The organism is Streptomyces sp. NPDC056347, from assembly GCF_042262625.1.
Taxonomy (GTDB): domain Bacteria; phylum Actinomycetota; class Actinomycetes; order Streptomycetales; family Streptomycetaceae; genus Streptomyces.
In genome coordinates this window covers 1-46,114 of sequence record NZ_JBHJQP010000048.1, presented here as the reverse complement: position 1 = coordinate 46,114, position 46,114 = coordinate 1, and the positions used below count along the sequence as shown (strand labels likewise).

Annotated in this window: 43 protein-coding genes and 3 pseudogenes; 29 read left to right on the top strand and 17 right to left on the bottom strand. The window is 70.5% G+C overall.

Annotation, left to right across the window (positions count from 1 at the left end):
• Positions 1-57: 57 nt before the first annotated feature.
• Entirely contained in the window at positions 58-495 is a 438-nt protein-coding gene (locus tag ACFCV8_RS14030) for a DUF3052 domain-containing protein (RefSeq protein WP_376685571.1), read from the bottom strand.
• A 461-nt stretch (positions 496-956) separates the two neighbouring features.
• Between ACFCV8_RS14030 and aceE the strand changes: the two genes are divergently transcribed.
• Positions 957-3,689 carry a pyruvate dehydrogenase (acetyl-transferring), homodimeric type gene (gene aceE / locus ACFCV8_RS14025; protein ID WP_376685570.1) on the top strand — a complete coding sequence of 911 codons (2,733 nt, stop codon included), beginning with the start codon at positions 957-959 and terminating at the stop codon, positions 3,687-3,689.
• A 74-nt stretch (positions 3,690-3,763) separates the two neighbouring features.
• Here the strand turns inward: aceE and ACFCV8_RS14020 are convergent, their stop codons facing one another.
• Positions 3,764-4,144: a peptidase inhibitor family I36 protein gene (locus ACFCV8_RS14020; protein WP_376685569.1), complete on the bottom strand. Its 381-nt coding sequence runs from the start codon at positions 4,142-4,144 to the stop codon at positions 3,764-3,766.
• Between the two features lie 154 nt (positions 4,145-4,298).
• Positions 4,299-5,909: an MFS transporter gene (locus ACFCV8_RS14015; RefSeq protein ID WP_376685568.1), complete on the bottom strand. Its 1,611-nt coding sequence runs from the start codon at positions 5,907-5,909 to the stop codon at positions 4,299-4,301.
• A 117-nt stretch (positions 5,910-6,026) separates the two neighbouring features.
• On the opposite strand from ACFCV8_RS14015, the gene ACFCV8_RS14010 reads away from it, so the two are divergent.
• The 6 genes from ACFCV8_RS14010 (at position 6,027) to ACFCV8_RS13985 (ending at position 12,709) form a co-directional block, all read left to right on the top strand.
• Entirely contained in the window at positions 6,027-6,746 is a 720-nt protein-coding gene (locus ACFCV8_RS14010) for a TetR family transcriptional regulator (RefSeq protein ID WP_376685567.1), read from the top strand.
• Positions 6,747-7,078: 332 nt separating this feature from the next.
• Positions 7,079-8,290: an alpha/beta hydrolase gene (locus tag ACFCV8_RS14005; protein WP_376685566.1), complete on the top strand. Its 1,212-nt coding sequence runs from the start codon at positions 7,079-7,081 to the stop codon at positions 8,288-8,290.
• 87 nt (positions 8,291-8,377) lie between these two features.
• Positions 8,378-9,238 (top strand): DUF4429 domain-containing protein, encoded by an 861-nt coding sequence (locus ACFCV8_RS14000; RefSeq protein WP_376685565.1) that lies wholly within the window; start codon positions 8,378-8,380, stop codon positions 9,236-9,238.
• 120 nt (positions 9,239-9,358) lie between these two features.
• Positions 9,359-10,699, top strand: coding sequence for a sensor histidine kinase (locus ACFCV8_RS13995; RefSeq protein ID WP_376685564.1), 1,341 nt, complete (start codon positions 9,359-9,361; stop codon positions 10,697-10,699).
• Entirely contained in the window at positions 10,696-11,379 is a 684-nt protein-coding gene (locus tag ACFCV8_RS13990) for a response regulator (protein WP_376685563.1), read from the top strand. Before ACFCV8_RS13995 ends, ACFCV8_RS13990 begins: the two co-directional genes overlap by 4 nt.
• Before the next feature lie 286 nt (positions 11,380-11,665).
• Complete coding sequence (locus ACFCV8_RS13985) at positions 11,666-12,709, top strand: alpha/beta hydrolase (RefSeq protein ID WP_376685562.1); 1,044 nt, start codon at positions 11,666-11,668, stop codon at positions 12,707-12,709.
• A 10-nt stretch (positions 12,710-12,719) separates the two neighbouring features.
• Here the strand turns inward: ACFCV8_RS13985 and ACFCV8_RS13980 are convergent, their stop codons facing one another.
• Positions 12,720-13,736 (bottom strand): aldo/keto reductase, encoded by a 1,017-nt coding sequence (locus ACFCV8_RS13980; RefSeq protein ID WP_376685561.1) that lies wholly within the window; start codon positions 13,734-13,736, stop codon positions 12,720-12,722.
• Positions 13,736-14,197 (bottom strand): MerR family transcriptional regulator, encoded by a 462-nt coding sequence (locus tag ACFCV8_RS13975; RefSeq protein ID WP_376685560.1) that lies wholly within the window; start codon positions 14,195-14,197, stop codon positions 13,736-13,738. The genes ACFCV8_RS13980 and ACFCV8_RS13975 overlap by 1 nt, the downstream gene beginning before the upstream one ends.
• Before the next feature lie 168 nt (positions 14,198-14,365).
• On the opposite strand from ACFCV8_RS13975, the gene ACFCV8_RS13970 reads away from it, so the two are divergent.
• On the top strand, positions 14,366-15,217 hold the full coding sequence (locus ACFCV8_RS13970; protein ID WP_376685559.1) for a hypothetical protein: 852 nt from the start codon (positions 14,366-14,368) through the stop codon (positions 15,215-15,217).
• Positions 15,218-15,265: 48 nt separating this feature from the next.
• Positions 15,266-16,087: a serine hydrolase domain-containing protein gene (locus ACFCV8_RS13965; RefSeq protein ID WP_376685558.1), complete on the top strand. Its 822-nt coding sequence runs from the start codon at positions 15,266-15,268 to the stop codon at positions 16,085-16,087.
• Between the two features lie 15 nt (positions 16,088-16,102).
• On the opposite strand, the gene ACFCV8_RS13960 is transcribed toward ACFCV8_RS13965, so the two are convergent.
• On the bottom strand, positions 16,103-16,765 hold the full coding sequence (locus tag ACFCV8_RS13960; protein WP_376685557.1) for a TetR family transcriptional regulator: 663 nt from the start codon (positions 16,763-16,765) through the stop codon (positions 16,103-16,105).
• Positions 16,766-16,880: 115 nt separating this feature from the next.
• On the opposite strand from ACFCV8_RS13960, the gene ACFCV8_RS13955 reads away from it, so the two are divergent.
• A complete protein-coding gene (locus tag ACFCV8_RS13955) occupies positions 16,881-17,759 on the top strand; it encodes an SDR family oxidoreductase (protein ID WP_376685556.1) in 879 nt (292 codons plus the stop codon).
• A gap of 116 nt (positions 17,760-17,875) precedes the next feature.
• Here ACFCV8_RS13955 and ACFCV8_RS13950 read toward each other — a convergent pair whose 3' ends face one another.
• Together ACFCV8_RS13950 and ACFCV8_RS13945 are read right to left on the bottom strand one after the other, a co-directional pair.
• The gene (locus ACFCV8_RS13950) at positions 17,876-18,319 is read right to left on the bottom strand and encodes a nuclear transport factor 2 family protein (protein ID WP_376685555.1); all 444 of its coding nucleotides are present in this window, start codon (positions 18,317-18,319) and stop codon (positions 17,876-17,878) included.
• Positions 18,320-18,399: 80 nt separating this feature from the next.
• Positions 18,400-18,837 carry a VOC family protein gene (locus tag ACFCV8_RS13945; protein WP_376685554.1) on the bottom strand — a complete coding sequence of 146 codons (438 nt, stop codon included), beginning with the start codon at positions 18,835-18,837 and terminating at the stop codon, positions 18,400-18,402.
• Between the two features lie 389 nt (positions 18,838-19,226).
• Here ACFCV8_RS13945 and ACFCV8_RS13940 point away from each other — a divergent pair, with 389 nt between their 5' ends.
• Entirely contained in the window at positions 19,227-19,691 is a 465-nt protein-coding gene (locus tag ACFCV8_RS13940; protein WP_376685553.1) for a hypothetical protein, read from the top strand.
• Positions 19,692-19,824: 133 nt separating this feature from the next.
• Entirely contained in the window at positions 19,825-20,877 is a 1,053-nt protein-coding gene (locus ACFCV8_RS13935) for a helix-turn-helix domain-containing protein (protein WP_376685552.1), read from the top strand.
• 323 nt (positions 20,878-21,200) lie between these two features.
• On the opposite strand, the pseudogene ACFCV8_RS13930 reads toward ACFCV8_RS13935, so the two are convergent.
• Positions 21,201-21,957, bottom strand: a pseudogene (locus ACFCV8_RS13930) (transposase); the annotation flags it as partial.
• A 480-nt stretch (positions 21,958-22,437) separates the two neighbouring features.
• On the opposite strand from ACFCV8_RS13930, the gene ACFCV8_RS13925 reads away from it, so the two are divergent.
• Positions 22,438-24,126, top strand: coding sequence for a hypothetical protein (locus tag ACFCV8_RS13925; protein WP_376685551.1), 1,689 nt, complete (start codon positions 22,438-22,440; stop codon positions 24,124-24,126).
• A 29-nt stretch (positions 24,127-24,155) separates the two neighbouring features.
• On the opposite strand, the gene ACFCV8_RS13920 is transcribed toward ACFCV8_RS13925, so the two are convergent.
• Both ACFCV8_RS13920 and ACFCV8_RS13915 read right to left on the bottom strand, forming a co-directional pair.
• On the bottom strand, positions 24,156-25,751 hold the full coding sequence (locus ACFCV8_RS13920; protein WP_376685550.1) for an amidohydrolase family protein: 1,596 nt from the start codon (positions 25,749-25,751) through the stop codon (positions 24,156-24,158).
• A gap of 353 nt (positions 25,752-26,104) precedes the next feature.
• A pseudogene (locus tag ACFCV8_RS13915) lies at positions 26,105-26,224 on the bottom strand (IS5/IS1182 family transposase); the annotation flags it as partial.
• Between the two features lie 71 nt (positions 26,225-26,295).
• Here ACFCV8_RS13915 and ACFCV8_RS13910 point away from each other — a divergent pair.
• Positions 26,296-26,445 (top strand): annotated as a pseudogene (locus ACFCV8_RS13910) (IS5/IS1182 family transposase); the annotation flags it as partial.
• 46 nt (positions 26,446-26,491) lie between these two features.
• On the opposite strand, the gene ACFCV8_RS13905 reads toward ACFCV8_RS13910, so the two are convergent.
• Entirely contained in the window at positions 26,492-27,553 is a 1,062-nt protein-coding gene (locus ACFCV8_RS13905) for a DUF5937 family protein (RefSeq protein WP_376685549.1), read from the bottom strand.
• A 6-nt stretch (positions 27,554-27,559) separates the two neighbouring features.
• Between ACFCV8_RS13905 and ACFCV8_RS13900 the strand changes: the two genes are divergently transcribed.
• Positions 27,560-28,810 (top strand): MFS transporter, encoded by a 1,251-nt coding sequence (locus tag ACFCV8_RS13900; protein WP_376685548.1) that lies wholly within the window; start codon positions 27,560-27,562, stop codon positions 28,808-28,810.
• A gap of 430 nt (positions 28,811-29,240) precedes the next feature.
• Here ACFCV8_RS13900 and ACFCV8_RS13895 read toward each other — a convergent pair.
• A protein-coding gene (locus tag ACFCV8_RS13895; RefSeq protein ID WP_376685572.1) for an IS5 family transposase occupies positions 29,241-30,049 on the bottom strand; the annotation gives its coding sequence in 2 pieces (ribosomal slippage) (positions 29,241-29,710 and positions 29,710-30,049; 810 coding nt in all).
• A gap of 457 nt (positions 30,050-30,506) precedes the next feature.
• Between ACFCV8_RS13895 and ACFCV8_RS13890 the strand changes: the two genes are divergently transcribed.
• Positions 30,507-31,781, top strand: a complete 1,275-nt coding sequence (locus ACFCV8_RS13890) for a cytochrome P450 (RefSeq protein WP_376685547.1) — start codon at positions 30,507-30,509, stop codon at positions 31,779-31,781.
• Positions 31,782-31,994: 213 nt separating this feature from the next.
• On the opposite strand, the gene ACFCV8_RS13885 is transcribed toward ACFCV8_RS13890, so the two are convergent.
• Entirely contained in the window at positions 31,995-32,381 is a 387-nt protein-coding gene (locus ACFCV8_RS13885; RefSeq protein WP_376685546.1) for a winged helix-turn-helix transcriptional regulator, read from the bottom strand.
• A gap of 153 nt (positions 32,382-32,534) precedes the next feature.
• On the opposite strand from ACFCV8_RS13885, the gene ACFCV8_RS13880 reads away from it, so the two are divergent.
• Positions 32,535-33,953: an MFS transporter gene (locus tag ACFCV8_RS13880; RefSeq protein WP_376685545.1), complete on the top strand. Its 1,419-nt coding sequence runs from the start codon at positions 32,535-32,537 to the stop codon at positions 33,951-33,953.
• Positions 33,954-34,076: 123 nt separating this feature from the next.
• Here the strand turns inward: ACFCV8_RS13880 and ACFCV8_RS13875 are convergent, their stop codons facing one another.
• On the bottom strand, positions 34,077-34,475 hold the full coding sequence (locus tag ACFCV8_RS13875; RefSeq protein ID WP_376685544.1) for an ATP-binding protein: 399 nt from the start codon (positions 34,473-34,475) through the stop codon (positions 34,077-34,079).
• Positions 34,476-34,592: 117 nt separating this feature from the next.
• Here ACFCV8_RS13875 and ACFCV8_RS13870 point away from each other — a divergent pair, with 117 nt between their 5' ends.
• Positions 34,593-35,417 carry a helix-turn-helix domain-containing protein gene (locus ACFCV8_RS13870; RefSeq protein ID WP_376685543.1) on the top strand — a complete coding sequence of 275 codons (825 nt, stop codon included), beginning with the start codon at positions 34,593-34,595 and terminating at the stop codon, positions 35,415-35,417.
• Positions 35,401-35,667 carry a DUF397 domain-containing protein gene (locus ACFCV8_RS13865; protein WP_376685542.1) on the top strand — a complete coding sequence of 89 codons (267 nt, stop codon included), beginning with the start codon at positions 35,401-35,403 and terminating at the stop codon, positions 35,665-35,667. Before ACFCV8_RS13870 ends, ACFCV8_RS13865 begins: the two co-directional genes overlap by 17 nt.
• A gap of 139 nt (positions 35,668-35,806) precedes the next feature.
• Here ACFCV8_RS13865 and ACFCV8_RS13860 read toward each other — a convergent pair whose 3' ends face one another.
• Positions 35,807-36,421 (bottom strand): hypothetical protein, encoded by a 615-nt coding sequence (locus tag ACFCV8_RS13860; RefSeq protein WP_376685541.1) that lies wholly within the window; start codon positions 36,419-36,421, stop codon positions 35,807-35,809.
• Between the two features lie 189 nt (positions 36,422-36,610).
• Between ACFCV8_RS13860 and ACFCV8_RS13855 the strand changes: the two genes are divergently transcribed.
• From ACFCV8_RS13855 to ACFCV8_RS13835, 5 genes are all read left to right on the top strand, one after another.
• Positions 36,611-37,222 (top strand): GNAT family N-acetyltransferase, encoded by a 612-nt coding sequence (locus ACFCV8_RS13855; protein WP_376685540.1) that lies wholly within the window; start codon positions 36,611-36,613, stop codon positions 37,220-37,222.
• A 12-nt stretch (positions 37,223-37,234) separates the two neighbouring features.
• On the top strand, positions 37,235-37,666 hold the full coding sequence (locus ACFCV8_RS13850; RefSeq protein ID WP_376685539.1) for a hypothetical protein: 432 nt from the start codon (positions 37,235-37,237) through the stop codon (positions 37,664-37,666).
• An 85-nt stretch (positions 37,667-37,751) separates the two neighbouring features.
• On the top strand, positions 37,752-38,498 hold the full coding sequence (locus ACFCV8_RS13845) for an ABC transporter ATP-binding protein (protein ID WP_376685538.1): 747 nt from the start codon (positions 37,752-37,754) through the stop codon (positions 38,496-38,498).
• Positions 38,495-39,751, top strand: coding sequence for a hypothetical protein (locus ACFCV8_RS13840; protein ID WP_376685537.1), 1,257 nt, complete (start codon positions 38,495-38,497; stop codon positions 39,749-39,751). Before ACFCV8_RS13845 ends, ACFCV8_RS13840 begins: the two co-directional genes overlap by 4 nt.
• A complete protein-coding gene (locus ACFCV8_RS13835) occupies positions 39,748-40,323 on the top strand; it encodes a hypothetical protein (protein WP_376685536.1) in 576 nt (191 codons plus the stop codon). Before ACFCV8_RS13840 ends, ACFCV8_RS13835 begins: the two co-directional genes overlap by 4 nt.
• Positions 40,324-40,373: 50 nt before the next feature.
• Here the strand turns inward: ACFCV8_RS13835 and ACFCV8_RS13830 are convergent, their stop codons facing one another.
• Entirely contained in the window at positions 40,374-41,036 is a 663-nt protein-coding gene (locus ACFCV8_RS13830) for a pirin family protein (RefSeq protein WP_376685535.1), read from the bottom strand.
• Positions 41,037-41,166: 130 nt separating this feature from the next.
• Here ACFCV8_RS13830 and ACFCV8_RS13825 point away from each other — a divergent pair, with 130 nt between their 5' ends.
• The 5 genes from ACFCV8_RS13825 (at position 41,167) to fabF (ending at position 46,067) form a co-directional block, all read left to right on the top strand.
• Positions 41,167-42,366, top strand: a complete 1,200-nt coding sequence (locus tag ACFCV8_RS13825) for a PucR family transcriptional regulator (RefSeq protein ID WP_376685534.1) — start codon at positions 41,167-41,169, stop codon at positions 42,364-42,366.
• 89 nt (positions 42,367-42,455) lie between these two features.
• The gene (locus ACFCV8_RS13820; RefSeq protein ID WP_376685533.1) at positions 42,456-43,370 is read left to right on the top strand and encodes an ACP S-malonyltransferase; all 915 of its coding nucleotides are present in this window, start codon (positions 42,456-42,458) and stop codon (positions 43,368-43,370) included.
• Positions 43,371-43,380: 10 nt separating this feature from the next.
• Positions 43,381-44,412, top strand: a complete 1,032-nt coding sequence (locus ACFCV8_RS13815) for a ketoacyl-ACP synthase III (RefSeq protein ID WP_376685532.1) — start codon at positions 43,381-43,383, stop codon at positions 44,410-44,412.
• A gap of 63 nt (positions 44,413-44,475) precedes the next feature.
• Positions 44,476-44,724 (top strand): acyl carrier protein, encoded by a 249-nt coding sequence (locus ACFCV8_RS13810; RefSeq protein WP_376685531.1) that lies wholly within the window; start codon positions 44,476-44,478, stop codon positions 44,722-44,724.
• Between the two features lie 77 nt (positions 44,725-44,801).
• The gene (gene fabF / locus ACFCV8_RS13805; RefSeq protein ID WP_376685530.1) at positions 44,802-46,067 is read left to right on the top strand and encodes a beta-ketoacyl-ACP synthase II; all 1,266 of its coding nucleotides are present in this window, start codon (positions 44,802-44,804) and stop codon (positions 46,065-46,067) included.
• Positions 46,068-46,114: the final 47 nt, after the last annotated feature.

Here is a 46,114-nt window from a genome sequence, read left to right as displayed (position 1 = left end):
CGACGGCTCATGCGCCGTCGGGGGCCTTCGTGACGAATAACGTGCCGGGAGCGCCGCTCAGCGCTTGGCCCGGGCCGTCTTCGGCGTCGCCAGACGGCTTCCCGTCCAGTCCTTGCCCGCGTTGATGCTCTTGGTCTGGGCGAGGCCGGCCGTCTGGGCGGCCTCGTTGATGTCACTCGGCTCGACGTATCCGTCACGGCCGGTCTTCGGCGTCATCAGCCAGACCGTGCCGCCGTCCTCGATCAGACCAATGGCATCCACCAGCGCGTCCGTAAGGTCGCCGTCCTCGTCACGGAACCACAGCAGAACGACGTCCGCGACGTCGTCGTAGTCCTCGTCGGCGAGTTCCTGGCCGATTGTGGCCTCGATGGCTTCACGGAGATCCTGATCGACGTCGTCGTCGTAGCCGATCTCCTGGACCACCTGTCCGGGCTCGAACCCCAGGCGTGCTGCCAGGCTGGTCCGCTCCTCCGCGTGGTCCGCGGTCGCGCTCACGGGTTGCCTCCTGATCATGTTTCGGAAAATGCTTCGGCCACGCGCGTGCGCGGGGCATTGGCCGTAGTCCACACGGGAGTGGCGGATCGCGCAAGTACCCGGCGTCCGAGACCGCCTAAACGGTGACGTTCCCTGCCACGTCTCCGCACTGTCGGCGGATCCCCTCCGGGGCCCGGCGCTGCCGTCCACACCCTTTACGTCCTTCCACAGCTTATGCCGTTTCGGTCCGCCATTCGGAGTCGAACATCCTTTGGGAACGCTTGGACGGCTTGGGCGTATGGTTGCGCTTTGGGTCGTACCATCCCCTCGCACCGGGCACGGAGCGCCGCAACACGGCGGTTACCCCTCGGTAGAGATGACGTTTGCGTCCTCGCGGTACACGATGGTGACGGCTTACCAGCACGGCCCGTAGTACCAGCAGCACGGCCCCGTAAGACACCACCGAACAGCGAAGGAACAGCGTGGCTTCCGGCTCCGATCGCAACCCGATCATCATTGGCGGCCTGCCGAGCCAGGTCCCGGACTTCGATCCCGAAGAGACCCAGGAATGGCTCGACTCGCTCGACGCCGCAGTCGACGAGCGGGGCCGCGAGCGGGCTCGTTACCTGATGCTCCGGCTCATCGAGCGCGCGCGGGAGAAGCGCGTCGCCGTTCCGGAGATGCGCAGCACGGACTACGTGAACACGATCGCCACGAAGGACGAGCCGTTCTTCCCCGGCGACGAGGAGATCGAGCGCAAGGTCCTCAACGCGACCCGCTGGAACGCGGCCGTGATGGTCTCGCGCGCCCAGCGCCCGGGCATCGGTGTCGGCGGCCACATCGCCACCTTCGCCTCCTCGGCCTCGCTGTACGACGTGGGCTTCAACCACTTCTTCCGGGGCAAGGACGACGGCCTGGGCGGCGACCAGATCTTCTTCCAGGGCCACGCCTCCCCGGGCATCTACGCCCGCGCCTATCTGCTCGACCGGCTCAGCGAGGCGCAGCTCGACGGCTTCCGCCAGGAGAAGTCGAAGGCGCCCAACGGTCTGTCCAGCTATCCGCACCCGCGGCTGATGCCGGACTTCTGGGAGTTCCCGACCGTCTCGATGGGCCTCGGCCCGCTCGGCGCGATCTACCAGGCCCGGATGAACCGCTACATGGCGGCGCGCGGCATCGCCGACACCTCGCAGTCCCACGTGTGGGCGTACCTGGGCGACGGCGAGATGGACGAGCCGGAGTCGCTCGGCCAGCTCTCCCTCGCCGCCCGCGAGGGCCTGGACAACCTGACCTTCGTCGTCAACTGCAACCTCCAGCGGCTCGACGGCCCGGTGCGCGGCAACGGCAAGATCATCCAGGAGCTGGAGTCGCAGTTCCGCGGTGCCGGATGGAATGTCATCAAGCTGGTCTGGGACCGCTCCTGGGACCCGCTGCTCGCGCAGGACCGCACGGGCATCCTGGTCAACAAGCTGAACACCACGCCGGACGGCCAGTTCCAGACCTACGCGACCGAGTCGGGCGCGTACATCCGCGACCACTTCTTCGGGGACGACCCGCGGCTGCGCGAGATGGTCAAGGACATGACCGACGACCAGATCCTGCACCTGGGGCGCGGCGGCCACGACCACAAGAAGGTCTACGCGGCCTACGCGGCGGCCAAGGCCCACAAGGGCCAGCCGACGGTGATCCTGGCGCAGACGGTCAAGGGCTGGACCCTGGGGCCGAACTTCGAGGGCCGCAACGCGACCCACCAGATGAAGAAGCTCACGGTCGAGGACCTGAAGCGGTTCCGCGACCGGCTGCACATCCCGATCGCGGACAAGGAGCTGGAGGACGGCCTTCCGCCGTACTACCACCCGGGCCGCGACTCGGAGGAGATCCAGTACATGCACGACCGCCGCAAGGGCCTGGGCGGTTACGTCCCGACCCGTGTGGTGCGCGCGAAGCCGCTGGCCCTGCCCGGGGACAAGACGTACGCGACCGCGAAGAAGGGCACGGGCCAGCAGTCGATCGCCACCACCATGGCGTTCGTCCGCATCCTGAAGGACCTCATGCGGGACAAGGAGATCGGCAAGCGTTTCGTGCTGATCGCCCCCGACGAGTACCGCACCTTCGGCATGGACGCCTTCTTCCCGAGCGCGAAGATCTACAACCCGCTGGGCCAGCAGTACGAGTCGGTGGACCGCGATCTGCTGCTCACGTACAAGGAGTCGCCGACCGGGCAGATGCTGCACGACGGCATCTCCGAGGCGGGCTGCACGGCGTCGCTGATCGCCGCCGGTTCGGCGTACGCCACGCACGGCGAGCCGCTGATCCCGGTGTACGTCTTCTACTCGATGTTCGGTTTCCAGCGCACCGGTGACCAGTTCTGGCAGATGGCCGACCAGCTCGCGCGTGGCTTCGTGCTGGGTGCGACCGCCGGTCGTACGACGCTGACCGGTGAGGGGCTCCAGCACGCGGACGGCCACTCGCAGCTGCTCGCCTCGACCAACCCGGCCTGTGTCGCCTACGACCCGGCGTTCGGGTACGAGATCGCGCACATCGTCAAGGACGGTCTGCGGCGGATGTACGGGGAGAACAGCGAGGACGTCTTCTACTACCTCACGGTCTACAACGAGCCGATCCAGCACCCGGCCGAGCCCGAGAACGTGGACGTGGAGGGCATCCTCAAGGGTGTCTACCGCTACCGGGCGGCCGACCGGGGCGAGATCCCGGCCCAGATCATGGCGTCCGGTGTGGCGGTCCCGTGGGCCCTCGAGGCGCAGCGGATCCTCGCCGAGGAGTGGAACGTCCGGGCGGACGTCTGGTCGGCGACCTCCTGGAACGAGCTGCGCCGCGAGGCCGTCGAGGTGGAGCGGTACAACCTGCTGCACCCGGAGGAGGAGCAGCGCGTCCCGTACGTGACGCGGAAGCTGTCCGGTTCCGAGGGTCCGTTCGTGGCGGTCTCGGACTGGATGCGTTCGGTGCCGGACCAGATCGCGCGCTGGGTGCCCGGTGCGTACCAGTCGCTGGGTGCGGACGGCTTCGGCTTCGCCGACACGCGTGGCGCGGCCCGCCGGTTCTTCCACATCGACGCGCAGTCGATCGTCCTGGCGGTGCTCACCGAGCTCGCGAAGGAGAACCGGATCGACCGCTCGCTGCTGAAGCAGGCGCTCGACCGGTACGAGCTGCTGGACGTCACGGCGGCGGACCCGGGCGCGGCCGGCGGCGACGCGTAGGGACGTACGTACACAGCTGTGTACGCGGAGGGCGGTGGGGCCGGGTGGTCCCGCCGCCCTCCGGCATGTCCGGCTCAGTTCTCCCAGATCTTGAAGGCCCTGACCTGGTACGGGGAGCGGGGCACCCAGGTGCCGCCGCCCGGGTAGGTGTTGAATTCGCCGGTCTCGGCGCACTCCGCGGACTGGTAGGTGGTGACCGGGCGGCCGGTGCGGTTGGCGAGCGCCTGGATCCGGCTGCCCTTCGGCAGCGGTACGCAGCTGTCGATGTCGGTCGAGGCGAGTTCGTGGGTCCGGCGGGTGCCGGTGAAGTCCGGCGCGTCCCAGAGGCAGAGCTGCCCGGCGGCGCAGTCCCCGAGCCGGGCGGGCGGCGCGGAGTGGGCGGCGCTCTGCGGGAGCAGGGCGGCGGCGGCCAGCGAAGCGGCTGCCAGGACACCGGTGAATGCGGTCTTGCGCATGGAGAACGACCCCCGTGGTCGGTTGCGGATCCGTTGTCCGCACCCTGACCTGCGGCGCGGCGTCCGGGGAAGGGGGCCCGGGGCACACCACCCTGATAGGCGACAGCCCCGCCGGAAGGCTCCGGCGGGGCTGTCGTGCGCGGGGTGTTGACGGTCAGATGTGTCCGGCGCCCGCGCCCGCTTCGGCGTTCTCACCGCGCTTGGTGAAGGTGGCGACCACCGCGGCGAGCACCGCGACACCGCCGGCGACCATGAACGCGGTGCTCATGCCCGACACGAAGGTGTCATGGGCGACGCCCGCGATCTTGCCCGCGATCTCCGGCGGGACGTCCCCGCCGACCGGCGGGATGCCGACCTCGACGGCCGAGGACGCCTGGTCCAGCTGGTCCGGGCCGAGCGGCGGGAGCTGCGCCGCCGTCCAGTTGTCGGCGAGCTTGGAGTCGACCTGGGAGGCCATGACCGCGCCGAGCACCGCCGTGCCGAGGCTGCCGCCGACCTGCATGGCGGACTGCTGGAGGCCGCCCGCGACGCCGGAGAGCTCCAGGGGGGCGTTGCCGACGATGACCTCGGTGGCGCCGACCATCACCGGGGCCAGTCCGAGGCCGAGGAGCCCGAACCAGATGGACATGGTGAGGGTGCCGGTGCCGATCTCCAGCTGGGACATGCCGAACATGGCGGCGGCCGTGCACACCATGCCGCCGACCAGCGGGACGCGCGGGCCGAACTTGGTGATCGCGGCGCCCGCGAGCGGCGAGGCGACGATCATCATGCCGGTCAGCGGAAGCAGGTGCAGGCCGCTGTCGACGGGGCTCAGGCCGTGCACGTTCTGCAAGTAGAAGGTGACGAAGAAGAGCCCGCCCATGAAGGCGAAGGCCATCAGCACCATCAGGACCACACCGGCGGAGAGCGGCACGGACCGGAACATGGAGAGCGGGATCAGCGGTTCGCGGACGTTCTTCTGGGCGAACGCGAAGACCACGAACAGGGCCACGGCCGCACCGAGGAAGCCGAGCGTCCGGTAGTCGCCCCAGCCCCATTCGGAGCCCTTGATGAGCGCCCAGATCAGGCAGAACATCGCCTGCGAGAGGAGCACGATGCCGCCGATGTCGAAGGAGCGCGGCGCGTTCTGGGCGCGGTGGTCCTTGAGGATCAGCAGACCCAGCAGCAGCGCGATCACACCGACCGGCACGTTGATGAAGAAGACGGACTGCCAGCTGACGTGCTCGACGAGCACCCCGCCGAGGATCGGGCCGCCCGCGGTGGAGGCGCCGATCACCATGCCCCAGATACCGATCGCCATGTTCAGCTTCTCGGCCGGGAAGGTGGCGCGCAGCAGGCCGAGCGCGGCGGGCATCAGCAGGGCGCCGAAGAGCCCCTGGAGCACCCGGAACGTGATCACCAGGGCGGCGCTGTGGGACAGCCCGATGGCCCCGGAGGCCGCGGCGAAGCCCACGACGCCTATGAGGAAGGTCTGGCGGTGGCCGAAGCGGTCACCGAGCTTGCCCGCGGTGATCAGGGAGACCGCGAGGGCGAGCATGTAGCCGTTGGTGATCCACTGGACGTCCGCGAGCGAGGCGTTCAGGTCCTGCTGGATGGCGGGGTTGGCGATCGCGACGATCGTGCCGTCGAGCGCGACCATCATCACGCCGATGGCCACGGAGAAGAGCGTCAGCCAGGGGTGGCCGCGCAGCCCCTTGGCAGGTACGGGAGCGGCGGCCTCGCGCGGCTCCCGCGACGCCTTGTCGACGGTGGTCTGACTAGTCATACGAAGGACAGTAGTGACAGTCGCTGACAGTTGACAAACCATTTCACAAGTCGGTAACTGTCACGTAGCTCACAGGTACGCTGAGCTGGATAAAGCAGGAGAAAGAAGGCCACCGAAGTGACCGATGGGCAGCGGGTCGCGCACCCGGCCGGGCTCCCCGGCGGGGAAGCCCCCGGACTGCGCGAGCGGAAGAAGCGGCGCACCCGGGACGCCCTGCTGCACACCGCGCTCGACCTCTTCACCACCCAGGGGTACGACGAGACCACCGTCGACGAGATCGTCGAGGCCGTCGACGTCTCCCAGCGGACCTTCTTCCGCTACTTCGCGGGCAAGGAGGAGGCCGCCTTCGCCCTCCAGTCCATGGTGGAGTCGCACTTCCTCGCGGAGCTGCGCCGGCGCCCCGCCGCGGAGGCCCCGTTCGACGCCCTGCGCCGGGCGGTGCTCACCGTCTGGGACAGGATCGGCGAGACCTTCGAGGAGATCTTCACCGTCGAGCTCCACATGCGGATGTACCGGATGATCGAGTCGACGCCCTCGCTCCTCGCCGCCCATCTGCGGCGGTGCAGCACGCTGGAGAACCAGATCGCGCTGCTGATCGCCGACCGCGAGGGGCTCGACGTGGACGAGGACCCGCGGCCCCGGGTCGCCGTCGCCGCGTTCTGCGGGGTGATGCGGGTGACCGGTCAGCTCTGGGTCCAGGGCCGGGACTGCGACGTGGACTCGCTGCGCGACCTCACCGAGGCGTACCTGGACCGGCTCGGTCCGGCGCTGGCCGGTGACTGGCGGGCGGCGCACGGCCCGGAGGCCGTCGGCTCCGCCGCAACGCGGTCCGCGTAACGCCTCCGCCCTTCGCGCACCGTCCCCGCTCTCCATGTACCGCCTCCCCCGGTCCGCGCAGCGCCTCGCCCCGGTCCGCGCATCGGCGGAACACGCCGTCGCCCCGCTCGCGCCGCCCCTGGTGTGCCGAACGTCTCGGCGCCGGGCATGACCGACGTCACAACACCCCTGCGCCGAGGGCGACATGCGGTGCGCCCGTGGCATCCCGCGCGCCTCAGCGTGCGGATGACGACCACACAGCGTGAGAAGCGCGGGCCGCGATTCCCCGCAGCGGAGTGATGTGTGTCACCCTCTTCACGGCTGCCGTCCCGCGTCTCCTAATGTGGGCCGGAGTGACTTCCTTCGACTCCTCCCCGACGCTCACCGCGTGGCGCGCGCTGCTCGCCGTGGCGGTCGTGTTCGTGATGCTGGCGACCACCGGCTGGACCGCCGTCCGCCATCAACGCTCCGACGAGCCACGTACCGTCGCGCTCGCCGCCTGGGCGCGGGGCCGGGTGGCGGGTCATGCGCTGCCGGACGCCGACGCGCCCTCGTACCGGCTGGCCCGCTTCTTCGCCTCGCTCAACGCCGCGCAGCGCACCGCGCTCGCCGACAAGTACCCCTTGGTCGTGGGCAATCTGAACGGCGCCCCGGTCACCCTGCGCTACCGCGCCAACCGGCTGGCCGTGGCGCAGGCGCGCCGGGTCGAGGAGCGGCGTACGCACGACGCGCGCCTCTCCCCCGACGGCCGCGCCCTGGCCACCCGCCGGATGGAGCGCCTCGATTCGATGCTCGCCCCGGGCCGCCGCTTCCTGGCCTTCGACCCGACCGGCAGGGGCCGCGCCGCCGAGGTCTTCGGCGACCTCGACCGGGCCGACCGGATCTCGGTGGTCGTCCCCGGCGTGGACACCGACCTGCTGACCCTGGAACGGCCCGCGCCCAAGGTGAACGCCGCCCCCGTCGGCATGGCGAAGTCGCTGTACGCGGCGGAGCGCGCCGCCGGTCCCGGTACGCGTACCGCCGTCATCGCCTGGGCCGACTACACCACGCCCGCCGGCATCGGTATGGACGCGGCCCTGGGCAACCTCGCCGCGCGCGGCGCGCTGCGGCTGAACGCGCTGGTGGGCGCGTTGCCCGGGACCGCGCCCGTCTCGCTGTTCTGCCACAGCTACGGCTCGGTGCTGTGCGGGGTCGCCGCGCACGAACTGCCCGCCAGGGTCAGCGACATCGCGGTGGCCGGCAGTCCCGGCATGCGGGTGGAGAACGTCGCGCAGCTGCGGACCGGGGCGCGGGTGTGGGCGATGCGGGACCGCGGCGACTGGATCGAGGACGTACCGAATCTGGAGCTCGGCGGTCTCGGTCACGGCGCCGATCCGGTCGATCCCGGCTTCGGCGCACGGATCGTCTCGGCGGGCGGCGCGATCGGGCACAGTGGCTATTTCGTGCCGGGTACCGAGAGCCTGGACAACTTCGCCGCGATCGGTGTGGGCGCCTACGGATCGGTGAGCTGTGCCGCCTCCGACAGCGGTTGCGGCGAGCCGGTCGCCGGGGACCAGGGAATCTGACGGAACCGGGGGTTCCCGGCGGACCGCCGGAGCCCGGGCGGTTTCGAGGGGGGACATGCGAGGCAAGTGCCGCATACGATGAGGCACATGGGTGATGTGCTGGCCGGAATTCATGCCACCTGGGAGTTCGAGACCGACTCCGTGCTCATCCGCTTCGAACGGGGAATCCGCACTCCCAGGCTCTTCCAGAGTCTGCGGGAGCGACGCGTACCGCATGCGGCGCTGTCGTCGGTGACGCTGACCCCGGGCAAGCGCGGCACGGTGGTCCTGCGTGCCGTGCCCAGACCCGGCGCCGACCCCCTGGTCGAGGCCGCGGCCGGGCAGCTGAAGGACAGCTGCGATCCGTACCGGCTGGTGCTCCCCGGCGACCGGGAGACGCTCGCCGAGTACTACGCGGACGAGCTGCGCGCCCGGCTCGGTCCCGACGCGGCGGAGCCCGCCGACCGCTTCCTGGTGGCCGCGCCCGAGGCACCCCTCCAGTTCAAGGCGTACGACGGCCGTGCCGGGTTCGACGGACAGCGGGTGTCCTTCCGCTGGTTCTGGACGGGCGCCTCGTCGGCGAAGTGGAAGGCCGGGGACCAGACCTTCCCGGTCGCCGAGCTGAGCGGTGTGGAGTGGCGCCAGCCGGAGGGGCTGGACGGGTATCTGCGACTGCTCCCGAGGGGGCGGGAGCCGCTGCGGGCCGATCATGACCCGGCGGCGGTGGTCTTCAGCCTCGGCTACGGGGCGGTGCACGAGTCGTTGCCGTTCGCCGCGGCGGTCCTGGAAGCGGTGCGCAGGAACCATTCGGCGGTGCCGGTGCCCGCCGCCGTCCTGGCGGGCGCGGCCCGCCGCGACCCCGCCGACATCGCGGAGCGCATCCGGCACCTCGGGGAGCTGCACCGGGCCGGGCTGGTGACGGACGACGAGTTCAGCGCCAAGAAGGCCCAGCTGCTCGCCGAGCTGTGACGCCCGTACGAGGCGCGCGCCCGCCCGGCGAGTGATACCCCCGTACGACACGGCCCGGCGGCGAACCGGGACCGGGGTATGACGCGGCCGGGCGGGTCCGCTGCCTAGGCTCGTGCCGCCATGACCTCTTCAGCACCCGCACCCCCGCCGCCCGCCGCCGACGGGCTGGTGAGCGCCGCCCGCCGCAATCTGCGCGGCCTCGCCCACGGCCTCGCCCATCCCTCGCACCCCCCGGTCCCGCCGCTCGCCGGCTCGCGCAAGCGGTGGCGGCGGGTGGTCCCGTACGTGGTCGTGTTCGCGCTCACGGCGCTCTTCCTGCCGGTCACGGTGACCGTGCTGACCAATCAGTACGGGGTGGCCGACTGGCCGGCGGGTCTGCTGGCGGTGGCCCAGGCGGCGCCGCTGCTGATGCTGGCGCACCGCCCGCTGCAGGCGTGGTGGATCGTCCTTCCCGCCGCCGTCCTGGGGTCGCTGGTCCTGCTCGCGCACCCGCGGTCCCCGCAGGAGATCTGGCCGTGGCCGCCGCCCACCCTGTTCTGTCTGCTCTTCGTGCTGCTGGCGGTGGCCCTGCGCGAGACCCGGCGCACCACCGCCGCCGTATGGGCGGTGACCGCGGCGCCCGGCCTGGCCCTGCACCTGTCCGTCCCGGAGCGCAGCAACGGAAGCGCCGGACTGCTCGCGATCTTCGGCGCGATCGTCATGGTGATCGGCGCGGTGGTCCGGGAACGGGGCGTGGCGCAGCGCCGGCTGGCCGAGCAGGAGACCATCAGCGTGGCCGAGCGGGCGCGGCGCACGCTGCTGGAGGAACGCACCCGGATCGCCCGCGAGCTGCACGACGTGGTCGCGCACCACATGTCGGTGATCACGGTCCAGGCGGACTCCGCGCCGTACCGGATCGGCGGGCTGTCCGCGGAGGCCCGCGAGGAGTTCGAGGCCATCGCGGCGAGCGCGCGGGAGTCGCTGACGGAGATGCGGCGGCTGCTGGCGGTGCTGCGCAGTGACGGTTCGGCGGGCGAGCGGGCGCCGCAGCCGGGGCTCGACCGGGTGCAGCAGCTGGTGGAGGCGACGGTACGGGCGGGGCTGCCGGTGGAACTGTCGCTGGCCGCCGGGCTGCCGGACGTGCCGCAGGCGGTGGATCTGTCGGCGTACCGGATCGTGCAGGAGGCGCTGGCCAATGTGATCCGGCACGCGCCGGGGGCACGGACCGGGGTGTCGGTCACGTCGGACGGTACGCATCTGACGGTGCTGGTGGTCAACGACCGTGCGGAGCTGCCCGGTTCGCCGCTGGAGCCGGAGGCGTCCGGGACCGGGCACGGGCTCGTCGGGATGCGCGAGCGCGTACGGTTGACGGGCGGCACGCTGGACACCGGGCCGCTGCCCGGCGGCGGTTTCCGGGTGGCCGCTCGGCTGCCCCTGGCTCCTGCCGCCCCCATCGCCGCTGCTGTTCCGGAGGATTCGTGACCATCCGCGTGATCATCGTCGACGACCAGGCCATGGTGCGGGCGGGGTTCGCGGCGCTGCTCGCCGCGCAGAGCGACATCGACGTGGTCGGGGAGGCGCCGGACGGGCGCCGTGCCGTCGAAGTCAGCCGCGCGACCCTGCCGGACGTGGTCCTGATGGATGTCCGGATGCCCGAGATGGACGGCCTGGCGGCGGCCCGTGAGCTGCTGAACCCGCCGCCCGGGGTGACGCACCGGCCGAGGGTGCTGATGCTCACCACCTTCGACGTGGACGACTACGTGTACGAGGCGCTGCGCGCCGGGGCGTCCGGTTTCCTGCTGAAGGACGCGCCGCCCGCCGACCTGATCGCGGCGGTGCGGGTGGTCGCGGCGGGCGAGGCGCTGCTGGCGCCCTCGGTGACCCGCCGCCTGATCGCGGACTTCGCCCGGCAGGGCCCGTCCGGCGCCACCCGCGGCGGCCAGGCACTGCGGCTGAACGGGCTGACCCCGCGCGAGACGGAGGTGCTGGAGCTGATCGCGCGGGGGCTGTCCAACCAGGAGATCGCGGGGAAGCTGATCCTGGCGGAGCAGACGGTGAAGACGCACATCGGCCGGGTCCTGGCCAAGCTGGACCTGCGCGACCGGGCGCAGGCGGTGATCTTCGCGTACGAGGCGGGGGTGGTGGTCCCGGGCGAGGCCTGAGGCCCTGGGCGTCCCCGAGGTCCCGGGTGCCCCCTGAGGCCCTGGGCGTCCCCGAGGTCCCGGGTGCCCCCTGAGGTCCTGGGCGCCCCCGGTGCGAGGACATCGCACCCGGGTGCCCCCTGAGGTCCTGGGCGCCCCGGGACGCGTACACCCCCTACCCCGGTATCGGTTCGTGATTGGCCCCCGGGTGCGATGTCCTCGCACCGGGGGCCTTTCTACGTTCCTCCCCGTCACGCCGTAGGGCCCGCCGCCACCGGACGGGCCGCAGCAGGGGGAGGGGAACGGGATGCGCCGTTACGCGAGGACTCTGGTCGCGGTCGCGCTGGCCACCACCGTGGTGGCGGGGACGGCCGGCTGGGCGTCCGGGAGCGCACAGCGGGCCCTGACCGGGCCGCCGCCGGGCACCGCGTCCTGGCGGGCGGACCACACCCGGGGCGCGCTGCCGGACCCGGAGCGCGCCACACCGGCCGAAGTGGCCCGGTTCTTCCGGGGGTTGACCCCGTCGCAGCGGCAGGACCTGGCCGTACGCCATCCGCTGGTCGTCGGCAATCTGGACGGCGCCCCGATCGAGCTGCGCTACCGGGCCAACGCCCTTGCCCTGAGGGCGAGTAACGACCCCCGGTACGCGCACCTCGGCGGCGGCCGGGGGCGGCAGATCCTGGCGTTCGACCCGCGTGGGCGCGGCCAGGTCGCCGAGGTCTTCGGGGACCTGCGCACCGCGGGCCGGGTCGCGGTGGTGGTGCCGGGTTCGGACATCGACGCCGGTACCTTCGACCGTACGAGCGATGTGTACGGCACTCCGGCGGGCATGGCGAAGGCCCTGTACGCGCGGACCGGGCCCGGCAGCGCGGTGATCGCCTGGGCCGGGTACACCACGCCCGTGGGCCTCGGCGTCGATGCCGCGACGGGCACGCTCGCCGAGGCCGGGGCGGACCGGCTGACCCGGTTCGCCGACGGGCTGGCCGCCGACGGGGTCCCCGAGCCCGCTGTGTTCTGCCACAGCTACGGCTCGGTGGTCTGCGGGCTCGCCGCCTCCCGGCTGCGCGCCCGGGACCTGGTCGTCCTCGGCTCGCCCGGGATGCGCGCGGACAGTGCCGCCGCGCTGCGCACCCGGGCGAGGGTGTGGGCCGCGAAGGACGCCACGGACTGGATCGACCGGGTGCCGAACGTCCGGGTGGCGGGGCTGGGCCACGGCCCGGACCCGGCCGCCCCGGGGTTCGGGGCGCGCCGCGTCCCGGCCGAGGACGCCCGCGGGCACACCGGCTACTTCGCCCCGGGCACGGACTCGCTCCGCGCCTTCGCCGCGATCACCGAGGGGACGGCGCGGTGAGCCCGGGGGCCTATTCGCGCGCCGTGGCGGTGTTGCTCATGTCCGGGTAGCGGTCGCCCGCCACCTGGCCGGCGATCGGCTCCAGCAGGGCCAGTTCCTCGGCGCTCAGGGTGAGCCGGGTGGCGGCGACGTTCTCCAGCAGCCGGCTGCTCCTACGGGTGCCCGGGATCGGGACCACGGCGAGCTGGTGGACCTGGGCGCGCTGCTGCACCCAGGCGAGCGCCACCTGCGCGGCCGACGCCCCGTGCGCGGCGGCGATCTTGTGGACGGGCTCCAGCAGGGCGGCGTTCTTCCGCGCGTTGTCGCCGGTGAAGCGGGGCTGGTACTTGCGGAAGTCGCCGTCCGACAGCTCCTTGGCCGCGTCGGTGAACGCCCCGGTCAAAAAGCCCCGGCCGAGCGGCGAGTACGGCACGAGCGCCACCCCGAGCTCGGCGGCGGCCGGTACGGCGCTGCGCTCCACGTCCCGGCTGAAGAGCGACCACTCCGACTGGAGCGCCGCGATCGGGTGCACCGCGTGCGCCTCGCGCAGTTCGGCGCCGGTCACCTCGCTCAGCCCGAGATGCTTGACCTTGCCCTGCCGGACCAGCTCGGCCATCGCGCCGACGGACTCGGCGAGCGGGACGGCCGGGTCGCGGCGGTGCATGTAGTAGAGGTCGATGACATCGGTGCCGAGCCGCCGCAGGCTGGCCTCGACGGCCTGGCGGATGTACGCCGGGTCGTTGCGCACGCCCCGGTAGTGCGGGTCGTCATCCCGGCGCTCGACGGCGAACTTCGTGGCGAGGGTGATCTCGTCCCGGTGCGCGCCGACGAACGGGGCGAGGAAGGTCTCGTTGGCGCCGCTGCCGTAGATGTCGGCGGTGTCGAAGAGGGTGACGCCCGCCGTCAGCGCGGTCTCCAGCGTCTCGCGGGCGGACTGCTCGTCGGTGGCTCCGTAGAACTCGCTCATGCCCATGCAGCCGAGCCCCTGCACACCGACCCGCGGGCCGCCGTTGCCGAGCTCCACCGTGGTGATCCTGTCGTCAGTCATCAGGCACAGGGCCTTTCCGGCGCCGTCCGGGCGCTCGCATAGAAGTCGATCTTGTAGTCGAGTACGGCGAGGGTGTCCTGGAGCTCCGCGATCCGCGTCCGTACGTCGCGGCGGGTCGCCTCCAGCAGTTCCTGACGCTGCTCGAAGGTGTGCTCGCCCTCGCGCAGCAGCTCCGCGTACCGGACCATGTCGGCGACCGGCATGCCGGTCATCCGCAGCTTGCCGACGAAGGACAGCCAGTCCAGGTCCCGGTTGGTGAAGCGGCGCTGCCCGGTGTGGGACCGGTCGATGTGCGGCATCAGCCCGATCCGCTCGTACCAGCGCAGGGTGTGCGCGGTGAGCCCGGTGAGGGCCACGACCTCGCTGATGGTGTACCGGTCGTGCCCCTCGGGACGCGGATGCGCCTGCGGGGGCGCCGTGCAGACGTCCACCTTCGGGGAAGTGCTCTCCATCACCGTCATGCCCTCCACGCTAGAACCTTGGAGTGCACTCGAAGCAAGCGCGGGCCGGAGCCGGATTTCCGAGTGCGCCCCGCCCCGGGACCTGGCTACGATCAAGAAAATTCGATACGGGGGACGGCGGGGAACATCATGGCGCGACAATCCGGTCGACGTGAACGTCTCCGCCGCGTGTCCGAGCGGCGCCGGGCCGCCGGACGGCCGGAATCCGGTGGCAACGCGACGCGGACGGCGGTCGCGGCGGCCGTCCTGACCGGTCTCTCCGCCGTCATCGTGAGCCTCATCACCGGCCTGGGGGCGTCGGTCCAGGGATTCGTCACCGACTCGCTGTTCGGTGAGAAGGAACCGGCCGCCGCGTCGGCCCCGCCCCGTCCGGGCTCGTCCGCCCGGGTCAAGGTGGTGGTCATGCCGGCCGGCGAGGGCGGGTTCATGGTGTCGGAGAAGCGCGCCACCAGCGCAAAGGACAAGGCCGTCCTGGCCGGTGAGGCGCCCCCCGAGGCATGGAACCCTCTGCTGCGGAAGCTGGGTGTGGTCAGCCTCACCGCGAACACCTACAAAGTGGCGGTGACCAACGCGTCCTCCTCGCCCGTCACGGTGGTGGACATCGTTCCCGTGGTCACGCGCCGCACCAAGGCGATCGACGCCACGCTGATCACCCCCCTCGGGGGTGCCGAGGAGGAGACGGTCCTCGCCGAACTGGACCTGGACCAGCGCTATCCGCAGCTCACCCGGAACGGAAAGCCCTACTTCAGCTGGGCCTCGCAGGTCCTCCGGCCCGGGAAGGGTTTCGTCATGGTCGTGCAGTCACGGCTGCTGGGCAGGGAGTACGTCGAGTACCACCTGCGCGTGGACTACCTCGACGAACGGGGTGACAAGCACTCCCTCCAGGTCGAGGACCCCGACCCCGCGAGGAAGGTCTTCCGCCTGTCCGGCCGGGTCGGCGACAAGGAGTACACCGACTACTGGGACACCAACGCCGACGGCACCGGTCACCGGCTGTACAGCCGGGAGGAGCGGAAGTAGCCGAGGCGGGGCCGGAGGCCTTCGGACCCGCCCGTTACGCTCATATGCATGCAGAGCCTGGCGATGATCGACAACTGGCCCGTCCCCACCGCGGCCGCGGCCGTCGTACGAGCGGACGGCACGGTCGTCGGTACGCACGGCCCGACCGCGCACCGCTTCCCGCTCGCCTCGGTCACCAAGCCGATCGCGGCCTACGCGGCGCTGGTGGCGTACGAGGAGGGCGCGGTCGAGCTCGACGAGCCGGCCGGGCCGGAGGGCGCGACCGTACGGCATCTGCTGGCGCACACCAGCGGGCTCGCGTTCGACGAGCACCGGGCCATGGCCGCGCCGGGCACCCGGCGGCTCTACTCCAACGCGGGTTTCGAGGTGCTGGGCGACCACATCGCCAAGGCCACCGACATCCCGTTCCCGGAGTACGTGCGCCAGGCCGTGCTGGAACCGCTCGGGATGTCGGCGACCACGCTGGACGGCTCGCCCGCCAAGGACGGTGTCTCGACCGTCGACGACCTCGTCCGCTTCGCCGCCGAGGTGCAGGCCCCGCGCCTGCTCGACCCGCGTACGGTGGCGGCCGCGCAGACCGTCGTCCACCCCGGCCTGAAGGGCGTGCTGCCGGGCTACGGCCACCAGAACCCCAACGACTGGGGCCTCGGCTTCGAGATCCGCGACTCCAAGTCCCCGCACTGGACGGGTGGTTCGTCGTCCCCGGCGACCTTCGGCCACTTCGGGCAGTCCGGCACGTTCCTGTGGATCGACCCGGCGGCGGGCGCGGCATGCGTCGCCCTGAGCGACCGGGCCTTCGGCCCGTGGGCCGTCGAGGCGTGGCCCCCGTTCACGGACGCGGTCCTCGCGGAGCTGCGCACCGGTCACTGAGCGGGGCCCGGGGGATTACGCCCCCTCCTCCGGCCGCGCGGCACCCGCGAGGAGCATGGCCACCAGCCGGGCGAGCCGGGGCGTGAACTCGGCAGCCATGTGGCCGAGGAGCGGGTCCTCGGCGTAGAGGGCGGCCAGGGTCTCCGGCGGGTTCGCGGTCTGCCACTGCTGTGCCGCCATCGCGGTCGTACCGGCGATCACGTCGACCGCCCGCTCACGGGTCGTCGACGGCAGGGCGACGGCCAGCGCGCGGGCGACGCGGTCGACGGCGCCGAGGGCCGTGACCTTGAAGTCGCGGACCTGCTCCCGGGACACGCCGCGTTCCAGCGTGAGCGGGGCGTGGGCGAGCAGGTCGCAGAACAGGGGCCGCTCGGCGAGGGTGGCGGCCAGCGCGGCGGCGGTCTCGCGCGGGCCCATCGGCTCGCGCAGCACCCCCTCGACGGCGGCGGCCCAGTCCTGCCAGCCGTCCGCGGTCAGCAGGAGGAAGACCGCTTCGCGCGATTCGAAGTAGCGCAGTACGGCCGATTTGTGAACCCCGGCCTCGGCGGCGATGTCGGTCAGGGTGACCGCTCGCACGCCGTCGCGCCGCGCGAGCGTGGCAGCCGCTTCCAGGATGTCCTGGCGGCGCTGCTCCTTGTGCTCCGGTCGACGGGCACGCTGGAACGGCGGAGTCGTCATACAGGCACTTTAACGCAACAGGGTTGCGTTGCACTTGCCGCGTTAACGCACCCATGTTTCACTAAATCGCAGGGGGAGTCACGGGACCACCCGCCTCACGGAAGAGAGCCCTGCCATGTCCGCGAAGACCATCGTCATCACCGGTACCGCGAGCGGCTTCGGGTACCTGGGTGTGCGCCGCTTCGCCGAAGCCGGCTGGAACGTCGTCGCCACCGTACGCAAGAAGGCCGACCTGGACAGGCACGCCGGCCTGGACAACGTCCACACGTTCCTGCTGGACGTCGACGACGAGGAAGCCTGCCTGGCCTTCGGTGAACTGGCGCTGTCCCGGTTCGGCCGCCTCGACGCGCTGATCAACAACGCCGGGTACTTCCAGTCCGGCCCGCTGGAAGCCTCGACAATGGACCAGGTCCACCGGCAGTTCCAGACCAACGTCTTCGGCCTGATCGCGCTGAACAAGGCGGTCGTCCCGATCTTCCGCGAGCAGCGCTCGGGCGTCGTCGTCAACGTCAGCTCGATCAGCGCCGACGCCGGATTCCCGTACGCCTCGGTCTACGAGGCGTCCAAGGCCGCCGTCGCCGCGCTGAGCGAGGGGCTGCACGCGGAGCTCGCCGAGTTCGGCGTACAGGTCAAGGCGCTCCACCCCGGCAGCATGGAGACCGGGATCTTCGGCAAGGCGGACCGCGCCGAGAACGTCCCGGAGGACTACCTCGCTTCCTGGGACGCCTTCACCTCCCTGAACCTCGTACGCTCCGACCCGGCGCTCACCGCCGAGGTGATGTACCGGATGGTCACCGACGGCGACACCAGGAAGGTCCACTACTACAGCGGCCCCGACGCCGAAGCGATCCCGCGGGTCAAGCAACTCCTGGGCCAGGACTGGTACTTCGAGGAGCTGAGCGCCCGAAACCGCGGCGCGGCAACGCCCCTGTGGAACGCCCTGATGCCCAGCCCCGGCAGCGGCAGCGGCGGCAGCAGCAGCACGTCCGGGTAGCGGCGCCTCCGGGCGGGGCGGCGCCCGGACCGCCCCGCCGCGCTCCTCGCAACGAGCCCGGAAGACCGCGGAGGGACGCGCGCCCCGGCCCATGCAGGCCGCCCGGACCCTGCCCCTCAGCCCTTCTCGGGCTCGAACGCCCGGGTGACGGCCAGGCTGTCCTCGTAGACGTGGTGCCGGGTGACGAGGCCGTCCTCGACGGTGAGGTGCAGGGCGAACCGCGCGCGATACGCACGGCCGGTGGCCCGGGCGGTCTGCCGGATCTCGCCGAGCACGACCGCGTCCGTTCCGTCGACGAGGATGCGCTCGATCTCGGTCGCCACGTGCTCCGGCAGGTGGTGCTCGGCGATCTCACGGTAGTGGGCGGCCGCGTCGGCGCGGGTGGAGCGGTGCCTGATCCACGGCGTGGCGGCGCAACCGTGCCCGGACTCCGGCCAGTCGAACTTCCAGTCGCACGGCTCGGCGTACAACTCGGCGATGCGCCCGGGGTCGCCCTCGCCGATCCTGCGCAGCAACTCCTCAATCACAGCACGCGTGTTCGTGGGTATGGCTGTCGACATGTTCGGCCCCTCCGTCATGCTCCCGCGCCCTCCGGCGCGGCGAGGTCACCGATCCTGTCAGCACGGGCGCCCCGGGGCGATTACCCATGAGGTAAGAGGCCGGCCCGGTGAAGGCGGGGGGTGCCTCTATGTCTTTCGTCAAGCGAGGCAAAGTGTTCTGGGTTCGTAGAAGGTTCCGTCGCGGAGTTGACGGCCGGTGCTGTCCACTCGAGGAACTGGATGATCACGCCGTTGGGGTCGGTGATCTGGAAGAGGCGTTCGCCCCAGGGTTCCTCGCGCAGCGGCATGGTGATGTCCACACCCGCGGCGTGCAGGCGCTTCTCCTGGTCCTGGATGCCGGTGGTGGTGAAGGCGAGGATCGGGCCGGAGGCGCGCTGGTTGCGGTCGCCCGCCTCGCATTTTTTGATCCTGCCGATCGCGGGGTCGGTGAGCAGATGGACCGCGGCCTCGGCCAGTGCGGCGGCCAGTCGGACACCGAGCGGGCCGGACCGGCGGGAGGTGACCGTGGTGCCATTCAACCGAGTTCGGGTACAGGCGGCGCCGCGCGGCTGGGCCTCCTCCGACACCGGCGACACCACCTTTTCGATCATCATCGACTGGGGGACCGAGTCATACCGGGGCCGAAGGCCGGGAGCCCTGTTTCAGGGCCACGAAGACGGTAACGGGGGGGCGCGTTCAGCAGCGCCCGGACATCGGCTCGGTGGCCGCTCCTGACCGAGCGCAGAGCGTTCAGAAATCCCGCGCCCATTGTTCAGTCCGGCGAGCTGATCTTTCCTACATTCGGTGCTGCGTCCGATCAACGTTCGGTGGCCGCGTCAGAACCGACGACCACAGAGAACCGCGCTCGGGCCGTATGTGCTGAGACACGGGCCAGCCCGGCCCGCGCTGTCAAGTAATGGGAGAAACCATGGTGTTCACTTCTCTGAAGCGGATGAGCAAGGCGCTTGGCATGGTCGGCGCGGCCGCCGGTCTTACTCTGGGCGTTGCCGCACCGGCCAGCGCCGACAGCACTGTCACCTGGCAGCACGATGTGTCCAAGCTGTGCCTGGGCTGGAACCTGGACAACAACGACGCCAAGATGTGGGGGTGCTCGAGTTACGGAACGGCCTGGTACGAGTCCAGCAACAGCGACGGCTCGTGGCTCATGAAGCGCAACGATGACCGTGGGTACTGTCTGACGGCCTACTGGGACAACGACGTCTACATGGAGCCGTGCACGGGCAACGACTACCAGCGCTGGTACGAAATTCAGACGTCGGCCGGCTGGAAGCTCAAGCACAAGGCGACCGGGCGGTTCCTGGACGCCAACGACAGCGGCAGCAGCGTCTACCTCCACGACGAGAACAACGGCCGCTACCAGCTCTGGCACTGACACCACTGAAGCGAGACCGCTCGGCGCGCGCGGTAGCGCGATCTTGCTCAGCCCGTCAGACTGCACACGGCCGGAGGCTGAGCCCCCGGTGACGGACGGCAATCACGGGGGAGCGTCGACGGTGTGGCAGGGGATGACGACGGCACGAGTGCCGTCTCAGGACAGGCTCGAGTGGTTCGCGGAGATGGTGTCCCATGTGCTGATGCCGACGGTTTTCCACGCACATGACACGGGCGGGTTCTACGCCTCGGGCGGGCTGCTCGACGTCGGCGCCGCCCAGCTGGCGAAGTTCACTTACGCCCCGCTGCGTTCGCGGCGGACCGAGGCGTTGATCCGCAAAGGGGATCCGGAACAGTACCAGCTCGGGTTGGTGACGGGCGGCTCCGCCTGGTTCGCGCAGCAGGGGCGGGAGGCGGAGCTGAGCGCCGGGGACATGGCGCTGTGGGACACCTCCCGCCCGTACGAGTCCGGCTCGGGGACGGACGGCCGCGGTGTTGAGGTGTTCATCCTGCAGATCCCCAAGGCTCGGATGCCCTTGCCTTCGCAGCAGGTCGACCGTCTCCTCGGGCGGTGCGTTCGCGGAGGCACGGGTATGGCTGCGATCCTGGCCGGGTTCCTGGTGGAGCTCGCCAGGAAGGGCCCTGACTGTTCGCCCCACGAGCTGGGCGGGCTGGGGGAGATGGCTGTGGGCCTGGCCGCCTCGTGTCTGGCTGGACAGCTCGGCTCCACGGTGCAGCAGCCCGCTGAGCTAAGGGCCCACACCCTGCTTCGCCGCATCAACGCCTTCATCGAACTCCATCTCGGAGAGCCTGACCTGACGCCGCGTGTGATCGCCGACCGTCACCACCTCTCCCTGCGGAGCCTGCACGCCCTCTTCCACGACGAACCCGAAGGCGTCGCCGCGACGATTCGCCGGCGTCGGCTCGAACGCTGCCGCGCCGATCTCGCCAGCCCCGATCTGCGACGGCAACCCATTCAGGCCATCGCCGTCCGCTGGGGCTTCTCCAGCGCGACAGCCTTTAGCCGCACGTTTCGCACCGCGTACGGAAGCACCCCCCGCGACTACCGGGCCGACGCCCTGAAACACGCCGATGACCCGGTCGGGAGCAGGTATCCGACCAGCACGACGGGCAGGGAGGGTGTGGGTTGGGTGGGCGGTGTCCTAGCCGGAGTCCATAGGCCCTAACCGCGTGACAGACCACCACGCTATGCGTCGAGCGCAGCGAGTGCGACCGAGGCCAGGCAGCGGGCCGCCTCGCGCAGTCGCGCCTGAGCCTCTTGTGCCCGGCCCAGCCGGTTGGCTGCGCCCGCGGCGTAGCCGAGGGGCCCAGCCTTCCTGAAGCCCGTCCCCGCAGTCGCGGGTCGCCGCGAGCGCGGCGTCGGCGGTCGTCAGGGCGGCGTGGGGATCGGCGACGCTGAGGTTGTAGGCCCAGGCGAGGTGGTTGAGGTGGACCGACTCCTCCCGCCTGCTGCCCAGCGAGCGGGCGGAGTCGGCGGAGAGCTGGAACACCTGGGTTCGTAGAAGGTTCCGTCGCGGAGCATGGCGAACAGGACGCTGATGCGGTGCCGGGCCAGGCGGAGCAGAGCCTGTGTGTGGGTTTTGCCGTGGGCCCGGCATTTGTCGTAGTAGGTGCGGGAGGCGGGGTCGTGCAGGGCGGCGAACGCGGACAGGAACATCGCGCGTTTGAGCTGCCGGTTTCCGCCCCGTGGTGCGTGTTCGCCGTGGATCGAGGTCCCCGAGGACTTTGTCGTCGGGGCGAGGCCGGCGTAGGAGGCGAGGTGGGAGCAGGCCCCGTATCCGGTTGGAGGTCCGGGTGGCCTCGGCGGCGAGGTCCTGGTCGAAGCCCACGAGAACGGTCAGTTCGGCGGTGATCGCGTCGGTCAGCTCCAGGGAGCGCAGGGTGTGCGGCATCGTTCGGGCTGCGTCCGCGATCACGGCCGCGTCCTTCGCGTCGGTCTTCGCCTCGCCAGGGTAGAGGTCGGCGATCCGGCGCATGGCGAGGCCGGGCAGGTAGGCGACTTGGCAACCCGTGGCGCGGGCGACGGCCAGCGGCAGGGCGCCGATGGATGCGGGCTGGTCCACGACGACGAGGACGGTGCCGAACTTGGCAGCCAGTTTCTCCAAGACGGCCCGCAGTTTCGGCTCGCTGTTGGGCAGCGGTTTGTCGAAGACCTTCTTGCCGGCCGGGGTGAGCCCGTGGCCGTGATGTGTGCTCTTGCCGACGTCCAGGCCGAGGAAGACGCCCACGCTGCTGGTGTCGATCACCGTGCCCCCACTTGCTCGTAACGGTGCTGGCCTGGGCGCCGGGGCCGTTCTCGCACATCCACGTTATGCAGACCTGCCGCCCGTGAACGACCGGGCATTGCGCCCGGCCGAGCGGTGGTCGGACCTCTCATCAGCGTCTCCGACGGCACCCCTCGGGCTCGGTGACACCACCCCCCAGGTCATCCGTTCGGCAGGGGGCAAAAGTCATGCCGGGCCCGGAGGCCAGCGGCCCTCTTGCAGGACCGCGAAAAACAGGGGCTCACCCGCGCGTCCATCCGTCCCGGCAGAGGGCCGACAACCCCGTGAACAGGTCCCCGGTACATGGCATTTCGCGGCATGGCGCAGTAATGGTCACGTCGTGACGGCGTTACGGACACGACTCGGCGGCCCCGCCCCGCCAAGGGCGTGACGCACGGGCGATCATGGCGGACACGTGCAGGTTCTATAGGGGAGGCACACGTGTTCGGCAAGGTAGCGCGCATGGTCCAGCATCTGGAGGCGACAGGGGTCGGGCTGCCTCCGGACCACGCGGTCGTGGTCGACGCACCGGACGCGCACGCCGTCGACGCCCTGTCCGCCGCCCGCCGGGGCGCGTACGCGCCGGCCCGCGCGCTCCTCGCCGCCACGCGCGAGAAGGCCGACTGGACGCTGCGGGACGAGTCCGTGCGTGCCCTCGCCGAGATCGCCGTGGACGACGCGGCATGGCTGGACGCCTGGCTGGCCGGGTCGCCGGACGACCCCGACGCCCTCGTCGTCGAGGCGTTCCGGCGGATCGCCGAGGCGTGGAAGGTCCGCACGGGCGCGTCCGCGAAGGACGTGGCCGCGGATCAGTTCCGCGCCTTCCACTCGCTGCTGAACGACGCGCTGCCGGTCATCGAAGCGGCCGTCGCGGCCGGCCCCGGCGACCCGGTCCCGTGGTCCGCGGTCCTGGCGCACTGCACGGGTGCCGGGGCGCCGCGCGAAGTCTTCGACGACTGCCTGAGCCAGGCGCTCGCCTGCGGGCCCCACCACCTGCCCACCCACTTCCGGGCCGTGCAGTTCCTCTCCGCCAAGTGGTACGGCAGCCACGAGGAGATGCTCGACCACGCGGCCCGCGCCGCCGCCGACGCCCCGCGGGACTCCCCCCTCCGCGCGCTGGAGGTCGTGGCGCTGACGGAGGTCGGCCTCGAGACGGGGAGACGGGGCGGACGCCCGCGCAGGAACGACGGCCCGGCGACCCCCGGCGCCGACCGGACCGACGAGATCATCGCCACGGCGCAGGCGTACTCCGTGTCGCGCCCGCCCGAGGACCGTGCTGCCCGCCTGGTTCGCAACCACCTGGTGTGGGCGCTGAACGGCCGGGAACGCTGGGCCGAGTCGCTGGACGTCTACCGCTCCATCGGGCGGTACGCCACCGGGTCGCCGTGGGAGTACCTGGGGGCTCCCCTGGAGGTGTTCCTGCACTTCCGGGACCACGCCCGGTCCCGGCTCGCCTCCTCCGTCCCCCGCAACGGCACCGTCCCCGCCCCCGCGGTGCCGCTGCCGGAGTCCGCGCGGCCGCAGGCGGCACTGGAGATCGCGTACGTGCCCCTCTCGCCGCAGCGCACCTCGCAGGAGCTGCTGCTGACCGCGGCCACCGTCCGGCTCGCTCCGGCCGGGCGGTGGACGCTGGTGGAGACGGCCCCCTCGCTGGAGACACCGGGCAAGCGCGGACGCCGCGCGACGCTGCTGCGCCTCGACGGGCTGGTGAGGATCGCGGAATCCGCGTTCGACTCCCCCCGGCTGACCACCCTGGTCGCCCACGCCGAGGGGAGCGACTCCCGGGCCCTCACCGTCGTCGGCAAGGGCAGGACGGTCGCCCGGCACCGATGGGCGGGGCCCGGGGAGACGCCGTCGCAGGAGACCGCGCAACAGCACGCGGAGCTGCTCGTCGCGGCGGCCGGCAGCGGCGACGCCCGCGAGGTGGCGCGGCTGCTGCGCGACCCGGGCGAACCGTCGGAGCTCCTGGTCCGCACCCTCGCCGCGCTGGGCCTTCCGCCGCTCCCGGCCGGTTTCGGCGAACGCCCGGAGGTCCTGGCCGACGCCCGGAAGGCCACCGTCCACCGGGCCCGCTCGCTGTGGCAGGGCATGAAGGACTTCATGAACGACGACAACGACCCGAACCCGCCGCTGCAACTCGACGTCCGGTAGCCGACGGTCGCTGACGCGATGCGTGCGGCTCAGCTCGTTTCGAGGCCCTCGGCCGCACCGGCACCCGGCACCGCGGGCCGGGTGGTGGCCCGGGCCCGACGGATCGGCCTGCCCGGGCGCTGCTCCAGGAGCTCCTTGCCGTCCCGGATGACGGGGGTGCCGTTCACGAGGACGTGCCGGAAGCCGGTGGAGTGCTGCGCGGGCTCGGTGAACGTCGCGTTGTCCTGCACGGTGGCGAGATCGAACACCACGATGTCCGCGTCCGCACCGACCTGGAGCCGGCCCTTGCCGCGCATCTGCGGCACCGACTCCTCCAGGATCTGCGCCGGGATGAGGCTCGTCCTGCGGATCGCCTCGACCAGCGACACCTTGGGCTCCTCCCCGGGGCCCCCGCGCGCCCAGCGGGAGAGGAAGCGGGAGAAGCAACCGGCCGAACGCGGGTGGGCGAAGGCGTCCGCGGGCAGCGGCCAGACATCGCCCTCGACCAGGGTTCCGTCCTTGTTCACCCACGGCATCGCGTCGGAGGCGATCGCGGCCCCGGGGTACAGCACGGAGAGGTCGAGCAGCTCGGCGTCCTCGGGCTTGTCGTCGGGGTGCAGGAAGTGCATGTTGACGACGGTGCCGGGCGCGTTCTTCTGCAGTTCGTCGATCTTCTCCTGGGTCATCGGTTCGCCGTTGAGCTCCATCACCGAGGCGTCCTCCGCCCCCCAGCGTGCGAGCCAGTCACCCCGGAAGACCTCCGCACCCACGGTGCTGGAGCACCCGCCGTAGGGGTACGACTCGACGGTGACCGGCACGCCGTTCTTCTGAGCTTCGGCGATGAGTTCCACGCAGGCCTTGACGTCCCGGCCAGCGTTGGCGTTGAGGTGGCAGACGTGCATGTGCGCGCCGGTCGCCGCGGCGAGGGAGATGAGTTCGCCGAGTGCCTCGAAGCCGCTTTCCGGCTCCTGGACGGAGAGGTAGCGCACGTGCGTGAAGGTCGGCACCTTGTGCTTCGCGGCGAGTTTGGCGAGCGCGTGGTACTCCTTGCGCCCGTAGCCCGGCGCGTAGCCGCCGTTGATGCCGATGCCCAGGCCGCCGTCCAGCAGTCCCTTCTCGACGCGGGCGATGATGCGCTCGACCTCGCCGTCGTCGGCCAGGCTGTTCTGCCAGCCGTCGCGCGAGAACGCCTCCTGGAACCACACCAGATCGGCCTTGGGCTCCCGGCCCTCCTTCTCCGCGATGCGGGCGTACGTCCACGCGACGGAGGCGCCGTAGTTGATCGGGCGGCCCTCGGCGGCGACGTTGTCGTAGAACTCCCCGATCGGCAGAAGTCCCGATTCCAGTTCGAGCGCGGTGGTCACCCCGTCGAACGCCTGCATCCACGCGGCGGGCAGCTGCTGGCCGTGCGAGTGGAGGTCGACAAAACCGGGGGCGACGACCAGGCCCTGCGCGTCGATCACTGTCGAGCCCTCCAGCGGCTCGCGCGAGATCGCCGCGACCTGGTGCCCCGTGATCCCCACGTTGAGGACCTCGTCGATGTTCCTCTCGGGGTCCACCACACGTCCCCCGACGAGGACGATGTCGTACGGTCCGGGCTTGTTCTGCTGCGTTCGGCCCGCTTGCGGATTGTCAGTCATCGCCATGCCCCTGGTCTCCGTAGTGATCGTTTCCGCGCGAAGCCTGACATCTCATCAGCTCGCAGGGACTCGTCCCGGGACGGGTTCAAACGATGGGCTTAACTCGGGGCTCCCGGCGCTGACTTACCGTCGTCTCGCGATCTCGTCCTCAGCCGGCGACGGCGGGGTCCATGCCCGGTGGACGGGGCTACGGGCGGTGGTGATCGCGGCGGCGGGAGCGGTGAAGGACCCGCCAGGCGGCTCGGCCGCTCATTCCCCCGGCCCTCCACCAGTCCGGTGGCGTCGGGGCGCCGGTGGGGCGCCGCCTTCGAGCCGGACGGCGCGTACCTCCACTGCCCGCCCGCTGCTTACTGATCGTTTCAGAAAGCGGTTCGGAGTCGTATCAAGCAGATGATGCTGCAGGCGAGTTGGAGCAGACCGAGATGGAGGTCGGCGCGTATCTCGTAGCGGATCCGTAGGCGTTTGAACTGGTGCAGCCATCCGGTTGGGTCGGCCGCACGGAACAGGACTCGCCCCACGGCGAGCACCTCACCACGCGGCCGACCCAACCGGATGGCTGATGCTTCACCGCCGACTGGCCCGAGACTACGAAACCCTCCCCACCCGCTCCGAAGCCGTGATCCACCTTGCCATGACAGACCTCATGTCCCACCGCCTCACCGGCGAGACCACCGACTCCTGGCACGACCGGGCAAAGTAAAATCAACCGCCGATTCCAGGATGAAACAACGGGAGAAAACGACCTCTCAGGTCGGTGTCTCAGGCAGCTGGCCATCTACCAGGGCATGTCCCAGGGCCGTGCGCAGCGACGTGGTCTCCCGGCCGTTGCGTCGGCTGACCACCAGGCCGGCCGCCCGCAGAAGCGTCAGGTGTTGTGACACCGCGCCGGGGGTGATTCCCAGGCGATCGGCGAGTTCGGTCACGGTCGCCGGATGCTCCAGCATGCAGAGCAGGCGGGCGCGGTTGCGCCCCAGCAGCGCCTTGAGTGAATTGCCCGATGGGGTACGGGGCCGCTGCCGCAACGAGCCGAAACCCCGAGCCGGGTAATAGAGCGCGATCCGGTGCGGGGTATACCTCAAGTAGACGTCGGGCCATACGAACGCCGAAGGCACGAACACCAGGTCGCGATCGCTCGCGGTCCGGGCGGTCGCCCGCGCCGGATCACCAATGACGATCGAGCCGGAGACCCATCGGACTGAGTCGTGCAGCCTGGGCACGACATGAGGGAGGCCGAACTCGACCAGTTGCCTTGCGCGCCATTCGAGGTCGCCTTCTAGTACACCCTCAAGCCGGGACCATATCGGCGCGATCACGGCGTCGTGGCAGACTGCGAGCCGTTCGGCGAGCAGCTGGCACGTTTCCTCGGGCCGGTCGGCGACCGCGCGGAGGTCCGCAGGGAGTTCGTGCGGCCCGAAGGCCGCATCGAACGCGGCGCGCACACGCACCGCAGGGGTGGCGATCACAGCGTCTATCTCGGTGCCGATGGAGACTGAACGCAGGCCAGGCGTGACCACAAGAAACTCCGGGATCTCGGTTCCGGAGGTCAGTAACCGCAGAAGGAGCCGGAACCACCAGTCGTCCCGCAGATCCGCGAGGCGATCGTCGGCCCAGGCTGCCCACTGCGCGTGCACGGTCTGGCGTCGGGGGCGGGCGACGGCGCGGAGGCCGGACACCGTTTCCCACAGCGGCGACACCGAGAAGCGCGCTCCTTCGGCGACTCGGCCGGTGAGCGCGACCGCCTGCTGTTGCGCACTCGACTGTTTAGCCACAGATGAAATATACGGGGGCGTGCCGGGCTCGGGGATCATGCGCGTATGGGGAGCATCGTCGCGCGACCATCGGCTTGGCGGAAGCTGCAGGGAATCGCGCTGTGCGCATCGGGCGCGGAGGGGCTGCTGCTCGCGGCGCTGCCGGTGATGGCCGTGTCCCTCACCGCCGATCCCAGGAGCGTCTCGCTGGTGACGGCGGCGAGTCAGGCGCCGTGGGTGGTCCTCCCCTTGGCTGTCGGCGTGCTCATTGACCGTGCCCGCAAGTCGTCGTTGCTCGGTGTCTCGCTGGCCGTGCAGGCTGTCGCGTACCTGGGCCTCGTGGCAGCCGTCCTCATGGGCGCGGCATCGCTGTCGGTGTTGATGGCCGCGGCGTTCGTGCTCGTCGCGGGGCAGGTGGTCGGGGAAGGTACGCGCGGTGCGCTCGTGCCGTGGGTGGTGGGGCCAACCGGTCTGGACGCGGCGAACTCACGGCTGCTGTTCATCGATGTGGGTGTCGTCCGTTTTCTGGTCCCGCCTCTGGCCGGTTTTCTCGTGGTCTGGAACCCGGTCTCCGTGGGCTGGGCGGCACTTGCCGCATCGGCGGTCGCGTTGTCGCTCTCGACACGGCTGCGGACTCCGGATGCGCAGCCTCCGGTCACACGCCTGCGCCCGGTGCACGAGGTGAAACTGGGCCTGCGCTATCTGTTCGGCAACCGGCTGCTCCGGTCGATCACAGTCGAGGTCTCGGCCGCGTCGTTCGCCTGGTTCATGGGGTACGCGACGCTTGTGCTCTACGTCGAGCGGGTCCTTCATCTCGATCGCTGGTGGTACGGCGTGCTGTTGGCCTGCATGGCCGTGGGGTTCGCTGCCGCGGCCCCGTTCTCGGGCCGGATCATCGCCCAGCTCGGCTATCCGGTGACGATGCGGGCTGCGATCGCCGGTGAGGTCATCTGCAAGCTGTTGCTCGGATTCGTACCGGCGCACTGGGTCTCGGTGGGCGCGGTACTGGCCGTTCACTCATTCGTGACGTTCTTGTGGAATGTCGGCTCCCAGTCGAGCAGGCAGCGGTTCACTCCCCCGGAGCTGCTGGGGCGGGTGCTAACCAGCCACCGGGCTCTCTCATGGGGTGTCGCGCCGCTCGGTGCGGCGGCAGGCGGGCTGGCCGCGGCCGCGTGGGGGCTCGACACCGTATGGGTTGTCGCGGCCGCCGCTCAGACCGTGGGCATCGCGCTGGTGTGGCGTAACCTCTCAGCTCGCGCGTTCGACGAGGCCCGTCTCCCCTCCTCCAGCGAAGGCGATCACGCCAAAAGGCCGTGACGCGTACACAGTCGAAATATGCGCACCGTCGAAACGGGGCTGCGCCACCCGTAGCCGCATACGGGCGAAGAGGGAAGATTCCCGAATTCCAGAGAAACAGTTCCACCGGGGTCCTTTTCCTCCATCACTAGGTGTCGAGCAGGAGCGCTTTCGCCCCCGCCTCCAATACCTGAATTCCGCTGCACTCGGGCTGCCATCGACCGACGCCCTGTTCAGAATATCCGTGGATGCCTACAGAAATACCCCAATACCCCTCTCCGATATTCGAAGCGAGGGGAAGTCCACTGAAACAGGACACAGCTCACAGGGGTCGCACTGGCCGAAACTCAATCAGCATCAATTCGCTCAAGTAACACTGAAAAATCAGCCACTCTTTATCGCCTCACTTCGATTGCTTGACGTACGCATGACCCTCGACTTAAAGATCATTTCAGAATGACTTTCGAAGGCGCCGGAGGCAGATGATGCTGCAGGCGAGGTCGAGTAATCCCTGATGGAGATCGGCGCGTCGCTCGTAGCGGGTGCGGAGGCGCTTGAACTGGTGGAGCCAGGCGAAGGCGCGCTCTACGACCCAGCGCACCCTGCCGAGTCCGAAACCGTGGGCGACGCCACGTCGGGCGATCATCGGCTTGATGCCGCACTTCCACAGCAGGCGGCGGTACTTGTCGAAGTCGTAGCCCCGGTCGGCGAACAGCCGTCGAGGCCTGCGGCACGGGCGTCCTCGTAGTCCTCGGATCGGCGGTATCGCGTCCAGCAGGGGCAGCAGCTGGGTGACGTCGTGGCGATTGCCCCCGGTGAGCGTCACGGCGAGCGGGGTGCCACAACGGTCCACGATCACATGGTGCTTGGAGCCAGGTCTGGCCCGGTCGACAGGCGAGGGGCCGACATGATCCCCCCTTTGAGGGCCCGGACGTGCGAGCCGTCCACGGCGCAGTCGTCCAGGTCCAGCAGGTCCGCGCGGCGCAGTTCGGTCAGCAGTGCGGCGTGCAGGCGGGGCCATACACCGGCCTCGGTCCAGTCCCGCAGCCGGCGCCACGCCGTGACTCCCGAGCAGCCCACGGCCTGCGCGGGGACATCGCGCCATGCGACACCGGTCCGGAGCACAAAGATGATGCCGGCCAGGGCCACCCGGTCTGGGACTCGTAGTCGCCCGGGGTGGCGGTGGCGTCGTTCGGGAGCGGGCGGCAGCAGCGGAGCCACCCGCTCCCACAGGTCATCCGGAACAAGATCAACAGGCAGTCGAACAGCCTGCCAACCAAGATCGTCGAGCACAAGGGTGCAGCTCAACTCATTTTGAAACGATCAGTTAGACGTACCGGAGCTAGCCGGCCTGGCAGCGGACCCGGGGCCGCTGCCCGAGCACCCGCGACCGGCCCTGGACGCCGGAGGGACCACGCGGTCGTGGCAGACGCACCGGACGCGCGGCTCCTCCGAACCGCCCCGAACCCGCCGCTGCGACTCGACGTCCGACAGCCGGCGGTTCCGGAACGGCTTCGGACTCGGAATCGGACTCGGACTCGGACTCGTGACTCGGACTCGTGACTCGGGTGATGCCGCGTGGATCACGGGTGCCAAGGGCGCGTCCGACCGGGCAAATGCATTCCTTCGAGCGGATTGACGTCCGTGGCGGCGAGCCGGTGCGGTCCGGCCGCCATGCTGCCGGTACGGAAGGACCGTCCGTTGGGAGCACCCCGCCATGACGACACAGGACCCCGCCGCCACCGAATCCGACCACGAGCCACTGGACCTGGCCGATCAGGAGCTGGTCCGCGATCCGTTCACCGCCTACGCACCCGTCCGTGAACGCGAGCGGATGGTGCGGGGGCGCGTGCAGGGCGTCGACCCCATGTGGGTCGCCACCCGTCACGACGACATCCGCACGATCATGAGCGATCCCGCCTTCACCATCGACGCCGCGACCGTCCCCGGTGCCCCGGTGGCCCACCGCACCGAGCAGACCTGGCAGGCCCGCGGCATGTACGCGGGGTACGAGAACTACCTGCGCGCCGGAATCTTCGACTCGGACGGCACCGACCACCGCCGCCTGCGCGGTCTGGTCACCGCCGCGTTCTCCCCGGGCCGGGTGGCCGCGCTGCGTCCCAGGATCGAGGAGATCGCCGCCCGCCTGCTCGACCGCCTGCCGGATCACGCCGAGGACGGCGTCGTCGACCTGATCGAGCACTTCGCCCGGCCGCTGCCCATCACCGTCATCTGCGAACTCATCGCCGTCCCCGAGGCCGACCGCGACCGCTGGCGGCATCGGAGCGCCACGCTGGCCGCCGGCACCTGCGGCGAGGAACTGGGCGGCGCGCTCGCCGGGATGGTCGCCGACGCCCACGAACTCGTCGACCTCCACACCGCCCACCCCGGCGACGACCTCATCTCCGAACTCCTCGCACCCCACCACGACGACCGGCTGAGCACCGACGAACTCGTCGCGCTCATCACCACCCTGGTCGTCGCCGGGCACATCACCACCGTCAACCTCATCGCCAACAGCACCGAAGCGCTCCTCGCCCACCCCGACCAACTGGCCCTCCTGCGCGAGGACCCCACCCTCATGCCCTACGCCGTCGACGAACTCATGCGCTTCTGCGGCCCCGTCGTACGGGCGCTGCCCCGCTACGCCACCCGTGACACCACGGTCGGCGGCACCCCGGTGTGCGCCGGGGAAGCCGTCCTGCCGATCGTGTCCGCGGCCAACCGCGACGCCGCCGCCTTCACCGAACCCGACCGCCTCGACCTCGCCCGCACCCGCCGCAGCAGGGAGACCCACCTCGGGTTCGGGCACGGCGCCCACCGCTGCCTGGGCGCGCACCTCGCCCAGGAGGAGACCGCCGTCGCCCTGGCCGCGCTGTTCGCCCGGGTGCCCGGCCTGTGCCTCGCCACCGATCCGCGGGATCTGAACCGCGGCACCAACCCGGTCAACTGGCACCTGAAGGAGCTCCCCGTACGCCTGCACGCCGGGTAGGTCCGGGCCGCCTCTCCACCGCGCCCCGTGTCCGCCTCGCCCGGCCGATACGGGGCGCGGCGCCGCGCTACGGCCCAGGAGGAACCGGTCGGCCCGCTCCGCGGCCTTGCCCGATCGCCGGGCCACCATTCCCGTGACCCCCGGTACCGCCTCGGCCCCGGAGCGTCCGCCAGTACGTGATCGTCCGGCGCCTGCCGGGGTCCCTCGCAGGCGTCAGGAGGCCGGTGCGGTGGCGTCGTAGGCGGCGCGGGCGGCGGTGATGTCGGCGCGGTGGCGTTCCGCCCAGCCGACGAGTCCGGTGAGGCTGTCATGGAGTTCGCGCGCCATGGGCGTGAGGCTGTACTCCACCTTGGGCGGCACGGTGGGGTAGACGGTCCGGATGAGCAGGCCGTCGCGTTCCAGCTTGCGCAGGTTCAACGTGAGCATGCGCCGGCTGATGCCCGTAATGGTGCGTTCCAGCTCGGTGAACCGGATCGGTCCGTGCGCGGCGGCGACGAGGATTCCGATGCTCCACTTGCCCGCCACATGGTCGAGGACCTCGGTCAGTGGGCACGCCTCGTTGCTGATCCGGTCGGACACATCGGTGTGACTGCGTGACATGAAAGTGCCTCCTTCCGCCGCGCGCCATGGTTACAGAGGATGACCGCTGTAACAAGTCGTGCACCATTGGAAGGGGTCCCTGTGCGGACAACCGACTCATCAGCACACACATCACGTTGGTCGGCACTGGCCGTACTGTGCGCCGGGCAGTTGATGGTCATCCTCGACGGGACCATCGTGAACGTGGCGCTGCCGTCCATCCAGCGGGACCTCGGTTTCTCCTCGTCGGACCTGGCCTGGGTGGTCAACGCCTATCTGGTCCCCTTCGGTGGTCTGCTGCTCCTCTCCGGACGGCTCGGCGACCTCGTCGGGCGCAAGCGCGTCTTCGTCGCCGGTCTGAGCGTCTTCACGGCCGCCTCGCTGCTGTGCGGCCTGTCCCAGGGCCCGGCGATGCTGCTGGCCTCCCGGTTCGTCCAGGGCATCGGCGGCGCGGTGACCTCCGCTGTCACTCTCGCCATGGTCGTGACCCTGTTCCCGCAGCCGAAGGAGCGGGCGAAGGCCATCGGCGTCTACAGCTTCGTCCAGTCCGCGGGTGGTTCGATGGGCCTGCTCGCCGGCGGCGCCCTGACGCAGACCATCAGCTGGCACTGGATCTTCTTCGTCAACGTCCCGATCGGCATCGTGACCGCCCTGCTGGCCGGACGCGTGCTCGCTCGCGAGCGCGGTGTCGGCCTCGGCAAGGGGACCGACGTCGTGGGCGCGCTCCTGGTCACATCCGCGCTGATGCTCGGCGTCTACACGATCGTCGAGACCACCAACCGCGGCTGGACGTCCGCACACACGCTGGGCTCCGGCACCGTGGCACTCGTCCTGCTCCTGGCATTCGTCGCCCGCCAGGCGAAGGCGCCTCACCCGCTCCTGCCGTTGCGTGTGTTCCGCTCGCGCAACGTCTCGGGAGCGATGGTCATCCAGGCCCTCATGGTGGCCGGGATGTTCAGCTTCCAGTTCCTGTGCGTGCTCTACCTGCAGAAGGTGCTCGGCTTCGACGAGATACACACCGGCCTCGACATCTTCCCGGTCCCGGTCGCGATCGGTGCGCTGTCCCTCGCCCTCTCGCCCAGGCTGATCGCGCGCTTCGGCCCCCGCGCCGTCCTCCTTCCAGGACTCTCGCTCATCGCGGCCGGTCTCGCCGTGCTCGGCCGCGTACCGGCGGACGGGAGCTATGCCGTGGACGTCCTGCCCGCGCTGCTGCCACTCGGCATCGGCTTCGGCCTCGCGATGCCGTCGCTGGCCACGCTTGCGATGTCAGCGGCCACGCCCCAGGACTCGGGGACCGCCTCCGGCATGTTCAACACCATGCAGCAGATCGGCAGCGCCTTCGGCCTCGCAGTCCTCAGCACACTCGCCACCTCGCACACGGATGCCCTCCTGGGCGACGGGGCAAGCACCACCTCGGCACTCACGAGTGGTTACCAGCTTGCCTTCCGCATCGGCTCCGGCCTCGTCGTCGTCGCTCTCCTCCTCGCCGCCACCCTGCTGCGCCCCCGCTCCAGCTCCAGCTCCAGCTCCAGCTCCACGGCGCAACGTCCAGCGGCCGAGAAGGAGCCGGTCGCCGAGAACGCCACGCGCTGACCGGGCGAAAGTTGAGCCGGTGCCGGGCCGCCGAAGGGGCGGCACGGCGTCACACCGGGCCCGTACGTTCAACGGCGCGAGGTACGGGCGGGAGCGGGCAGGGACGGGGGCGAACCGTCCGGGTCAGCCGTCGGACGGGCGGCGGGCGCACTCGAACCAGACCGTCTTGCCGCGCCCGTCCCGGCGGGGCTCGACGCCCCATCTGTCCGTCAGCGCCTCGACCATCACCAACCCCCTGCCGCCCTCGTCGAGTTCGTCCCGCACCACCAGGTACGGGAGGGCCGTGGACTCGTCCGCCACCTCCACCCGCACTCCCCCGTCCGGCAGGCGGAAGATGAACGTCTGGCAACGACTGCCGGGCACATGGCGCACGACGTTCGCGATCAGCTCGGTCAGCGCCAACTCGGCCCCGTCCGCCACGTCCAGCAGCCCCCAGCCCTTGAGGTAGAGGTGCAGGATGTGGCGGAGGTGCCGGGCGGAGTGCTCACTCACCGCGAAGTCGGTGCGGTAAGTCGCCTCCATGCTGTCCAGTCGGGGTGAAATCGCGTGATTCATGTCACCAGAATGCAGTGGTTTGATTACGGTCGGCTACGTACGGAAACGAACGCCGCGAGGCGTTGACCGCCGGAGGTGCCCGCCGTGGCCAACATTCAGTCGCTCGATCCCAACGCCTCCCCGCTGAGTTACTACGGCTGGGAGCTGCGCCGCCACCGCGAGGCCCTCGGATTGAAACAGGGTCAGCTCGGTTCGCTCATGTACTGCACGGGCTCGCTCATCGGCCAGATCGAGACCACGAAGAAGGTGCCCACCCGCGATTTCTCCGAGCGGGCGGACGTGGCGCTCAAGACGGACGGTACGTTCTCGCGGCTGATCGGACTGGTGCTGCACAGCCAACTGCCGAGCTGGTTCCAGCCGTACGCCCAGATGGAGGCGTGCGCCGAGTACATCTCCACGTATCAGGCGCAGGTGGTCTACGGGCTGTTGCAGACGCCGGAGTACGCGCGGGCCGTGCTGGCCACCGGCCGGCCGGCCGACCTCGAAGCCCTGGTGTCGGCCCGGATGGAGCGCCAGCGCATCCTGGAGCGGGAGAAGCCGCCGCTCGCCTGCGTGGTGCTCGACGAGGCCGTACTGCGTCGGCCGATCGGCGGCCGGGATGTCATGCGGGGGCAACTCCAGCGCCTGTTGGACGCCTCCGACCACCGCTGGATGCAGATCCAGGTACTGCCCTTCGGGGTCGGTGAACACGCGAGTCTGGCAGGATCGTTCACCTCGATGCGCTTCGAGGACGACCCCGACATCGTGTACACCGAGGACGTTATCTCTGGTCACGCGACGGCCAACCCGGACACCGTCAGGGAGGCCGCGCTTCGTTACGCTAACTTGCAGGCCGCCGCCCTCTCCGTCGAGGACTCCGCGGCGCTGATCGACCGCGTGATGAAGGAGTGTTATGGAGACCCGTCCTGAACTGAAGAACGCGCGGTGGCGTAAGTCCAGCTACAGCGGCAACACCGGCGGCGAGTGCGTCGAGTGCACCCTCACCGGCAGCACCGAATGGCGCAAGTCCAGTTACAGCGGAAGCACCGGTGGCGAGTGCGTCGAAGTCATCGACGGGCTGCCGTGTGCCGTGCCCGTGCGGGACAGCAAGAATCCTGACGGCCCCGTCCTGACCATCGGGGTCCGCGCCTGGCAGTCCTTCGTGGACGGGATCCGCTGAGGCGACCGGAAGAATCCGTACGGACAGGGGTCCGGGGCCGCGTGGCCCCGGGCCCCTCGTTGTACCGGTCGGAACCATGGCCCATCCGGCAGGGGCGGACCTACACTCCTCGGCCCCGGAAGAAACCGAGGCACCGCTCCTACTCCGCGGCCTTGTCCAGCCGCCAGCCCACCATTCCCGTGACCCCCGGAACCGCCTCTGCCCTGATCACGGCCGTGGTCGTCGGCGCCGTGAAACGCTGGTGGACCGGAGCCCCGTCGCAGTCGATCCTCCGACGGGCACGGTCCACGCCCGTCACGGACAGAACGACCTGCCCGGTTCCGGCGCAGGCGACCTCGATCCCGTACGAACGCCCCCGCTCCAGCTCCGGTTCGGTGTGGAACCCGTCACCGGCACGCTCCAGGCCGGATTCGACGAAGAGCGGGCCGGATTCGCCGGGCTCCTTGGTGCCGAGGGTCTGCTGCACCTGCTCACCGAGCTTCTTCTCGGTGGGACCGGACGCCTTCGCGGAAGGTTTCCGCGACTGTTCCGCAGCGCGCTCCGAAGCCGTCGCCCCCTTCGGAGCGACGTCCTCGCCGGTGCACCCGGACATCAGGGCGACGGACAGCGCTGTGCCGCAGACCGCGAGAACGGGACGAGGCAGCCTGAGCCGCCCCCTCATGAACGAGTCCGCCCGGAAACGCCTGCCGACCTCCTTGGTGGGGAGCTTCGCCGTCCCCGAGCCGACTTCGGCCTCGGCCCCGGCCTCGGCCATGAGAACGCTGGCGTTGACATCGATGTTTCCCCCTGCGGAAAGCTGAGTCGGCTGGTCAGGTCCCTGCACAATCTAGGCAACTCCCGCCCCCTTCTTCCCAGGTTTCACTCAGGTGATCCGATCAACTGGTGCTTTTGCACCGGCCGCCCCATGGCCCCTGCGGCAGGGGCGGACCTACACTCCTCGGCCATGGCCGACATAGTCCGCGCGACCGCCGCCGACGTCCCCGCGCTCGCCGCCGTGCTCGCCAGTGCGTACGCCGAGGACCCCGTCTGGAGCTGGCTGATGCCGCGCGACCGGGACCGGCGGCTGCGGCTGCTGTTCACCGCGCATCTGGCCCAACAGGTCCCGGCCGGGCGGGTGTGGACCGATCCGGAACGCACCGTCGCGGCGGTGTGGGCGGAGCCCGGGGCCTGGAAGCTCCCGGCAACGTACCTGCTGCGGAACGCAGGGCCGCTGCTGCGCGCGACCCGGGCCCAACTCCAGCGTACCGCAGGGCGGTTGTTCACCATGGAGCACCGTCATCCGGCCGGTCCCGAGCACTGGTACGTGGAGTACATCGGCACCCGGGCCGACGCGCGCGGGACCGGGCGCGGGGCGCGGGTGCTCGGCGGGCTGCTGGCGCGGGCGGACGCGGACGGGCGGCCGGTCTTCCTGGAGTCCAGCAACCGCCGCAACCTCACCTTCTACCAGCGGCACGGGTTCGCCGTGCACGAGGAGATGGCCTTCCGGTCGGGTCCGCCGATGTGGTCGATGTGGCGGCGGGACGAGCGAGGCGCGGAGCCCGGATCAGGCCGGTAGTTCCCAGCACACATGAGACCCACACTCCTGACTACCCTGTGCGAGCCCAGCCGCCGCATAGCCACCGTTGCACTGGGCACCGTCGCCGCTCTCGGCATGCTCTCCGCGCCTGCCCAGGCATCGACCTACAACAGTCACCTGACGGGGGCAGGTCCGGGCTTCGAATCCACGCGCTGGAACGACAACGGTGGTGCAACCAACATCAAGTTCACCGGCTGCACGGACGACTACAGCAACCAGCGCGTCTCGGTCCGCCTCCGCAAGGACACCTTCGGGCCGGACCCGTCCTACACGAACGCTTCGTTCACCCAATGCTTCGTCAGCAGCTCGTCAACCTCTTCTGGAAACTGGGACGACCACGGCTCCGGCGAGTACTACTTCGTTGTCAACGATGCCCTGGTGGGCGTACACGTCTGGGTCAAGTCGCTGACCGTAACCTACTAAACACCGTCCCTCCTTCGGAGCTGCACGCCGCGCCGCACGGGTTCGGCCCCGAAGGAGGGCTCCTCTTTCTGCCCCAAGGGACCCCATGCCCCTGCACTACCAGTCCTGCACCTTCCGCTACGGCAGCAGGTCACGCCCGATCCTCGACCATCTGGACTTGGCGTTCTCGCCCGGCCACACCGTCCTCCTCGGCCCCAACGGAGCGGGCAAGAGCACCCTCCTCTCCCTCGGCGCCAGCGCCTTGATCTCGCACTCGGGAAGTGTTCAGTACGGGGGGCTGGATCCGGCCAACCGCAAACACACACGGGAATACCGAAGCAAGGTCTCCTGGCTGCCACAGCATCCAGGGTTCCTTCCCGGACTGACATGCAGAGAGCACGTGGCTTACGTGGGCTGGCTCAAGGGCATGCGGGAACGCGACGCCTGGCACGCCGCGATGGGCGCGATCGAACGAGTCGGACTCGTCGAAAAGGTCAACAGCAAGATCAAGACGCTGTCCGGTGGTCAGCAGCAGCGGGTAGCAATCGCTCAGGCGCTCGTTCACGATGCTGAGCTGCTTCTCCTCGACGAGCCGACGGTCGGGCTCGACCCACAGCAACGTCGCCGCCTTCTGGACCTGTTGGCCTCTCTTCGTGACAAAGTCCACGTGATCGTCTCCACTCACGACATCGGTGACCTTGATGACGCATTCGATGAAGTCGTGGTCCTCGAATCAGGGAGATCGAGGTTCAGGGGAACGGTCAGGGAATTCGCCGACCGTGCCGCCCCGGAGTGTGCACCTGGAAGGCGCCTTGAGAGCGCCTACGCGTCCCTTCTGGAGGCGGCCGAGTGATCACCTGGGCGAATCTCCGTGCTTCGGCCGCACCCTGGCTCGTACTCCCCATCCTTGTTTACGCCGCTCTGTACATCGATGACGCCACCTTCACCGCACCGTCCGGATACGGGGTCGAATCCGGTGAGCTGGTCGCACACGCTGTCGCGGTCATCGCCCCGGCGGTAGCGGCGGCCGCGGCCTGGGAGGCCGGGCGCCATCGCCTGCTGGCCGCCTTGACTTCCACTGGGCAACGCAGTGCGGCGCGGCAGCTCTTGCGAGCCGTCACGCCGGTTCTGATCCTCCTGTTCGTGCTGGTCCTCGGAGCGCTCGTCGTGGCCCGCAGAGCAACGGGGGTGCTGCCCGGCGGCGAAGCCGGCTGGCTGGCCGTGGCACACCTGATAGTGCTGTCCCTCGGCTGGATGGTCATTGGTTGGTGTCTCGGACTCATGGCTCCCAGGAGCATCGCGGCGCCCTCTGCAGGTGTGGTTTGCTGGGCTTGGCTGTCCATGCCGCACGCGATGTCCAATTCCTGGATGCGTCACCTGGGTGGCTTCATCGATGGACTGTCGACCGTCACCGATGTGGTCACCCCCGCCGTCTACGTAGTGCCATGGTGCTTTGTCGCCGGACTGGCACTCGCCTTCTGGCTCCTGGCCCGGATCCGTCAACGTGTCCTGGCAGTGGTCATCGCGTGTGCCGTGGTGGCGGTCACCTTCGTCGTCGGCCGCGCTTCGGTGATCGACTGGGGCTTCCAGAATCCGACCAGCCCGCGCAACGTCGCAGTGGTTTGCGTCGGGCAAGCACCGAGGGTCTGCGTACCACCGGAGTACGAGCCCTACGCCGGGCAGCTGCGGCAAGACGCCCTGTCCCCGCTCGCACGTCTGAAGAGCGCCGGGGTAGTCGCCCCTGCGGAGCTGCGCATCGCTTCGGCGGATGTCGCGCTCAAGCCCGGCACGTGGCCTTTGTTCTGGTCGCCGCCTCCACGCGGAGGCACTCAGGAACCTGCCGAGTACGCCGCGAACCTAGCGGAATCCGCCGTGACCGGAACCGCGGCGCTCGCTGGTGTGCGCGACTGCCGACAGCCCGGCTCCACCCCCGCCGCCTGGGCTGCGCTGGTGACCGGCGTGGACGAGCAAGGCGTGAAGACGGCTCTTCCCCCCGCGGAGTGGTCAACGCTCCAGAAGATCCGCCGGCTTCCCGCTGCCGAGCAGGCCGACTGGTTCGCCAAGGCGGCCGCTGATCAGAAGCACTGTGGCGAGGTCCTCTCGTGAACCGCTACGCCACTGCCGTGCGCCGCTGGTGGGCAGGGCCTTCGGCACTCGTCCTGCTCGTAGTGGTGTGCTGGTCCGTCGGGGCGAGCGAGGTCCCCGTCCCGAGCCTGACCGGGGCCACGGGCAGCTCCCAACTCGCCTACTTCACGCCCGTCCTGATCGTCATCGCCGTCATGTACTGCCTGGACCGCCACCTGGGCAATGCCGAGGCCACAGCAGTCCGGCCCATCCGCCGGTTCGACCGGAGCGCTGTCGTCCTCACCGCGGCCTTCGCCCACCTTGCCGGGCTGGTGGTGGGAATGGACATCGCCCGCAACGTCACCCTTCTGCTCGCTCTCGGGCTTCTCACACGCCGCCTCGCCAATGAAGCCACGGCGGCAGGGGTGGCGCTGATGTTCCTCATCATCAACCTCATCCTCGGCCGCGCCTACAGCCCGGACGGTCAGAGGGCTCACACCTGGTGGGCCGTCACCCTCTACCCGTCGGACAGCGTGGCAGCGTGGTTGGCGGCGGTCGCTCTCTTCCTGCTCTCGCTCACACTGGCGTTTCCGCGAAACGCGGTTGCGCGCTGACCTCGCCGACGGCACCTGGGCGCCGAGATGCCGGCCCAAGGACGGACAGCTCAGGCCGGAAGCTCCCAGACCAGGAACTCGGTCCCTTCCGCGTCGGCCGCCAGCTCCGGGGACGGCTCGTCGCTGATCCGTACCGAGTCGCCGGGCCCCAGCTCCTCACCCCCGAGCCGGACGGCGCCGGACACGATCTGGACGTACACCTTCGGCGCGTGCGGCAGCACGACCCGCTCCCCCGGCGCCGGACGGTGCACGCGGAGCAGCGCCCCGGCGGCCGGGAGGGCGTACGGGGCGTCGGCGCCGGCGAGGCCGGGGACGATGGTGTACGCGGGCTCGCCGCCCGGTTCGAGGGGGGCCAGCCACATCTGGATGAACGTCAGCGGGGTGTCGCCGTCATTGCGTTCGACGTGGCGGACGCCGGAGGCGGCGCTGAGGTGCTGGAGGTCGCCGGGTCGTACGCGGGAGGCGTGGCCGGTGGAGTCGCGGTGGGTCAGCTCGCCCTCGACGACCCAGGTGACGATCTCCGTATGGCTGTGCGGGTGCTCCTCGAATCCGGCGCCGGGCTCCAGCCGTTCCGTGTTGCAGGCCATGAGCGGGCCGAAGCGCAGGTTGTCCGGGTCGTAGAAGCCGCCGAAGGAGAAGGCGTGCCGGGACAGGATGCCTGCGTCCTGGTCCCCGCCCTGGTATCGGTCCTCGGCGCGGTGTACGGAGATCACCGGGCCCACGGTAGCCCGCCTCCGGGCTTCCGCCTCCACCGGCGGGGCGGGCCCGCCCTCTACCCGTCGGTACGACCCGCGGCCGCCCCGGCCCACCGTGCCGGTCGCCGGATGAGGCAATCTTGTCTGCGTGCCCCGACCCGATCCTGAGCAGCCCGATGCCCACGCCGCCCACCTGCATGCGGCGACCCTGAAACGCCTGGAACAGTCCTCCGGCCGGCTCGCCGCGAACGCCATCGCCCGCATGGACGAGTCGCTGCCGTGGTACCGGGCGATGCCACCGGAGAACCGGTCCTGGATCGGCCTGGTGGCCCAGGCCGGTATCGCGGCGTTCACCGAGTGGTTCCGGCATCCGGAGACCCCGCAGGCGATTTCCACCGATGTGTTCGGGACGGCTCCGCGCGAGCTGACCCGGGCGATCACGCTGCGGCAGACCGTCGAGATGGTGCGGACCACGATCGAGGTGATGGAGGCGGCGATCGAGGAGGTCGCCGCGCCCGGCGACGAGTCGGTGCTGCGCGAGGCGCTGCTCGTCTACGCCCGGGAGATCGCCTTCGCGACCGCCCAGGTGTACGCGCAGGCCGCCGAGGCGCGCGGCGCCTGGGACGCCCGCCTGGAGTCGCTGGTCGTCAACGCGGTGCTCTCCGGCGAGGCCGACGAGGGCGCGGTGTCGCGGGCGGCGGCGCTCGGCTGGAACAGCCCGGAGCACGTGTGCGTGGTGCTCGGCACCGCCCCGGACGGGGACAGCGAGCTGACCGTGGAGGCGATCCGGCGGGCCGCCCGGCACGCGAAGCTCCAGGTCCTGACCGGGGTGCTGGGCAACCGGCTGGTGGTCATCGCGGGCGGCAGCAGCAACCCGCTGCACGTGGCGAAGGCGCTGATCGGCCCGTACGCGGCGGGCCCGGTCGTGGCCGGTCCGGTGGTGCCGGACCTGCTGGCGGCCACCCGGTCCGCGCAGGCGGCGGCGGCCGGGCTCAAGGCGTCCGGTGCCTGGCAGGACGCCCCCCGGCCGGTCCTCGCGGACGACCTGCTGCCGGAGCGGGCCATGGCGGGCGACCCGGCCGCGCGGGATCAGCTGGTGGAGGAGATCTACAGACCGCTCGAAGAAGCGGGTTCCGCACTGCTCGAAACACTGAGTGTCTATCTGGAGCAGGCGAGCAGCCTGGAGGGCGCGGCGAGAATGCTCTTCGTCCACCCGAACACCGTGCGCTACCGGCTGCGACGTGTGACGGACGTCACCGGATGGTCACCGTCGGACGTCCGCTCGGCCTTCACGCTGCGGATCGCCCTGATCTTGGGGCGCTTGGCCGCCCGAGATCCACAGTCCTAGACTTTTGTCGGACCTCAACAATTACCCCTACCGTTCTTCGTCCCTGTCCCCACGGGCCTTCCGGACCGTTCACAAGAGAGAGTGTGAGGGTGCTCGTACTCGTCGCTCCCGGCCAAGGCGCTCAGACGCCCGGCTTCCTGACTCCCTGGCTCGACCTCCCCGGTGCCGCCGACCGCATCAAGGGCTGGTCCGACGCCATCGGGCTGGACCTCGCCCACTACGGCACCGAGGCCGACGCGGAGGCGATCCGCGACACCGCGGTGGCGCAGCCGCTGCTGGTCGCCGCGGGCCTGCTGTCCGCCACCGCGCTCGGCGCGTCCCCGGCCGTCGTCGCGGGCCACAGCGTCGGTGAGATCACCGCCGCCACGCTCGCCGGGGTCATCGGCGACGAGGACGCGCTGCGTCTGGTCCGTACCCGTGGGCTCGCGATGGCCGAGGCCGCCGCGGTCACCGAGACCGGCATGGCGGCGCTGCTGGGCGGCGATCCCGACGTGTCGGTCGTGCACCTGGAGAAGCTGGGGCTGACCCCGGCCAACGTCAACGGCGCCGGCCAGATCGTGGCCGCGGGCACCGCCGAGCAGATCGCCGCGCTGGTGGCGGCCCCGCCGGAGGGTGTGCGCCGGGTCGTGCCGCTCAAGGTCGCCGGTGCCTTCCACACGCACCACATGGCCCCCGCCGTCGAGCGGCTGCGCGAGGCCGCGGCGGAGCTGACGCCCGCCGACCCGGCCGTGACGTACCTCTCGAACGCCGACGGGAAGGCCGTCGCCAGTGGCGACGAGGTTCTTTCGCGCCTGGTCGGGCAGGTCGCCAACCCGGTCCGCTGGGATCTGTGCATGGAGACCTTCAAGGAGCTGGGTGTCACGGCGCTCATCGAGGTGTGCCCCGGCGGCACCCTCACGGGGCTCGCGAAGCGTGCGCTGCCCGGCGTGAAGACGCTCGCGCTCAAGACCCCCGACGACCTCGACGCGGCCCGTGCTCTCATCGCCGAGCACGCGGGCGCCTAAGGAGCGAGACATGTCGAAGATCAAGCCCAGCAAGGGCGCCCCGTACGCACGGATCCTCGGGGTCGGCGGATACCGGCCGACCCGGGTCGTGCCCAACGAGGTGATCCTCGAGACGATCGACTCGTCCGACGAGTGGATCCGCTCGCGCTCGGGCATCGCCACCCGCCACTGGGCCTCCGAGGAGGAGACCGTGGCCGCGATGTCCGTGGAGGCGTCCGGCAAGGCCATCGCGGACGCCGGGATCGCGCCCGAGCAGATCGGTGCCGTGATCGTCTCCACCGTCTCGCACTTCAAGCAGACCCCGGCCATCGCGACGGAGATCGCCCACCTGGTCGGCGCGGGCAGGCCCGCCGCCTTCGACATCTCGGCCGGCTGCGCGGGCTTCGGCTACGGGCTGACCCTCGCCAAGGGCATGGTCGTCGAGGGTTCCGCGGAGTACGTGCTGGTCATCGGCGTCGAGCGGCTGAGCGACCTCACCGACAAGTCGGACCGTGCGACGGCCTTCCTGTTCGGTGACGGCGCCGGAGCCGTCGTCGTCGGCCCCTCCAAGGAACCGGCCATCGGCCCGACCGTCTGGGGTTCCGAGGGCGACAAGGCCGAGACGATCAAGCAGACCGTCGCCTGGGACGAATTCCGTTCCGGCGACGTCCTCCAGCTGCCGCTGGACGCCGAGGGGAACGTCAAGTTCCCCGCCATCACCCAGGAGGGCCAGGCGGTCTTCCGCTGGGCCGTCTTCGAGATGGCGAAGGTCGCCCAGCAGGCGCTGGACGCGGCGGGGATCTCCCCGCAGGACCTGGACGTCTTCATTCCGCACCAGGCCAACATGCGGATCATCGACTCGATGGTGAAGACCCTGAAGCTGCCGGAGAACGTCACCGTCGCCCGCGACGTGGAGACCACCGGCAACACCTCCGCCGCCTCGATCCCGCTCGCCATGGAGCGGCTCCTGGCGACCGGTCAGGCGAAGAGCGGCGACACCGCGCTCGTCATCGGCTTCGGGGCGGGTCTCGTCTACGCCGCGACGGTCGTTACTCTCCCCTAGGCACACCGGGCTCTTTGGCCCCGACAGCCCCAACCTGCAACTAAACCTCTAAGGAGCGCCAAAATGGCCGCCACTCAGGAAGAGATCCTCAAGGGCCTCGCCGACATCGTCAACGAGATCGCCGGCATCCCGGCCGAGGACGTCCAGCTGGACAAGTCCTTCACCGACGACCTGGACGTCGACTCGCTGTCCATGGTCGAGGTCGTCGTCGCCGCCGAGGAGCGCTTCGACGTCAAGATCCCCGACGAGGACGTCAAGAACCTCAAGACGGTCGGCGACGCCGCCGACTACATCCTCAAGCACCAGGCCTGATCCGGTCTGCTCCTGTGTCGCCACCCGGCGGTGGCGCCGCTGATTCACGACCCTCTACACGTGGAGAAGATTTTCCAGTGAACTCGACCAATCGCACCGTGGTCGTCACCGGTATCGGCGCAACCACTCCGCTGGGTGGCGACTCGGCGTCGACCTGGGAAGGTCTGATGGCCGGTCGTTCCGGCGTCAAGCCTCTCGAGGGCGAACGTTTCGCCGAGCTGCCCGTCCGGATCGCCGCCCTCGCGGCCGTCGATCCGGGCGACGTTCTGCCCCGTCCGCTCGCCCGCAAGCTGGACCGCTCGGCGCAGTTCGCGCTGATCGCGGCCCGCGAGGCGTGGGCCGACGCCGGTTACACCGGCAGGGCCGGCGACGAGGACGACAAGGTCCGGCCCGAGCGGCTGGGCGCGGTCATCGCCTCCGGCATCGGCGGCGTGACCACCCTGCTCGACCAGTACGACGTGCTCAAGGAGAAGGGCGTACGCCGCGTCTCCCCGCACACCGTGCCCATGCTCATGCCCAACAGCCCGGCGGCCAACGTCGGCCTGGAGGTCAACGCCCGCGCCGGTGTGCACACGCCGGTCTCGGCCTGCGCCTCGGGCGCCGAGGCGATCGGGTACGCCGTCGAGATGATCCGCACCGGCCGTGCCGACGTGGTCCTCGCCGGCGGCACCGAGGCGGCGATCCACCCGCTGCCCATCGCCGCGTTCGCCAACATGATGGCGATGTCCAAGAACAACGACGAGCCCGAGAAGGCCTCCCGCCCGTACGACACCGGCCGCGACGGCTTCGTCCTCGGCGAGGGCGCCGGGGTCGTCGTCCTGGAGTCCGCGGAGCACGCCGCCGCGCGCGGCGCCAAGGTCTACTGCGAGGTGCTGGGCCAGGGCCTGTCCGCCGACGCCCACCACATCGCGCAGCCCGAGCCGACCGGCCGCGGCATCGCCGCCGCGCTGGAGAACCTGCTGGAGAACTCGGACCTCAAGCCGTCCGAGGTCGTGCACCTCAACGCGCACGCCACCTCCACCCCGCAGGGCGACGTCGCCGAGCTGAAGGCCCTGCGCAAGGTCCTGGGCGACGACCTCGACCACGTCGCGATCTCCGCCACGAAGTCGATGACCGGTCACCTCCTCGGTGGTGCCGGTGGCATCGAGACCGTCGCGACGGTGCTGGCGCTGGTCAACCGGACGGCCCCGCCGACGATCAACGTGGAGCGGCTCGACGACGACGTCGAGGCGGACATCGTGCGCGACACGCCCCGGCCGCTGCCGGAGGGCTCGATCGCCGCGATCAACAACTCGTTCGGCTTCGGCGGGCACAACGTGGTGCTGGCCTTCCGCAGCGTCTGACCCGCACGCCGTTCGGCGTACCGTACGACCGAGGCCCGCCTCCCCGC

Bases quoted from the DNA above. Each gene is read 5' to 3' on its own strand.
- ACFCV8_RS14020 (WP_376685569.1), bottom strand. From the start codon at position 4,144: ATGCGCAAGACCGCATTCACCGGTGTCCTGGCAGCCGCTTCGCTGGCC.
- ACFCV8_RS14015 (WP_376685568.1), bottom strand. From the start codon at position 5,909: ATGACTAGTCAGACCACCGTCGACAAGGCGTCGCGGGAGCCGCGCGAG.
- ACFCV8_RS14000 (WP_376685565.1), top strand. From the start codon at position 8,378: ATGGGTGATGTGCTGGCCGGAATTCATGCCACCTGGGAGTTCGAGACC.
- ACFCV8_RS13995 (WP_376685564.1), top strand. From the start codon at position 9,359: ATGACCTCTTCAGCACCCGCACCCCCGCCGCCCGCCGCCGACGGGCTG.
- ACFCV8_RS13985 (WP_376685562.1), top strand. From the start codon at position 11,666: ATGCGCCGTTACGCGAGGACTCTGGTCGCGGTCGCGCTGGCCACCACC.
- ACFCV8_RS13980 (WP_376685561.1), bottom strand. From the start codon at position 13,736: ATGACTGACGACAGGATCACCACGGTGGAGCTCGGCAACGGCGGCCCG.
- ACFCV8_RS13975 (WP_376685560.1), bottom strand. From the start codon at position 14,197: ATGACGGTGATGGAGAGCACTTCCCCGAAGGTGGACGTCTGCACGGCG.
- ACFCV8_RS13965 (WP_376685558.1), top strand. From the start codon at position 15,266: ATGCAGAGCCTGGCGATGATCGACAACTGGCCCGTCCCCACCGCGGCC.
- ACFCV8_RS13960 (WP_376685557.1), bottom strand. From the start codon at position 16,765: ATGACGACTCCGCCGTTCCAGCGTGCCCGTCGACCGGAGCACAAGGAG.
- ACFCV8_RS13955 (WP_376685556.1), top strand. From the start codon at position 16,881: ATGTCCGCGAAGACCATCGTCATCACCGGTACCGCGAGCGGCTTCGGG.
- ACFCV8_RS13950 (WP_376685555.1), bottom strand. From the start codon at position 18,319: ATGTCGACAGCCATACCCACGAACACGCGTGCTGTGATTGAGGAGTTG.
- ACFCV8_RS13940 (WP_376685553.1), top strand. From the start codon at position 19,227: ATGGTGTTCACTTCTCTGAAGCGGATGAGCAAGGCGCTTGGCATGGTC.
- ACFCV8_RS13935 (WP_376685552.1), top strand. From the start codon at position 19,825: ATGACGACGGCACGAGTGCCGTCTCAGGACAGGCTCGAGTGGTTCGCG.
- ACFCV8_RS13925 (WP_376685551.1), top strand. From the start codon at position 22,438: ATGGTCCAGCATCTGGAGGCGACAGGGGTCGGGCTGCCTCCGGACCAC.
- ACFCV8_RS13920 (WP_376685550.1), bottom strand. From the start codon at position 25,751: ATGGCGATGACTGACAATCCGCAAGCGGGCCGAACGCAGCAGAACAAG.
- ACFCV8_RS13905 (WP_376685549.1), bottom strand. From the start codon at position 27,553: ATGATCCCCGAGCCCGGCACGCCCCCGTATATTTCATCTGTGGCTAAA.
- ACFCV8_RS13900 (WP_376685548.1), top strand. From the start codon at position 27,560: ATGGGGAGCATCGTCGCGCGACCATCGGCTTGGCGGAAGCTGCAGGGA.
- ACFCV8_RS13890 (WP_376685547.1), top strand. From the start codon at position 30,507: ATGACGACACAGGACCCCGCCGCCACCGAATCCGACCACGAGCCACTG.
- ACFCV8_RS13885 (WP_376685546.1), bottom strand. From the start codon at position 32,381: ATGTCACGCAGTCACACCGATGTGTCCGACCGGATCAGCAACGAGGCG.
- ACFCV8_RS13880 (WP_376685545.1), top strand. From the start codon at position 32,535: ATGGTCATCCTCGACGGGACCATCGTGAACGTGGCGCTGCCGTCCATC.
- ACFCV8_RS13875 (WP_376685544.1), bottom strand. From the start codon at position 34,475: ATGGAGGCGACTTACCGCACCGACTTCGCGGTGAGTGAGCACTCCGCC.
- ACFCV8_RS13865 (WP_376685542.1), top strand. From the start codon at position 35,401: ATGGAGACCCGTCCTGAACTGAAGAACGCGCGGTGGCGTAAGTCCAGC.
- ACFCV8_RS13860 (WP_376685541.1), bottom strand. From the start codon at position 36,421: ATGGCCGAGGCCGGGGCCGAGGCCGAAGTCGGCTCGGGGACGGCGAAG.
- ACFCV8_RS13855 (WP_376685540.1), top strand. From the start codon at position 36,611: ATGGCCGACATAGTCCGCGCGACCGCCGCCGACGTCCCCGCGCTCGCC.
- ACFCV8_RS13850 (WP_376685539.1), top strand. From the start codon at position 37,235: ATGAGACCCACACTCCTGACTACCCTGTGCGAGCCCAGCCGCCGCATA.
- ACFCV8_RS13845 (WP_376685538.1), top strand. From the start codon at position 37,752: ATGCCCCTGCACTACCAGTCCTGCACCTTCCGCTACGGCAGCAGGTCA.
- ACFCV8_RS13815 (WP_376685532.1), top strand. From the start codon at position 43,381: ATGTCGAAGATCAAGCCCAGCAAGGGCGCCCCGTACGCACGGATCCTC.
- ACFCV8_RS13810 (WP_376685531.1), top strand. From the start codon at position 44,476: ATGGCCGCCACTCAGGAAGAGATCCTCAAGGGCCTCGCCGACATCGTC.